The sequence below is a fragment of the Limosilactobacillus rudii genome, from assembly GCF_014145455.1.
GTDB classification, from domain to species: domain Bacteria; phylum Bacillota; class Bacilli; order Lactobacillales; family Lactobacillaceae; genus Limosilactobacillus; species Limosilactobacillus rudii.
In genome coordinates this window covers 57,672-115,342 of the sequence record NZ_JACIVB010000049.1, presented here as the reverse complement: position 1 = coordinate 115,342, position 57,671 = coordinate 57,672, and the positions used below count along the sequence as shown (strand labels likewise).

Here is a 57,671-nt window from a genome sequence, read left to right as displayed (position 1 = left end):
CTCAAACTCTCCCCATTTTATCCTACATAAAAAGGTGTGCATAGATTGGAACTAAAACATCCATGGCCAGTGAAACAATTACAACCGCCACGGCCGCCATTGCTCCTTGAATTGAACCAAGTTGAACAGCCTTTGCTGACCCCACGGTATGACCTGCTGATCCGAGGCCAAGACCCGTTCCAACTTTTGAAATTTTCTTTAACCGGAACACCTTAATCAAGAATTCAGCTAACGCGTAAATAATAACTGCGTTAAGGATACATGCCATAGCTGTTACGGCTGGATCACCACCGATTCCTTTAGCAATTGGCATTGCAACAGCCGTAGTAGCAGCTTGTGGTAACATGGCAGCCGTTGAAACACGTGAAAGGGCAAAGATCTTAGCAGTTCCCTGGATTAAGAAAAGCGAAATAAAGCCCCCCACAAATAAAGTTAAAATCACATCAAGCCAGTATTTCTTAAAAATATCATTTCGCCGATAAAGAGGAATCGCAAATGCCATCGTTGCTGGATTTAAGAACCAAAAAATCAAATTTCCACCTGGAAGGTAAAATTTTTTGTAAACTGCTGCTGTAGTCGATCCAATACACTTAGCCCAAATTGCCAGAATAATAATTCCCAATACCATTCCAATAAGCAACGGTGTAAAAAGGAAGAAACCATTACTAATCTTAAAAAGCCACATTCCAATTAAATAGACAAGTAATGAAATAAAAATTCCAGTAAATGGTAACGTAAGGTTGGTAATAAACACGTTTGCCATGATTAATTCTCCTCCTCCTGCTTCTTAAATAATTTGTGATGAACACCAATAAAGAAAGCCCCAACATAAGCAATAACTGCTAATAAGATAATAGTTGAAATAATAATTACAATAACATCCTGTAAGCCTTCTTTTCTCATTAAACCTAAGCTTCCGGCAAGTTGAATTCCTGATGGAACAAATAGGAAAGCAATTAAGCCAATCATAAAATCGCCAAATTTCTCAACTTGTTCCAGCTTAACAACATGACACGCTAATAAAATATAAAGCAAAATCATCCCAATTAATGGTGTTGGTACAACAAAACTTTTCGGAAATAAATTAGAAATTAATTGTGAAACAAATAAAATTGCAGCGAAGATTCCCATCTGAACTAAAATGGGAGCATCCTTCTTCTTTTTGTTGTTATCCATAGTTAATCCTCCTCAAACAAAAATTGCTCAGAAATTAACGTTAACCTCATTTACAGTTATATTTTAGTGGCTATTTATCTTTTTGTGTCCGCTTCCAGGTTCAAATAACCCAAATTCATTCTGAGATGCCCTCGTTCTCTCGTGAAACACCCCATAAAAAAATCCGTCTAATGAACTCTCATTAAACGGATTTTGATTGATTAAAGCCCTAAAGCTCTTTTTGTTGTTGCTACATAAGACCGACTAACAGGAATTTTACTCCCCTCACTCAGGGTCAGTTCATATGTATGATTGAAACTTGGTTGCAACTCAGTAACCACATCTAAATTTACGACAAAGCTACGATGAACTTGAAGAAAATGGCGAGGATCCAATTGCTGTAAGACATTAGCTAATGTTTGCTTACTGGTAATTTTATGATGGTCAATAGTCCATATATCCAACGTTCCTTGCGATGCTTGAATAAATAACACACGTTTCTTTTGCAGGACAATTGTCCGTTCATCATTAGGAATTAATAAGCGTGGACTGTAGGACCGTTCTACATTTGCTGAGGTTTTACTAAGCGGTTTCAATTTAGCCACACGTTCAATCGCTTCGTTAATCCTTTCCGCCCGAAATGGCTTAAGGATATAATCAACCGCATCCGCCTCAAATGCATTAATTGCATATTGATCATAGGCAGTAGCAAAAACAATATGCAGATGACTATTAGTGACCTTTTTTATCCGTTCAGCAAAAGCGATTCCGTTACCATCTGCTAATTGAATATCTAGAAACACCATATCCAGCTGATTATTTTTTATTTGTTCTTCTGCATCTTTAATTCCTTCAGCTTCAATAATTTTGGTTACTTTATTATTTTCCTGTACTAGGTAATGTAATTCTTCTCTTGCTAACGGCTCATCATCTACAAGCAAAACTTTCATTTTTCTTGAACTCCTTAGTATGATATGGTAACGAAATTTTAACAATAGTTCCAGCACTATCACTACTAATATGTAATGCGCTTTCCTGATCATATAGCCCAATTAATCGTTGATTTAAGTTGTAAAGCGCATTTCCATTTCCTTTTTGTGATACAACCGGTTCAGTACCAATTTTATTTATTAAATTATGACTTATTCCGGTTCCATTATCTGTAACTTGAATTTGTAAACGATCGGTTTCTTTTTTTATCAGTATTTCTATTGTATTATCTTGTTTTCGTGAACCAAATGCATGCTTAATTGCGTTTTCAACTAATACTTGAATAGTAAACGGTGGAAGGTAAACATCGCTATTGACGTTTTGTTTAATTATTATTTGGTATTTATTTGGAAATCTAGTTTGTTCTAATTCTAGATAAGCATCTACCTGATTTAACTCTTGCTGTAACGAAATTTCAGTTGCTCGTGCACCAATTAAATTTGCACGAAAATAAGTACTTAATTGAAGCAGTAGTTTCCGAGCTTTTTGTCGATCATGACGTAAAATCGCTGTTATTGTGTTAATTGCATTAAAAAAGAAATGCGGATTTACTTGAGCTTGTAATGACTTAATTTCTGCATCACGAATTAATTGTGCTTGTACTTCTGCCTGCCCCAATGCAATCTGATTCGCAAAAATTTCGCATAATCCTGTAGCAAGTTGAATTTCAACTGGAGTTAAGTGCCAACAATCTACGTAGTACATTTTTAGTGTACCAATTACCGTATTATTAATGCGCAATGGTGCAACAATTGCTGCTTCGAGAGGACATTTTGGTTCCTTACAACCAATTAATTTACTATGGTCAGCAACCTCAATTTGTCCTGTTTTTATTACTTTCATTGATAAAGTTGTTTCAAGTGAATTACCTGGGATATGATGATCGCTCCCTGCACCAATATGAGCCAAAATATGTTTCCGATCGGTAATACTTACTGCATCAAAATTAGTATACTTTTTTATTATTTTTACAATATTTTGAGCAGATGTCCGACTTAGCCCTTGGCGAAAGTACGGTAGAGTTTCATTAGTTAATTGTAAAACAGAATGGGTTTGCATTGCACGCAACTCTTCTTCTTGATGAAGGTACATTGAAATTATAGATAAAAAGATTGAAGTTCCCACAGAATTTACAAAAATCATTGGTAGAGCAATATAGTGTACTAATGCCCATCCGGTTGGACTAAAGAAGAGGATAAATGCCATTTGAATACTTTCCATTAATAGGCCAACAATAAACCCATGCCATGGAGTCATGACTTTAAAATAACTTTTTCGATCATGATATAAAAAACCGGAAAGAAAACCAATTAAAACCGAACTGGGGATATAAAACCAACTTTGAAATGCAATCCCTGCCTGAATAATTCGGTGTACTCCCGTTACAATTCCAACCAGGCTACCAACCCATGGTCCACCAATAATCCCTGCTACAGAAACCACAAGAATACGCGCATTAATAATTGAATCATTAGCTGAAATAGCAGTTAAAATGATCTTATCATGGAGCTGGTTATTAGCATCAATCTCAATTCCCGTCATATTAGCCATAATTGCAAACACTGAAAATAAAAGGATTAATTGAATTTTTGCATGAATAGTATGATTAAATAATAATCGACGAAAAAAAGGCACACTAACAAGTAAAAATGCCAAAATAATAATTAAGCCGACACGCTCTGCCATTAAAATCGTTAAATAAATCATTTTAATTTTGCGTCCCCGTATTTATAACCGGTTGGGTTCCGCGTTCACTGATAATCGCAACCATAATGTTATTAATTATTTGAAGACGCTGGGCATCAGTTAAATTAAGGCCGGCTTCCTTATTCAAACGGTCAATAGCATCTTCTGTAATAGAAACAGCCCCTTCAACGATTATCTTACGAGCTGACAAGATTGCAGAGGACTGTTGCTTTTGAAGCATCGCACTAGCAATCTCAGTAGCATAGGCTAAATGAGTAAGTCTTGTTTCAATAATCTTAACCCCCGCTACATTTAACCGCTCTTGTAATTCTGTCGTTAAACGTTCTGAAACTTCAGTTGGATTACCCCGTAAAGTAATTGCATCTTGATCCTCAAAACTATCATAAGGATACTCACTAGCTACATGACGAACTGCCGATTCACTTTGGATCTGAACAAATTGTTCATAATCGTCCACCGAAAAAAGTGCCTTTGCGGTATCAACAACCTTATAAACGATTACAGCTGCGATTTCAACAGGATTCCCCTTTGAATCATTGACTTTCAAAATTTGACTATTAAAATTACAAACCCGTAATGACACTGTCTCTTTATTTGTAAATGGAATCGTCATAAACAAGCCGGCATCCCTAATTGTCCCAATATAATTACCAAAAAACGTTAATACTTTTGCTTCGTTAGGCTGAATGATTGTTAATGACGTGCTAAATAGCACCACCACTACTAGCAAAATAACTCCCAAAGTTATGAAGAGAGGCATCTTGCCGTTAACACCAATAAAAATTAACCATAAGCTGACTAAGCCAACAATAATCGCACAAAGTAACCCAAGATATCCATTAACGTGAACCGCTGTTTTTTCTTTCATCTATATTTCCTCCTATCTTAAAACCGAAGTCCTTTAGGATAAAAGTTTTTCACCGTTTTATCAACTAACTTACCAAATCCGCAAGTATGTTGGTCGCATACTAATAAATACCAACCATTGGGTAAGTTATTATCAATCTTAATAACATCCCCATGAACATACTGCTGCCATTGATCTCTACTGATTTCAAGCGTTCGTTGACTTTCAGCAGGTAAACTAGCAAGCGCCCAAGCTAATGCAGGTTCAAACCGATTCTTTTTAAACGTTCCCAGATGAAGCCCAGGCCGCAACGCATTCAAACCATTTAAATAATCAGTATCCATTTGTGCTGGTAAATCATATAACTGGTCGCCGAATAGAATTAGCTGTTGTGATTGGTAGTTAGGAAAAACTTGTTCCCTAAACTGTTCAAACAATCTTAACTGCTCCTTATCTGGCCGAACTACCGATGATTTTCTACGTTTACTCTTCTTTTTACTTTTTTTAATCGTTGAATTTGCTTTTCTACTATCAACTACTTTAGCAATAAAGTGGCCTTCTCCTTTAATATGATGAGGAAATAAGCGCACGGTTTTCTTCAATTCTTCATTTCCATCAGCCCATTCAGGCCGTCCGTCATCCATTCCTGGTGCCTTTTCAATTGGAACTAACTTTAACGCAGGATATTTCGTAATTAGCCAGGATATGTTTTGCTCATCTTCTTCAGGAGCAAAGGTACAAGTTGAATACACTAGTGTACCGCCAGGCTTTAACATTTTCATTGCCGAATCAAGAATCTTTTGCTGACGATTAGCACATTCTCGCGGATAATCTGTTGACCAATATTCTATTCCGGCTGGTTCTTTTCGAAACATTCCCTCTCCTGAACAAGGAGCGTCGACTAATATTCGATCAAAATAGTGAGTAAATTGCTTTTCAAGATCAGCTGGACTCTCACTAACGACAACTGCATTCTTTGCACCCCATCGTTCTAGGTTTTCTGCAAGAATTTTAGCACGCTTAGGAAAAATTTCGTTTGCAACTAGCAGTCCTTTATTTGCCATTTTAGCAGCTAAATGTGTTGTCTTACCGCCAGGAGCAGCGCAAAGGTCTAACACTCGTTCACCGGCCTGGGGATTAACGACCTCCCCAACAAACATTGCCGATGGCTCCTGACTATATACCCAGCCAGCAACATGATCAAGCGCTTTACCCTTTACTTGACCGTAATAGCCAGTTGGTACATATGGTACTTTACCCTTAGCGTCAGCAATTGTCGCATCCGGTTGACTATTTTTTAACGGATTTACGCGAAAGCCACTATAACTCGGCTGTGCTAGTGCAGATAGGAACTCCTCTGCTTCTGCTCCCATGAGTTTTTTGTATTTCGTAACAAATTCATTCGGTAATTGCACGTTATTACGCTCCTCTATAAAGTAATGTCTTTATTGTAACGTATTTTATAAGTTTATGAGACAAAATGCTTGGCAAAGCCTTAACTTTTTGTTTAAAATGGTATAATTGTATTTTATAACTAACATAGAAAGAAGCGATATGGTAATGGACAAACACTTAATTGCGCTTGATCTTGATGGCACAACATTAAATAATCAATCAAAATTAACCAATGAGACAATTGCAACTCTGCGAGCATTAGCACGTGAGGGACACATTGTTAGTATTATTACCGGGCGACCATATCGAATTGCCCAACATATTTATGATCAAATTGGCATCAAGACCCCTATGGTAAATTTTAACGGTGCGCTTACTCATATTCCACATGAGCATTGGGACAAGGAATATGAAGTTGAATTAACACGGGAACTTGCCCTTGATCTTCTTGATAATCATGATGCGCTTGGAATCAAAACAATTACCGTTGAAAATAAACATCATGTGTGGGCAAATCAAGCAAGCAATGATTTACCAGAATTTCTTCCCAATAAGTTAAACAAAAATCAGTTACTTACACCTAATAATTTAACTGAGAAACCAATCGCCCTAACCATCCAATATCAACCAGAACACGAAACAGATATTATTAAAGCTGTTAATGAAAAATATGGTGATTTCGTTGAACCGCGAGTATGGGGCGGCCCTTATAATATTCTGGAATTAATTCATCGTGGTACCCATAAAGAGTCAGGAATGTTCTACATTGCTAAACAATACCAGATCGATCGTCAAAATATTATCGCATTTGGTGATGAGCACAATGATTTTGAAATGCTAGACGCTGCAGGTCGTGGGGTGGCAATGAACAACGCAATTCCAGAACTTAAAAGTATTGCTAATGATGTTACTCCGATTGACAATGACCATAATGGTTTAGCAAAATACTTACGTGATTATTTTAAAATTGCAATTTAAAAAGCTAGGGACAGATAGCCATGCTACCTACCCTAGCTTTTTGTAGTTATTCTAGTCAACTAATTTACCAACTACGGGGATATCTTTTAAAACCGTTTCCATGTGGATGGAACGAGACATCACAGAAGTCAGGTCGTGACCAGCAAGGTTTCCATGGTGTTTGCCACCCTTCCATACAGGCAAGTTAGAAACATCGTAAACAATGCCTTTAACAGCAACGTATGCGGGATGTCCATTTCGACCATCGAACTTAGCAAGTTCGGTTGTTGTAAATGTTTTTTCTGCCATTAAAACTTCACCTTTCTATGATTCAAGAATAGCTAGTACTTATATTCTAGTTCAAAAACTACTCAAATGCACCAATTATTAGACATTTATCATCATTGAAGTATTATTTTTTTAATTGTCAATCATTAATATAATAAAAATCCTATTATACAAGTGTATGACGACTATCCCAATGTTCTATGACTCAATACCAGCTATTAGTAAATCTAATAAAACTATTAAAAAGTATTTTTTGTATGTACCAGTTGTTTTCTTTCAGTTTAAGTACCTTTTCATAAAATAATTTATAATTAAAGTGAGAATCTTAATTACATTAGTCTTAAAAATTGTTATAATAAAAGACGAAGGTGATTCTGCAATCACTTTCGCCAACATACTTCTACTGTGGATCACTGATGTTGTCATGTCATCAATGATCCTCTTTTATTTTACAGCATTCGTATTTTTCTGCAATAAATTTTTGAAATTATTCCAGCCGTTTACTGAAACTATTTCAAACAGCTTCGCCCTAGTGGTAATTTAATTGCGATAACTCTATAATAATTAATGTAGTCAGTAAAACCATAATACTGAAAGCGGGGCTAACAATGTATAATGTACTTGTCGCAGATGATCACCCAATTGTTAGAATGGGTGTTAAAAATCTCGTCAATCAACAGGATGGCTATCGAGTAATTAGTGAAGAAGCAACTAGCATCGATGTTGCAATACGTGCTGAACAAGGCGATATCGATATCATCATTATGGACTTATATATGCCACCAGGAGAAAATGGCTTAGTAACAATAAAGAGGATTCATGAGCATCTCCCCCAAATAAAAATTCTTGTTTTTTCAATGCATAATGAATCAGAATTCATCAATCATGCAATTTACAATGGCGCTATGGGATATGTTTTAAAGAGTTCTACTACAAGTGAACTTATTCGCGGATTAAAGCAAGTTGCTCGTGGTGAAAAATACCTTGACAACAATATCATGGTCACTAAAGAGGACCTTTTAACAATTAAGAGTGGTCCCACACACCTCGATATTGATGAATACCTTGCTCTTTCTGACCGTGAACGCGAAGTTTTGCCATTAATTGTTTTAGGCTATACTAATAAAGAAATTGCTGCCAAATTATATATTTCCACTAAAACGGTTGAAGCTCATAAAGCTAATATTATGCATAAACTCCGCCTTAAGTCACATGCAGAATTAATTCGTTACGCTTTCCACCACCACTTAATTAATATTTAACTAAAAAAGCGAGATTACCATTTTGACAAACTATACACTGTCATTAATGGTTATTCTCGCTTATTTATTACTAATTGTTTTATCAAAATTGTTTAATAAGGCAACAACTTGCACTTCAACAACATTATTAGAATTGAAGCGCGCAAAAACTTCCGCTTCTGTCAATAACCGTCGTACTACTACAGAATCTTGACCTAACTCAATTGCATTGTTTGCTTCTAGTAGCTTAATCCGGGGCAAAAAATACGTAACATGTTTGCTTGCACAAATCTTAGTAGTCGTCTCAAGAACCCGATTACTAACCGCTAAACGCTTATTAAGCGCGTGATATTCAGCTGCATAATACATCATTGTAATAATACGCAAATAATAGTTGCGCGAAACTTCTGCTAAATCTTCATCAGCTTTCGAACGTAAGAATGAAATAACTTTAGCAAAAAAGAAATCTGCATGTTCCATTGAATTTTGACGCGCATATAATATTCCAGAACCAAGGTAAGCTAACTGAGAATATATTGTTCGATGTTGCTCATCAAGTTCATCTAATATCTTAGTAAAATTAAATAGACTTGTTGACACATTATTATTGGTAAGGGTATAAATCATTCCCTTCAAATAATAATACTGCATCTTATCTTGTGGCGATTTCAAATCTGCCAAATGAATTTTTTTAAGCTTGCTAACCGCTTGTGGAAATTGCTCAATCATAAGTGACAATTCAATTTCATCAAGAAGATTACGAATATAGCGAATAGACGAAGTATTATTTTTGCTAAGATCATCAATCGTCAATCCCAACCGATCACAAAGCTGTTCTAAAATTGATAATGAAGGTACTTGCCCATTATTCTCGAACTTACTTAAGGTCGATTGAGTACAGATGCCTTTGCTTAAAGTAACTTGTGAGTAACCAAGCCGTTTTCGTTGGTGAACAAAGCGCTTAATATCCATTTTTGCCCCCTATTGTTTTAGCCGTGAATTCCTAATGCAATTTTAGCAAACCTACTCATCCGTGACAAATCCCAAACAGGTTCCCATACAAGGTTAATATTACACTTGTTAATACCATCGACTGAAGTTACTGCTTTAGTTATATCCCGATTTAACATATCACCCAGTGGGCACCCCATTGTTGTTAATGTCATCGTTACTGTACATTCACTATTATCGTCAACTTTTACATCATAAATCAAGCCAAGATTAACAAGGTCAATTCCTAATTCTGGATCAATAACCTCCTCAAGGGCATCCATCACTTTATTCTCAATTGGTGAGAATGGTGTATCTTTTTCATCCGCCATTTAAATTCCTCCAAACTTATATCCAACTAGGTGATGCTCACCACTATACGCCTTGCTAAATAATTTAGCCGATTGATCCTTCCATTTCAAAGCTAATTAACCGGTTTAATTCAACCGCATATTCCATTGGCAGTTGTTTAGTAAATGGTTCAACAAATCCCATAATGATCATTTCAGTAGCCTTTGCTTCTGAAATTCCACGACTCATTAAATAGTAGAGTTGTTCTTCGGAAATCTTGGAGACTTTAGCTTCATGCTCCATTGCTACATGAGCATTATCAATCTCATTATACGGAATTGTATCTGATGAAGACTGGTCATCCATAATAATCGTATCACATTCAACGTGTGCTTTTGAACCGTCTGAATGCTTACCGAAGCGTACTGTTCCACGATAGTCCGTCGAGCCGCCTGTCTTGGCAATTGACTTTGAAACAATTGAACTGGAAGTATTCTTTGCGTTATGAATCATCCGTGCTCCAGAATCCTGGTGAATACCATTACTTGCAACAGCAATAGAAAGCATTGTGCCACGAGCACCCTCACCATTGAGGTAGACACTAGGATATTTCATCGTCACCTTAGATCCAAGATTACCATCAACCCACTCCATCGTTGCATTTTCAGCAGCTGCTGCTCGCTTCGTTTCCAAACTATAAACGTTATCAGACCAATTCTGGATGGTAGTATACCGACAATAAGCATCTTTACATACATTTACTTCCACGACAGCAGCGTGAAGACTATCAGAAGAGTAATTTGGCGCAGTACATCCCTCAACATAGTCTACACTAGCGCCTTCATCTACAATAATTAATGTCCGTTCAAATTGACCTGAATTTTCAGCATTTAACCGGAAATAGGATTGAATAGGAGTTTTGGTCTTAACTCCCTTTGGTACATAAATGAAAGATCCCCCTGACCAAACTGCTGCGTTTAACGCCGCAAACTTATTGTCCGTTGGTTGAACTAGCTTTCCAAACCACTTTTTAAACAACTCAGGATATTCTTTTAAGGCTGTATCAGTATCTGTAAAAATAATTCCAAGTTTTTCAAATTCATTCTTCATATTGTGGTAGACAACTTCAGACTCATACTGAGCAGATGATCCTGCCAAGTATTTTCGCTCAGCTTCAGGGACTCCTAGCCGGTCAAACGTTCGCTTAAGGTCTTCTGGCACATCTTTCCAATCACGGAACTTTTTATCAGTCATCTTTTGATAGTAAAGCATGTTCTTTAAATCCAGCTCCGATAAGTCAGGGCCAAACTTAGGCATTGGCAACTTTTTATAAATCTCATATGCCTTAAGACGGTAATCAAGCATCCACTTTGGCTCATGCTTAGCTGCCGAAATCTGCCGAACGGTTTCCTCAGTCAACCCTCGCCCGGTTGAATATTCAGGCTGTACATCATCGTGGAAGCCATATTCATATTGATCACCATTATTTATAATACTGGCTGCGTCATTACTCATTCTTTTCTTCCTCCTCGCTATCCTTTAACAGTGCTCGCTGTAATGCCCACCAAGATAGGGTAGCGCATTTTATCCGGGCCGGAAATTCCATAATATTTGTAAGAATCTGGGCATCCCCCAGTTGTTCTAAATCAGTAGTCGGATGCTTTTTACCAATTGCGAGATCCGAAAAAGTCTTGGCCATCGCCAATGCTTCATCTACTGTCTTACCCTTCACAGCATCAGTCATCATACTTGCGGAAGCTTGACTAATCGTACAGCCATCGCCAGTATATGCAATATTATTAATTTTATTATCTTTGACATCTACCTGCAAATTAATCGTGTCACCACAAGTTGGATTGTGGAGAGTCATAGTATTGGTGGTGGTTGCTAAAGAACCCTTGTTATGGGGGTGATTTGCATAGTCTAAGATAACTTCTCGATATAACCCATTTAACTTAGATAGTCCCAATGTTAAAGAACTCCTTTGTTTCCTTGATTGCCTTAATCAATTGATCAGCATCTTCTTTAGTATTGTAAAAGTAAAAACTAGCACGTGCAGTTGCTGTAACGCCGAGATCTTCCATTAATGGTTGCGCACAATGGTGACCAGCTCTGACCGCTACCCCATCCATATCAAGAGCAGTGGCAACATCATGAGGATGCAATCCCTTAATATTAAAGGCAATTACCCCTGTATGTTTTGCTGGTGATTGCGGTCCATAAACTTGAACATCCGGAATTACAACTAAGCGTGGCAAAACATAATTAATTAGTTGTTGCTCTTTTTGCTGAACCTTTTCCATTCCAATATTTGACAAGTAATCAATTGCCGCTCCTAAGCCAACAGCTCCCGCAATATTTTGCGTTCCTGCCTCAAACTTAAATGGGATATCAGCCCAAGTACTCTGTTCACGATGAACATCATTGATCATTTCACCACCAAACTGGTATGGCGACATTGCCCGTAACAGCTCTGCTTTCCCATATAAGACACCAATTCCCATCGGACTCATCATCTTATGTCCTGAAAAAGCATAGAAATCTACATCTAAATTTTGAACGTCAACTGGCATATGAGGAACAGCTTGCGCACCATCACCAACAATAACTGCCCCATGCTGGTGAGCAATTGTTGCTAATTCCTTTAATGGTGTTATTGTCCCCATCACATTACTTGCATGCGTCACTGCAACAATCTTAGTCTTATCCGTAATTTTGCGTTTAGCATCAGCAAGGTCAAGTTCCCCGTCAGCAGTAAGTTCAATATACTTGAGAGTAGCATTCTTACGTTTAGCGAGTTGTTGCCATGGAATTAAGTTACTATGGTGCTCCATAATTGAAATTACTATTTCATCACCAGGCATAATATTTTGCTCGCCATAGGTTGATGCAACAAGGTTTAAACTATCTGTACACCCTTTTGTAAAAATAATCTCATTTGCAGTCGGCGCATTTATAAATTCTTGTACTTTTTTCCGTGCGTCTTCATAATCTTTTGTTGCTCGTTCTGCAAGAGTGTGTACTCCGCGATGAACATTTGCATTATCCTGTTCATAAAAATTTGTCAACGCTTTAATTACTTGTCGTGGTCGTTGGGCCGTTGCTGCATTATCAAGATACACAAGACGCTCATCATTTACCTGCTGGTCTAATATTGGAAAATCAGCAGAGTAATCATTGATATTGTTGTCCATCAGCAAGCTTCCTTTCTAGAATAGCAACTAGCTTATTACGAACATCAGATGATGGAATAGCACTTAGTACAGCCCCTAAGAAGCCACGAATAACCATCCGTTCAGCCTGTGCTCGCGGAATTCCGCGACTCATCAAGTAGTACATCTGGTGGGGATCAACAGGTCCAACACTAGCGGCATGACCAGCTTCAACATCGTTTTCATCAATCAAAAGAATCGGGTTAGCATCTCCTCGAGCTTGATCAGACATAATCAATACCCGGTTTTGCTGATCTGCTTTCGCCCCATGCGCACCATGAATAATCTGACCAATTCCATTAAAAATCAATTCAGAGCTTTCAAGAATAACTCCCCGCTGGTTAATCAGTCCCGTAGTATGTTTACCATGGTTCGTAACCCGGTTATTTACTCCAACTTCTTGGTTATGGGTTGTTACAGCAATCATCTTCGAATTTGCATAACCGCCATCGCCAAGTAATTCTGAATCCATATCACCCACAGTATCGCCATCGTTCATTAAGCCAACGGCCCATTCAACATGTGCATCACGGCCAATATCAGCTCGGCGTTTAAAGTAAGTATGAGTATGCGGACCAAACTCATCAAGTGATGAAAAGTCAATCTCACTATTTTCTTGAGCCATCAGTTCAATCATCATATTTGCACTGTTTTCATGATCGCCAATTGTTGTAAGGTGTTGGATAAATTTTACACGGCTACCGCGATCCGCGATTACTAAAATATGCGAAATTAATGGTTCACTAGTCGTACTATCCTGAATCAGTTCTACTTCAATTGGCTTTTTGATTTCAATATTTTTAGGCACATATAGGAATAGGCCAGCATTTAGATAAGCTAAGTGATAGGCTGTTAAAAGGTTTTCCTCCGGCTTTATTGCGGTCATAAAAAACTTATTGAATAATTCAGAGTAATCACGAGCAGCGGTAAATATGTCTGTCAAAATAATTCCCTGGTCCTGTAGCGACTGCGGAATGTTTACATGAAGCATCGTTTGTCCTAGCTGAGTTACCTTAATTACCTCATCGTCTGGTGTTTCATCCTTAACAAGGTCCACATTCGACTTAACCCACTTTAACGGATGATCTTCCACCAGTGGCCATGTCTGATAGTTAAAACGCTGCATCCGTGGCAACCGCAATTTTTCCATTAGTTCCCGTGCATTAAGCCGCCGCTCAAGTAATTGCTGGGGCTCATTATTTGCCTTACTAGCAGTAATTATTTGCTCCTTTGCTGAATTTAATTCTGTCATCAAGGCGCCTCCTAGTCTTCATCATCTACAAGCTTAATGTCTAAGCCTAATTCATCACGTAAGCCTGCATAACCTTCATTTTCAAGTTTCTTGGCTAAGTCAGGACCACCTGTTTTCACAATCCGGCCACCCATCATTACATGGACAGTATCAGGGACAATATAGTTTAGTAGCCGTTGGTAGTGAGTAATGATAAGAGATCCAAAGTTATCACCACGCATTGAATTGACCCCTTTTGAGACAACTTTTAGCGCATCAATGTCTAATCCAGAATCGATTTCATCAAGAATTGCAAAACTAGGTTCAATCATTAATAACTGAAGAATTTCATTTCGCTTTTTTTCTCCACCCGAAAAGCCCTCATTAAGATAGCGTTCAGTCATCGACTGGCTCATATCCAATAGTTCAAGGTTCTTATCAAGCTTTTTGATAAAGTCCATTACTGAAATTTGATCATCTTCAGGGCGCCGAGCATTAATAGCCGCACGGAGAAACTCAGCATTTGTAACACCCTGAATTTCAGCAGGATATTGCATCGCAAGGAAAAGTCCCTTTCGCGCCCGTTCATCAACTGGCATATCAATAATGCTCTCTCCATTTAAGAGAATGTCTCCTTGCGTCACATGATAGTTAGGTTGTCCCATAATTGTCTGTGATAGCGTTGACTTACCAGTACCATTAGGGCCCATAATCGCGTGGATTTCACCAGTCTTCATCTTTAGGTTAACACCCTTTAGAATTTCCTTTTCTTTTTTGCTTTCTTCATCCTTGACTGAAACATGTAGGTCTTTTACTTCTAAAGTTGCCATATAATTCATCCTCCTGGCCATTAATATTCCAAAATATTCCTAAAAATTATTATTTGAAATATCTGTAATTCCTTTACATTCTTATTATATCCGAATATTAAAAAAATAAAACTATGCATTTAATTTTATTTCAAGCGCTTTCTTAAAATATATTATAAGTGTATAATTAAGTTGTAATATCGTTTCTATATACAATTGGAATATTTAGTGAGGTGGATAGTGATAATGGCGCGGCAAAATTATATTCTTCACTCATTTGATTGTTTAAATGTATCGACCGCCACCCGTCTTCATGATATGGGGCTATGTGAGGGGTGCCCAATTAAAGTTGTGCAAAGATATCCTTTTCATGGACCAGTAATAATTGAAAATGACCATCAAAGAATCGGATTAAGGTACCAGGTCTTTATGTCAATAACGGGGGCAGCTGATAAATGACAACTATTGCACTTATCGGAAATCCAAATACGGGCAAAACGACCCTCTTTAACTCTCTAACCGATAAATATGCCTACGTTGGAAACTGGACTGGCGTTACTGTCGAAAAGAAACAGGGAAATCTTAAAGGAACTGATATCGTAATCATTGACCTACCTGGCGTATATTCACTTGATCCATTAACTAAGGATGAAGCAGTTGTTACAAATTATTTAATGCATAACAAGCCAAATATGATCCTAAATGTTACGAATGCCAGTCAGCTCAAGCGTAATCTCTTACTAACGATTGAAATACTTGAACTTGGATACCCAGTTATTTTAGTTCTCAACATGATCGATGACCTTCGTCGTTCTGGATATGAATATGACCTAAAATTACTAGAAGAATCATTAGGTTGTAAAGTAACCACTACTAATGCCCGTGGTCACCAGGGAATCGACAAAGTGCGGGAAAAGGCCCTGCAATATAAATCAATTCCATCAACACAACTCGGCCTGGAATATCCAGCAATAATTCAGCAAGCAATTAGACAAGCAAGTACTGCCTTGAGTAAGGATTTTGGCTATCCAGCACATGTTGCTCGCTGGCTAACAATTCAATATATGGGGAAAAACAAGGTTATTCGTGAAACTGCAAAAAAAGAAAAGCTTACTCCCCTCCTTAATCAGGAAAAATATTATGATGCGCAAAAATTTGCCGATAAGATTTTTGAGACGCGTTTACAATTTATCGAAAAAACCCTTACCAACGCTCGGCAGCCACTATCTGGTAGTAATCCGGTGGAAGTAACCAGCCGGATTGATAAAGTAGTTACTAATCCTATTTTGGGTTTACCAATCTTTGTATTGATTTTCTTTATCATGTTTAAGCTTTCTTTTGATTGGGTTGGTACACCACTATCTGATATGTTAGATCAATTTATCTCTGGTCCTGTTTCTTCTACGACAAATCAATTATTAATAAAACTAGGCGCGATTCCGGCGCTACGATCATTGATTATAAATGGTATTATTGCTGGTGTTGGTGGTGTGCTTGCATTTATTCCACAGATATTTATGCTTTTTGCTTGTATCTCACTTCTAGAAGATTCTGGTTACATGGCCCGAGCAGCGTTGGTCACGGACCGGATAATGCAAGTAATTGGTTTAAATGGAAAATCTTTTATCCCATTAATTATCGGCTTTGGCTGCAATGTAACTGGAATTATGGCAGCACGGACAGTCGAACAACCTAAAGAGCGGCTTATTACCACACTGATTATGCCGTTTATGAGTTGCTCCGCACGACTACCAATATACAGCTTGTTTGTTGCCGCATTCTTCCCGCACCACCAAGCTTTAATTGTCCTTTCAATTTACTTTCTTGGAATTGTTGTTGCCCTTGGAATGGCAAAATTCTATCAAGTTATCTTTCATGTTAAGGAGAGTTCTGTTTTTGTCGTTGAACTCCCACACTATCACCTTCCACGACTTGACATCATTTGGCAAGGGACCTGGGACAAGGGTAAAGGATTTATAAAAAAGGCCGGAACAATTATTTTCGCCGGAACCGTCCTTATCTGGGTCTTATCTAGCTTTGGAACCAGTGGCTTTGTTACCAATTCTGCAAATAGTTTTGCCGCTGACCTTGGGCGGATCTTGGTTCCTGTATTTAAACCAATTGGCCTGGTACAGTGGCAAGCTATTAGTGCCCTTTTCACTGGTATCTTAGCTAAAGAAGTAATCACCTCAAGTATGATGGTGATGTTTCATACTAGTAGCAAGGCGTTTCTAATTGCCTCACTGGGTCAATTCATGTCGCCGCTTACTGCCTATGCCCTTCTAATCTTTATTCTATTGTATGCACCCTGCTTTGCTACCTTAGCAACAATCAAGCAAGAAACCGGGTCAACTAAATGGATGCTTTATGCAGTTATCTCTAGCCTAATTATTGCTTACTGTATTGCGTTTATCGTGTTTCAAATTGGACAATTCTTCTGGGGGTAATTAACATTGAAATTGTTTATCAATATTGTAATTATTGTTGCAATCATCGCAATAGCTATTTTTCTTTTAATCAAAACATTCCAACGTGGAAAACAAGGAAAGTGTGCTGCATGCGATTACGATTGTGAAATAAAAAAGCAACTTGCTAAAGCTAAAAAATAAGGTCTATCGGACATGACGATACATTGCCATGTTCAATAGACCTTTCTTATTTGGATAATTTTTGCTGTAAAATGAAACGCCGAATTTTACCGCTAGCATTTTTGGGTAATGACTGAACATAATAATAATGCTGTGGAACTTTATAATGAGCCAAATGTTGGCGACCATAATTAATTAAATCTGTTACCGGATATCGTTGATCGCTAACAAGAAAAGCAACCGGCACCTGTCCCCACTCACAGTCATTTTGACCAGTAACCGCTACTTCCTTAATTCCCGGATATTGTTGATATACCTGTTCAATTTCTTGTGGAAAGATATTTTCACCACCAGAAATTATCATTTCATCAACTCGTCCATCAATATAAAGGTAACCATCATCATCCAGATGCCCAATATCTCCTGTTTTGTACCAACCATCAACCATTTTCGATGGTAATTTAGCCGGCAAATTAAGGTAACCAGGTGTCAATGCCGGTGTCTTTAGGAGAATTTCCCCTTTACTACTCAACTTTAATTGCGTAGTAAATAACGGCTGACCAACTGAACCAATTTTTTGAAGGGCATCACTTGCCCGTAAAGCAATAATTTGTGAACATGTTTCAGTCATTCCATAACATTGAACAACTGGAATTTCTGATTGCAAACACCGTTCAAGTGTTGAACGACTGATTGTCCCTCCACCAAGTAGCATACAGCGAAAAGATTTATTATAGCTACGATGACTTATTTTTTGTTGTTCAACCAACTTATTTAACATAAATGGCACAACCGACATTATCGTAACCGGTTCATTTACGAGGATTTGTTCAATTGCTGTAACCCGAAACTTATCTACAAGACGAACCGTTATCCCATATATCAGTCCCCGCATAATGATTGAAAAACCACTAATATGAAAGATTGGTGCTACACACAGCCATTCATCATTAGAAGATAATCCAAGATTTAAAGCCGATGATATAGCAGAATAAAAATGATTACCAAAAGTCTGTAGAACTCCTTTCGGCTTACCAGTAGTACCAGAAGTATACATAATACTAGCGACTCGGTCAGCTTTGAAAGTTGCTACAAGGGACGCTTTAGCTGTTGACTGGTTCAAGAGTGTACTATACTTTCTAAACGGTTCACTCATTGTCACACGCCATAGTGAATCTTCAACTAAGCATACGAGGAGACCGCTATCAGCAATTTGGCGTTGTAGTTCTTCATCAGCTAATCGCCAGTTTAACCAAACGATCGACCGTCCACTAGTAATAACTGCAAGGGCAATTTTATAACTCATTAGACTATTCGTCGCCAGTAAACCGACCTTATCACCAGGACGAAGCTGATTAAGTTTGCCAACAAGCTCGGCAACCTGTTCACGAAGCTCAGCAAATGTTAACTGCTCATTGCCATCATCCACGGCGATATGATTTGGTTGCGTTTCAGCTTGTTTTAATAACCAATTTTGCATTTCCATTGGTAGACCTTCTATGGGAACTTTGGGAATTGGTCAAAATTAGGATCACGCTTTTCATTAAAAGCATCGCGACCTTCTTTTCCTTCATCAGTAGTATAGAAAAGCATCGTTGCATCCCCACCAAGCTGTTGTAATCCAGCAAGGCCATCAGTATCTGCATTCATTGCCGCCTTAATGAAACGAAGAGCTGTTGGTGACTTTTTCAGAATCTCATTACACCAATCAAGAGTTACCGATTCTACTTGGTCAAGTGGTACAACTTTATTAATCCAGTTCATTTGGTAAGCTTCTTCAGCACTGTAAAAGTGGTTAAGGAACCATACTTCTTTTGCACGTTTATGACCAATTACCCGCGCAAGATATCCTGAACCATAACCAGCATCAAAACTTCCAACCTTAGGCCCTGTTTGTCCGAACTTAGCATTATCAGCAGCAATCGTCAAATCACATACTAGCTGAAGGATGTTTCCGCCACCAACAGACCACCCCTTTACCATTGCAATTACCGGTTTAGGAATAATTCGAATGAGGTGTTGTAAGTCAAGAACATTTAGTCGTGCAATCTTGTCAGGACCAACGTATCCACCATTGCCACGTACTCCTTGATCACCACCAGAAGAAAATGCTTTATCCCCAGCACCTGTTAGGATAATTACACCAATTGTGCTATCATCACGACAGATAGTAAAAGCATCAATCATCTCTTGAATGGTAACAGGGGTAAATGCATTCATCTTTTTAGGCCGGTTCATGGTAATTTTTGCAATTTTTCCAGCACGTTCAAAAATAATCTCAGAATAATCTTTTACCGGTTGCCAATCAACTGTTGTCATTTATAATCTACTCCTTTTAAGTGAGGCTAATAATAATGAACCTATTAGAAAATTTAGATATTCAAACTCAATCAGTCACAGCTAGTAAATGTGTCATTACCGTTAAAGTCAGTGATAAACTCAAACAGCCTTATGGCATTGTCCATGGCGGCGTCAACGCTATCCTTGCAGAAACTGCTGCTTCGCTCGGCGCTAATCAATGGTTAGCTGATCATCATCAAGATAAAATAGCTCTCGGAGTCAATCTTACCACAGAGCACTTGATTGCGGTATCATCAGGATATTTGAAGGCAATTGCGACACCTATTAAACGCGGTCACTCAATTCAAACCTGGCAAGCTAATATATATTGCAATCAGCAACAAACAAGCACTAGCATTGTCACTTTAATAAATCGCCCCCATCCTTAAAAAATTTTTCAGTATTCTTAATCATTATTTTAACCAAATTATTTCTTAGCATAATAATCACTAATATAAAAAATGGTTATGTTCCTTGTGTTATATAATCTTTATCCTTAACGTTCGATTGGTCGTTCAAAATCTATTTATTTCTTTATTGTCTCATAATAGGACGTCTGATAAATTATTAGCAACGCGAGGCGAACTGCATGATAATTTTAAAACGTTTTATCTTGCCTAAACTAAGGAATGAACGCCTAGTCTTAGGTCGTCAGTTTACCTATTTGGGGAGTATAGTAAATAGGAAAAACACTATGATGGGAAGCATGTCGCGTAAACTAAAAGTTTGATAAAGGAGAGCATTTAGGTATGCGCTTCAGAGAAGATGAAGAAAAATATCTTGACTTAATTGAAAAGACCCGCCTTGGAAGTAATGAAGATTTCCAACAATTATACCGTCGTTATTGGCCACTCGTCCGCCGCTTATGGCAACGTTATAACATTGCCGGATTGGAACTTGCTGATTGGGAACAGGAAGCCCGAGTGGTAATGCTTGAAGTGATACGACTCTATAACAACCAGGGTCCCCGAATGTTTAGTTGCTTTTTTAAAGAATGCCTAACAAATCGGATTAGGGACTTACAAAGAAAAACACAAGCTGGAAAGCGAATCCCCGCTGAACGGCTCTATGCCCTTACTGATGAATATGCAGAAGTAATAATTGATTTCTGGCATCATTCACCAGACGAGGTTATCTATTGCCGGCAAAGCGTTAGCAGCCTTCTTCACCATTGCTCTAGCTTCGAGCGTAAAGTGTTGAATTACTTGCATAATGGTTATTCAATCGAAGAAATAGCTACATCACTCAATTGTTCAAAGCGGAGTATTCAAAGTGCCCTTCACCGGTGTCACCTTAAGCTAGTTCAGGTTTTAAGTAAAGAAAATTAAAAATAAAACTATGACAAACGCACTTCTTAAGAATTAGAAGAAGCATAGTCATAGTTTTTTTGCTAGAATGGTAGAGATATCCTAAAAGTGACAGTTAATTCAAGGAGTAGTTTATGGATTTCTCATTTAAAAAACGGCCAGTTAAAAAGCTATATTGTGAATATACGATTATATTTATCTTTTTAGCAGCCTGTATCTTTGGTACATATCTAGTAACTGGTCATACTTTTATTCTCAGTAAAGATGCATTAAACCAACATTTACCATTATTGGCGAATTACCGTAAAGCACTCATAGATTTCATTTGCCATCCCCATTTTAATTTATGGTCATGGCAAATGGGATTAGGGAGCGATACTTTTCAGGTATATTCTTATTACACAATTGGTGACGTTTTTGCTTATCTTGCTCTTCTTTTTCCAGCAGCAAAGATTACCCTAGCTTACCAGGTCATTAATGTTACCCGCATGTATTGTGTTGGTTTATCGTTTGTCTACTTTGCCCAGCATTTTAAATTTCGGAATAGTGTGATTTTAATTGGTACAACAGCCTACCTGGTTAATTCATTTTTACTATATGCTTGCGTTGCTCAACCTTTTTTTACAACACCATTTATTATTTTTCCGTTAATCGTGGTTCAAATTGAGCGTATTTTGCAAGGTGGTTCCGCATGGCCACTTGCAGGAGCCTTTACCTGGATGCTCGTTAGTAATTATTATCTCGCATATGTCTTAGGAATCGGCTCGATTCTTTACCTCATCTTGCGAGTAATCACCCACTACCGGCAGAAGCTTAACTATGGACGGACCTTTATTAAACTTGCCTTTGCAACAATAACCAGTGTTCTCTTATCAGCGGTTTTATTAATTCCAGAGATTATCGCTGTGACTAATTCAACCCGAACAGGCTCATTATTTGCAAACGGCCTTAAAACATACCCGCTATATTATTACCTATTCTTGCCAAAATCATTAATCAATGGTGGGCAATGGTACTTTATGTTTTGGTCAGCATTAGGAATTGTTTCAATTGGTTTTATCGCCCTTGTCTATATTTACTCTCGTCCACGCAAGTATCCATTAATTTCAATTAGTTTAGGGATTGCCCTCGTAATGTTGCTAATTCCTGCTGTCGGTGCCTTTTTTAATGGAATGATGTCGGCTTCTAACCGATGGACATTATTGATTTATTTACCACTAGCAATGGCAATTTGCATCTTAGCGGAAAATATCCCAACAATTGATCATCACACTTTAACAATTTTAAGTTGGGCAACGGGGATATACCTCATTATTCTTATTGCCACCTTCTTCTTTGAAAATGAGGACGATATCTTTATGCCAGTCATTTTTTTGATTATCTCATTAATGGCAATTTGGCTAATTCATTTTCATAAAGTTGCCCACCCCTACCGTTGGTTATTGGGCATTGTAATGCTGAATGCAGGATTTAATGCAGTATATGCTGCATTTCCTTATAATGGTGACTTTTCCAGCAGGATGCTCAGCCGGGGTGAATACCAGTCAATTGCTGCCAACCGTTACGGAAAGCTTGATGAAGGGCTGACCAAAGAACCTTTCTATCGGGTATCAACTATTAGCCAAAATAAAATTATCGATGGATCCAACCTTGATAATGACTTAACTTCTGGTCTTCATAACATTGACTCTTACTATTCTTTACAAAATAAATATCTCGGACTATTTAACACCAGTCTGCAAAATAACCAATACCAAGCCAATATTCCTATCCGGCAAGCTGATGACCGTACAGTAATGAATAATTTCTTTGGTGTAAAATACCTCTTTGTCCAAAGTGATAGTGACAACGCAACTAAAATTCCAGCGGGGTATTTCTTGGATAAGGCCACAGATCCAGTCATTAATTACGATGCTAACCAGCCAAGTAATCCTAAAAGTAAGAAAGACTTTATTCCAACACAGACAATCCGATATAAGACTAATTACGCCTTTCCACTGCTTTACTGGCAAGATAGTTATATTAACCACCGTACTTACCAGTCCTTGTCACCAACGGAAAAAGAACGGGCACTTGCTACCGGCGTTTTAGTAAATAATGAAGATAAATTAAAGGGAATGAAAACGGCTAAACTCAATACAGACGTTTATCCTCTTAAGAGCGAACTAATTTCTAACCGCTTAAATAAGGTTAACCCCGCCAAATTAAAGTATACTGACAGCGAAGAAACATACCAACTTCAATTGCCAGAACTGCAAAGTAAGCAAATGCAAAAAAAGCTAAAGGGCTGTGAGCTCCATATTGAATTTGCTAAAATTAAGTACACTCCTTTCTCAATGAAGAAACAAATCAAATATGAAGAAAAACACTTAAGAGAAACGTCCACTAATCCTGGAACTGTGATCAATCAACGTTATACCCATTATCGCTACTGGCGTTACCACATACTAAATGGTTCACCTGATATTAGCTTTAAGCTTAATATCGGTAGTAAGTTTGGAACGGCAACAATTGAACAAGCACGGCAAAGTACCCTTTCACTTTTCAAATATGTCACTAACTCGACCTTAAATATTGGTTACTATAATGGTAAATTGCCAAGTTCATTAACTTTCCAGCCATCTAAGCTTGGAACCTACCAATTAAAGTACCGGGTAGTTGCTGAAAAACTTGGTAATAACTATTACCATGAAGTCAAAAACTTGCAACAACATCGATTAAAAAATGTAAAAATTAGTCGTAATCACATTAGCGGACAAATTACTACCACTCGTGCTGGAATTCTCACCTCTTCAATCCCTTACTCCAGCGGCTGGACAGTAGCGGTCAATGGTAAACCAGCGAAAGTTCTCCGGACAAACCAGGCCTTTACCGGCGTATACTTACCAGCAGGAACTCACCATGTTACATTTGCCTACCAACTACCAGGACTAAAGGCAGGAATCATTGTTAGTTTAATCGGCCTTATATGGACAATTATTGCTGCAATTATTAGTATTTTTAGAGTAAAAAGGACAAAATTAGGTTGATGAATTCTTGCATCATCATTAAGAGACGCTTAAGATAAAAATAGATTTAATGGTGAGGAGAAAAATTGTGCATAATAAGTTTACATATATCATCTATCAAATTATTATGGCCTTACTGGCAGTAGTATCAATCGTGATGCTTATTGCTTATTATGCCAACCGTATTAATATCGATGCCTATCCGTACGATATGATTGATAATGGTATTTGGCTTGTTTTTTTCGCTGATTATTTTATTCGGCTCATCCTAGCACCTAATAAGCGTGAATTTGTCCGTAATAATATTTTTGATCTCTTATCGATTATTCCTGCCAGCAGTCTTTTCTTCATTTTCCGAATTGCACAAGTTGGTCGGACATTCCGGCTGCTTAAGCTCATTCGTATTATGCGATTAGTCGGTTTTACTGGCCGATTAGGTGTTTTCTTTGAACGTAATGAACTACTTTACTACTCGTATATCAGCATTGCAGTTATTATAGTCGCTGCTGCCATGTTTTGTATTTCAGAAAAGGTATCATTTGAAACGGCTTTATGGTGGGCCATCACCACCGCAACCACAATTGGTTATGGTGACGTGATCCCCAAGACCGGAATCGGGCGTGCTGCCGCGATTGTGTTAATGCTATTAGGAATTGGATTCATTGGGATGTTAACAAGTACAATCAATGAATTCTTTGCGAAAAAAGATGAGCAAAAACTATCTGCTCAATTAGATCAAATCCAAACTGAAAATCGGCAATTAAAAGCAGAACTCGATGAAATCAAAACCTTAATTAAAAACAAAAAATTGCCATAATAAAAAATCTCAATTCAGTGAGCTTAGCGTTCATTGAGTTGAGATTTTTATTATTTTCCGCTTTAATCTATCAATCAGAGAAGCTCTTGATTGATTCCATAATTAGGTCAATAAACCTTTCGCGATCAATACCAAGTAAAACTTCAGTATTCTTTGGCTTATCGGTTAGCATATAATAATCACACACTGTTTCACCACGGGTAAGATCACCTTGAGTTTCAACATCAACGTTCATCTTATCAGTCTTAAACATCGTTGGATCGATTAACCAAGCAATTGTACATGGATCATGCAGTGGTGCACCTTTAAAGCCCCACTTCGGATTTTCATGATACTGCTCAAAGAAATTTAACAGCCCGTAGAAAGCTTTGCCAACAGGGTTATCAATTTCTCCAATTTTTACAATTTCATCTTTCATAATTTGTGCCTGATGAGTAACGTTTAACGGCGCCATGACTAGTGGAATACCGAAATTCATAACAATTTTTGCTGCTTCCGGATCGACAAAAATATTAAATTCAACGGATGGTCGCCAATTACCAAGACCCATTGCCCCACCCATAAAAACAATTTGCTCAATTTTTTCTTTAGCAAGGTCTGGATATACACGGAGAAAAAGAGCGGCATTAGTCATTGGTCCAGTCACAACTAAAGTAACCTTATCCTTACTTTTTCGCAGTACCTTTGCCATCAAATCAATAGCCGGAATGTCTTGAACAGCAAAATCTGGATCAGGCAAATCGGCACCATCAAGACCAGTCTTACCATGGACCTCTGGTGCCGTTTCTAATGGCTTTACCAACGGGGTTTGATTACCTTGGGCAACCGGAACATCCTCACGATGTAGCAATGTTAACATTCGCATTGCATTGTTTAATGTCTTATCAGGGGTCTGATTACCTGCTGACGTAGTAACAGCTAAAAGTTCAATTTTGGGTGAAGCGATTGCCATCGTTAGGGCTAAGGCATCATCATGGCCTGGATCACAATCAAGAATTATCTTTTTAGTCATTTATACTTTGAATCCTTTCCTTATTGATAATAAATATAACGCTTACATTAATTATAGCTTTATCATAACAAAAAAGAACTATTATCGTAAAACTTTTAACTGTTAGTCAGTTAAAAAACTTTCGTCAAGTATAGCTACTATCTCCAAAAATAACTGCATAATAAAAGGGACCGCTTTATTGTGATCCCTTTGCAAAATTAAATTACTTTGATGATGCTTTAACAAATGAGCAAATTGGCCAAACAATTGCTCCAGTAACCAAAGTGGCTAAAAGCAATTTTCTCTTTTTCGAGTGTTTCTTACATTGTGTAGTTGTAGCAGTAATTTTATTTTTCTTCATAAAATCGGCTCCTTTTTTACTAAAAACCTGTGACTACCTACACTTCTATTCTATCCCCATTTTGCCTTTACGTAAAAATATATGGGCCAAGCAATTAATATAATGATAAATGCCCAAACAATTAATTTCTTAAAGAGATTAAGCTTATGTGGTCTCTTCATCCAATCAACCTCTATTCTTAAACCAGCCAAATAAATGATGACGCTTATTCTTTTCCTTTGTAGCTTCAGTTAATTGGGTTATTGCCTCGGTTAACTTAACTTGATTATCAATATCACGAGCATTCTTTGCATCTGCGCTACCATTATATCGCTGCTCAAGTGTGTCACTATTTAACCACTGATCAAAATTCTGCACATCAACGATAAAACCGGTACTTGTATGTTGATAGCTAATACGGTATTTTCGGGGTAAATATTGAAAATAACGGTCCATCATCATTGATCCGTTATTACGGGCAGTATTATCAGAAACTTTATTGAAAAGCTGCTTGTTAATTTGTGCCTTCAATCTTCCATCTTGTTTAATAAACGTCAAATCGCTACCAATCTTAGCCTGGTTAATCAACATCGTCCAGTCATTTCTCCCCACAAATAAAGAATAGTCATAATTTTCCGCAAAATAGCCTTTAACTTGATCAAACATATCAAACTGTTCCATTGCTTGTCGTAAAACATATTTAATTGGATAAAGAAAATCTTTTTCAATTAACTGCTCGGTAGTCGGCGATACATCGTCAAAGAATTTTGCTAATTCGACCTGACAATAGCGATAAAGCTTATCATTAGCACGGCTCAATAAATTATTTAACTTATCCTCTCTCTCATTAGCATCGCCAGAAAATGTCGATTCAAAGCTCAAATACCATAATCGGCGCATAATCTCCGGCTTTAGTGAAAATTGTGACTTACTATCCCCTTCTAACCGATTCATTGTAAAAATAAACGATGGGATTGGCTGGGTGAGACTCCGATTATTAGTAATTTCTTTAATAAAACGGTCAAAGTACGGTCTCGTTGTTAAATCCGGACTAATATCATCAATCATCATTGGGTTAACCGGACCATTACTATACATGTAATCTGACAAGACAGTAGTAATCGTCATATTAATATTTGACTTACCAAGCGCATAATTTTTTGAATCAAAGACACCCCCATCAAGGAAATTGCCACTACCAGTTAACTTGGCGGCAAGCCGCTTGCCAAGAGTTGACTTTCCTGTTCGTCCTTGTCCTATTAAGGCGACTCCAAGCGGAACATCTTCACGTGATTTACTTGTATTTGACGCTTCATACATATTTCGAATCTTCCATAACCACGGTGCTTCAAACAAGAAACACATGAAATCGCACGCCTGCCATCCTTCACCCACTTCTTTATAATTGTCATATTCATGAGCAATATCGCTAAAAAGCTGTAATTCTTTTTGTAAACGTTCATCAGCTAAATCCGATTTCAGAACTTGCGATTTAACATTATTACCTACCCGTGGCGATTCAAAAAGCTGACCATTGTTATAGAACAATACAGGTTTAGGATATAAGTCTTCTTCACGGTTGATTTTACCCTCAACAGAATTAGTTCGTGAAGTGTGCTCTATTACCTGGGTTAAGCTATACAATTCCTTACCAATATTTTCAAGGTTTCGCTTTTTATGTCCAGCATCACCAAATAATTTAACTGTCTGTGCAACACTTAACTTCTCCTTTGCGGATAACTGTTTCATTTCTTCATCAGAACTATTATGGTCTTTAAACTGCTTTACTTCTGCCGGCGCAAGTACCACTGTATCGCCATCGGCATCTTCCTTACTTGTAATCATATCAACAGAATTGGTGTAGACGTTTATTTGTAACTGCTCTTCATTTTTAGCCTTAATAAAACCTGCCATTTGCTTTGCATCAAGGAAAGTAGCAGCTTGCTTATAATTATCCTCAAACAATTGTAAATGACATTGATATAATTTGTCCGTTTGCTTACCATAATCGCAGTCAAGCTGCTCTAAATTCCGATTAACTGCCGCCTCTGTTAAATTCATTGATCCGGCAAATGATAAGTAATCTTTATCATTAGTAAGTAAATACATTTTAGTATGAATAAGATTCTTTTTAGTAAAATATAGCTTTAAACTACCATCTAAAATTCGCTTAGTAAATTCACTATCGCGGTGTTGGTACCCATACTTAACAAATTCATTGCGGTCTGTTAACTGGGCCAACCGCTGACCAATCGAGTTTGTCCCATTATCGCTCAGGCCCAAAATCAACGTCACCTTTTCATAACGTGACAGTAGATTTTCCTCAATGAACTTAATCGAAGAGACAAATGATACACCCTTAAATTCTGTCGGCTTTTCAATGTGCGACTGAGCAAATTGCCAAAAGTCCGCATTCGACACTAATTCCTGCTTTGTGTAATCTAAGATATCTAACATTTTAATTCCGCCCCCTTTTCATACAATTTAACCTATTGATTATAGCATATCCCTATTCATATACAGGTAGTTTAACCGACGAACTCCTTCGTTAGCATTAGCACGGTAAAAATATTCGACCTTTTGCCCTAATTCTTGGTGATGTTTCAAATAGTCGGTTAACGCATGCGGCACCGAACCTAATAAAATAAACACATAATCTGCTGCTTGCATTTTGGTAAATATTAATTCCAATGAATCCTCATATGCATCCATCACCGACAAGTTCACATATTTACGTAACTGGATAACCATTGGATTAACCTTCTTATTACCCACTAAAAGAACATTCTTTGAGTACAGCCAGGCTATCTTATCGGGGTTAATAATTTCCACTTTATCTGCTGACACAATTTTCACTGACTTTGGTGATACATATTTCATTACCCGAATTTGTGTAGTTATCTTTGTGTTAGTTAATGATACTATTTCCCCCATTATGACTCTAGGCTGTGACCGTTCTTTTGGGGAACTTGCTGCCGGCTTATCACTTAACAACTTACTTAGTTTAACTGTCCCAGTCGTTGGAACTAGCTTATTAGGCTGAAAGGCACCATTATCAGTTAAATACTGGAATAATTGATTTACCCACGGCATCGTATTTACCAAATAATAATGATCCTTATCTACCCGTTGGACCTTAATTGCCGTCCCATCTTTTAAATCGATTATTTTTTGCGTGGAAATACCGTCCATCCGGATGCTTTGAAGATGATTACCATCCTTGTCACCAATATAAGATTTCAAGTCACGCTGGTAGTAGTATCCATAAATAAATGGCGAATCCTTCTTGATCGTTATCTTACTAAACGTTGCCATAACCTGTTTTATCAATGGTGCTAGCTGTCCATACTGTTGAACAGTTTGCGCACTTAGCTGGTCAAACATAATGTGAAAAGCATTATCTAATTTTGTACCATTTACATAACGGTTACGTAGTCGTTCATTCTCAATTTGCGCATCCTGCAATGCTTGGTGAAGTTTACGTTTATCTGCCCTTGCCTTATCTGCCTGATGCTGATACGCCGCTTGTAACTTTACTAATTGCTTATTTGCTAGATCAAGTTGACGATGCACATGATTATACTGACGTGCACGATCTTTTAATGATGCCGCCTTACTCCAAGCTAATTGAAGAATTTTAAACATTATTATTTGGCTGCTCATCATTTGTTGGTACTGATCTTGCAGCTGGTATTGGACTGTTTTACCATTAAATGGATCAATATCAAGGTCTTCAAATAGTCTTAACCAACTAGCAATCTCGATATATTCGCCCATTAATTTAGTTGCCGCTTTATCATTTTGAATCTGCTGGTCATCAAGTTTTTGCTGGTTATCATGTATCTGTTGACGTAAATTACGGTTATCGTGCTTTAGTTTGCGAATTTGTTTAGTTGCCTGCTGCTTTATTTTTGCTTTCTCTGCCGAGAGTTTTTGTTGCTGTTGGTGCATTTTTCTAACTTGTTGACGCAACTTTTGAATTTCGTTATTATCCTGCTTTTTCTTTGATGTGGCTGGTTTGGAAGATAAGTGCTTTGCCTGTTGCTGATACTTCTGTATTAATTCTTGCTTATGCGACTTTGAATTTTTTGCGTGCTCTGATAACTCTTTCTTTGCTTTGTTAAGCATCGCCTTATTAGCAAAGACGTTCATTCGGATTCCCCGCGACATATTATCCTCCCATTATTTATTGCGCGCTATTGGTACCAAATTTATTATATCAAACATTTGTTCGAATGGGTAGATTGGAATTTAAAAAATGCAAAAGAAGATTTTTTACGTATATATAATTAGAGGAGAAATCCAAAAATATATTTTTAAGGAGAACTACATTATGTCCTACCACATCCGTCCTAAATGGGAAGATGCAGACCTTACTGATGACTATATTTTTAACCGCGTCATGACTGATCATGATATCTGTTTAGAAGTGTTGCGGCGGATCTTACCGCACCTTCATATTGAAGAAATTGAATTTCCTAATGCTCAGCAGGAAATTACGATTGCTCCAGATGCTCACGCTGTTCGTTTTGACATCTATACTACCGATATAAATGGCAATCACTATGATATTGAAATGCAGGTTGTCGACGAGCATAATATTGCAAAACGCATTCGCTACTACCAAACCGCAAGTACAATTGAATCATATGAAAAAGGCAGGACTTACGATCATGTTGACGATTCATACGTTATTTTCTTTTATAATTTTGACCCGTTTGGACTGGGATTACAACGTTATACCCTTCATAAGCATATTGACAATATTCCAGAAAAGATTATTGATGACGGACAAACCGATATTTTGTTTAATATTACTTCAATAAAACATAATGTTGATCAAAAAATGCAAACATTCCTTGACATAATCGCCAAACGGGATGTTGATGAGCACGATGAGTTTGTCGTAAAATTAAAGAAAAGGTTGGAACACATCAAGCACAATCGAAAATGGAGGGCAGAATATATGCGACTCTCAATATATGAAATGGATCAACAACGCCGTTTAGAAGAAGCAACTATTAAAGGTCATAAAGAAGGACTTCAACAAGGAATAGAAGAAGGCATCGAACAAGGTGTCAAACAAGAAAATGCATTAGGAATCAAACGACTCATCAGTTCATTACGCGATTTAAATATTGCCCAAGATACCATTATGAAAGAGTTAAAAAAGCAATATGCGTTAACTGATGAACAAGCAGCAAAGTATCTAATAGATGCAAAGGAATAATCTTTTAATAGCAAAACAGGCTTATAGTTCACGATTTTACTGTGACTATAAACCTGTTTCTTAATAAGTTTTTGCTTCTATTTCTAACTAAAAAAGAACCACTCGCAAGTGATCCCTTTTAATTCTATTTCTTCATTAATTTACACATCAGTACTAACGGCCAAATTAACGCTCCAGCCACTAAAGCAACGAGAACGATCTTTTGATTTTTGGATAAATTACAACATGGACACTTCATATTAATCGCCCCTTTTATTTTAGTTACTTTAATTATAACGCTTTCAAGATAACTACTAAAGGAATGATTTGATCTTTGTCACTAATATTTTTATTAGCCTCTAATATCTCCATCATAATCCTATCCTTACCACCCAATATGCTAAACTATTACTAATAACATGCAAGGAGGCTTAAACATGAGGAAGATACCTACTACAAAAATCGGTGAAGTCTTAACAGATGAATTTATGAAGCCACTCGGAATTTCAGAGGATTCCCTTGCTACAAAATTAAATATTCCTACCGACAAAGTAAAAAGTATTTTACAAGACAACCTTGTAATTACTCCTGATTTATCAGCTCGCCTTGGAAGACTATTCGGCGTTTCAAGAAACTATTTCTTAAAATTACAAGAGGATATTATTAGACGGAAAACTACTGATCAGTTGTAACGGTATAGCGATCAGGATCAGTATATGTTGATCCATTATATTCTATCCCATTTGGATTACCTTGATACGTTTTCTGAACATATACAGTCTTTCCATTATATGTGAAAGAACCATCATTATTATCCTGGACATTGTTATAAAAGTCATGAATACTCTCCGTACTCCAGTCGCCAGTAACAATCCCAGCTTGTCGTGCCATGCGATATTCTGCATCCATTCCCTCAGAAACTTCTCCATGATTCACGCGCCCTTTATTTTTATCACTCTCACTAGCTAATGTTGAGCTATCATCATTACTTATATTTTCTTCTGCTTCCTGATTTGTTTTACTTTCCATCGTATCACTAACTACCCTAGAATCATCATTCTCTTTAAAGGAGGATTGATGATTTCTTTTCTTAGAGGCACTCATTGACATATTGCTATGACTACTTGCTACGTTCTTTGTGCTTGAATTGTTGTGCTGACTAAATAAAATAACAACACTTACTAAAAGTGCAAGAATTACAATTCCTAAAGCACCATTAATTATTCGATCAATTTGTGACATATTTGTCCACTTTAATCTAAGAACACTAAAAAATCGTCTATCTCTGCGAGTATCGCCATGCTTACCGCGATAATCTCCCCTCATTGCAATCCTCCTTAGTTTTCTTGTGAGGCCATTTGCTCTGCTTGTTTAACGACAGTCTTAATAGCCTCGGGTGCGATGTCAGGTGGATAACCATACTTGCGTAAAAGGTGCTTAACTGCAACCCGCATTTTGGCTTGAACATTGCTTTTTCTTTCCCAATCAACACCAGCTTGTTCTTTAACAGTCTTCACTAACTCAGCTTTCAATGGCAGTCATTGCATCATCAATAACCTCACCAATTACGGAATTTTAGCTACATGTTCAATTCTTGACCACCGCGATTCTTGCGGAACCCATAAAATATTTTCTCCATGGTACTCATCTGGATCTTCAGGAAATTCTGATTTTAAAAATTTTTCTATATTCCTCAAATGAGTCAAACGCATATTTAAGAAAGATCAATCCTAATACAACGTTTCGGTATTCAGATGCATCCGCGACTTTCCATAGTTTATCTTCAATTTTTAATTCTTTTGATTTGGTTGCCAATATTAAAACTCCTTATATACTTTCAATAATTTTTGCAAGTAATCTTACTTACTAAAGAACTATTTATTATAAGAAAAAATATCCCCCACGCGCAATGTAGGTAAAACTCTTTTATATCAACAGCCAATTTTTTCTCTCCTCCAATAATGCTATAATCTACCTTGAACTACTTTTGAGGAGGAGATTATTTTGTTCAAAGCTTATAAATACTACTGGCAAAACGCCTTTAAGTACCGCTCAACCTCGTCACGGGCGGACTTTTGGTGGCCAGTATTAGTTAATGTAATTATTTATCTTATTCTGTACTTATTGTTAGCCATTGTTGGTTATGCATCAGTTACTTCAATTATGAATGGCTACGCTAATGGTGCTTGGCTAGTAATGTTTCTTCTTTTCGTTATGGGAGTATTTACGATTGCAAACATTTTCCCTGGGATTGCGATTAGCATCCGTCGTTTTCGGGATATTGGTTTGAGCGGTTGGGCTGTGTTAGTCTTTTGGCTACTCTCAATCATTTTCAGTAGTGAGGAAAGCGGTCTTATGAATTCATTATTAGCAGTTGTCGAAATTATCCAACTGGTCCTCTACTGCCTACCATCTGGTTACTTAAGCAAGCGTGGTTGGTGGAGTCCTAATTACGATAATGATATTCAAGTTCCATCATTACGGAATGAAAACTAAAAATAACCGTGAGGCATTCAGCTTCACGGCTTTTTATTAATCTTTGTAAATATCTTGTACTTCACCAGTTAGTGTAATCTTATCAAGCCCATTATTGAGAAGATATTCATCATCACTAACCTTCTTTTGGCGGTAGCCTGCACGTGAAAATGCTTCAACCAACCGACTCATAAATTTTTGACCACCTGCTTGGGTTTCATAAATCATGTGATCGATATATTGTGGCATATCAGCGCTTTCGCGAATCAAAGTAACCAGGTAAACCTGTGCGTCTGTCTTGCTAATCTCGGAAGTATTACGCATTAATGACATTATCAGTTCCTCCTATCATGGTATATTCTCTCTCCACTTATTATTATATTTAATGTGAACAAATAGTCAAAGTAAAAAATCAAGCAACTACTTATCAAACGCAGCTACTTGATTTCATTTTATAAGTATTTATTTGTCAGGGTCTTTACGTGTTGAGTGCCGATCAAGAAGTAAGCAACCGCCACAATTGACCAGGACCAGACGATATGACCAAAGAACTCGGAAAAATGTTCATCAAATGGCATATTCCATGGTGCCGGCGTCGTTCCACAAATTGGCATGATAATAAGGTGCCATAATACCCAAATCAGGATCCCGTAAAGCACACCATGCCACATGGCAATCCACTTAGTCTTATTAAATTGAGCCATGTAAATTAATAACCATGCAAAGAAAATTGAAAAACTAAAATGCAAAATAAGTGCAACCCAGAAAACCTTTTGATCCGTGGAATAGTATACATAAGCATGCGTAAGGCGTGGTGAAGCTCCTAATTGTTGAAGCATCTGTTGTGGCGGGTTAGTCGCATCCCGTGCCAGTGTCCGTGGTGGCAAAATCTTTTCCCACCCAATTTTTACCATTCCAGAGATCATTCCGGCAATAATACCATACCAGACACTCTTCCAAAAAACACGCCATTGTGAGACGCTTGTACTTGTATCCATTTCTCTTTCTCCTCTCGTGAATTATATCACGTAGTTAATAATACTACTTACTTTTTTACTGTCAAGAATTAATTCTATAAAAAAAGCTGCCATTATTCTGACAGCCCTTTATCATCTTAACTTAGTAAAGATGTTTATTTACCCACTTTAGAATTTCTTCATAAATTTCCCACTTACGACTAGTCTCATTAAGAATTTCATGCATCAAGAATGGATAGACATGCAACTCTTTATCTGCTGAACTAATTTTAGTATATGCCTTCAGTGAATCGGTGTAGTTAATCAACCCATCTTCCAACCCCTGAAGGTACAAAATCGGATCAACAATATCTTTCAGGTGGTCACGTAAATATAATGCCCCTTGCCAGATCCCGTTATTCATAATCCCCACAGTTAAAGTATGAAGAACCTGGTCATTGACCTTATACTTATCCACAACCCGCTGATCACAATCAAGACCACCATTAATCTGGTTAGGAAATTCTGTATTCTCATCGCCATCCATCGGAACGGTTAAACTACTTGGCCCTTCTGCTAAGGATACTGGATCCGTTACAACTAATCCGTCAACAGTATTAGGATATTTTGCAGCATATAATAGGACTGTTTCTCCACCCATACTGTGACCAATAACAAACGTAGGCAAATTAGCATACTGATTTTTTACTCGCTCAACAACTATCTTCAGATTTTCTGAAAGATCATCTGGGGATTTCAGGAAGCCGCGTTTACCTCCCGTTTTTCCATGTCCTAACTGATCATAACGAAAAACATTACAATCATGCTTAACTAAGTAACTAGCAATCGGATCAAAACGCCCAGCATATTCTGCTAGACCATGCACAATAACTACATTAGCCTGTGGCGTTAATGCTAAATTAGTAACAGTATGTAACTGTACACTAGGAGTATTTGAAGCAACCATCTCGTCCTTTTGATCACCATAGAAACTCATCGTAGAAACCTTCTTTACATAAAATTGTACCAAATCTAAAAGCGGTTTCTTGATATGCATTATAGATTGTGCTCACATACTTAACAAATACAAAATTATCCAATCGTCTATTTTCTATACTAGTTTTTTACTTTATCCTTTTCAAAAATTCATTTAAAATTATTTTTGGCACTCCTCTATACCTTTTGCTAATTTAGTGTTACTATAATGGCGAAAGGAAGCATAATCATGGAAATTAATGCAGATGCTCTTAAAAACTTCCAAAACTCGAAGTTTGATTTTGTAGATGCTAATGGTAATGATGTTGACTTTGATAATTTGGACGACAGCGTAAAGTATACACTTCGCGATGGCGAGACAGTTGTTGAAGATGATATGCATGCTAAGGACGTTGTTGACACCATTAATAATGAATATGGTAAGACAATGAATGTCTAATAGCGATGGAATACTAATTATTTCACCTACTATTCCTTGAATATGTGGAAATTCTGAAAAGAAGCTCCAGGGTTCGGCTTGGCCGGGCACTGGAGCTTCTTTGTATACTGCACTTTATGTCTAGCTTTCTTTTTTCATTGCCCCAGTATCAGAAAAGTCCTAAAATTAGAAATGAAATCAACATTGAGGGTGATTTAACTATGATGAATATTTTTTTGATTGTGTTAACTGCAATCTTTATTATTGAAAGTATTTTTGAAGTTCGCTATTTTTACCAAATCCGGACAATCTTCACTCGTTCTGGTCGGGCAGTGCCAACTAAACGCGTCCAACGAATAATTACTATTGAAACACAATGGTCTTGGATCTCGTGGATTTTCCTACTTCTCTTATTTGTCTTACCAGATATGTACACTGCAGTCCTTATCTGTATCATCACACTAATCGAAACTTGGGTCGTTTATGAACTATATAACGCTCGTGATTATGCCCAGCAAATTAATAAAAAATAAAGTTTAAATAAGCAAAATTCCTCAAATTGGCTAAAAAGCTGATTTGGGGAATTTTATTTCAACACAATCAACACAAAGCCTATTGAGATGAGAGCGAGTTAATTCCCGCTCTCTTATTTTTCAATCACAACTTTTTCACCAAGGGCTTTAACATTATTGGCATAGTGATGATTATTTAAATAACTAATAATTTCCGACCGTGAAATAGTCACCGTTGGCTCATAAGTATCTGCATTACTCCGCGGTGAGAGGTAGTAAATATTAATATTATCATTCTTATCAATTGTATAAATGAAACTTGTATTATCGTTACTAGTAACACCATGATAATTAAATACTTCGTAAGCCATCCCCTGACCTCTATCAGTTAGCTTACTTAATAATTCTTCATCAGTCGACAATCGAACGGTAATTCCCTTATTCGTATCTAGGCCAAAAAAGTCGCCCCAAGTGGCATCACTATTCTTAACCGCATAATAAGTTATTGCTGCCGCGCTAACCCGTGGCCCAATATTAGCAGGTAGTATATTTGTCTGGTTACCCGCTTCTGTTGTACTTTGTTCGCTGTCATCTTCTGTTGTTGAACTCATACTGCTATTTACAGCTGAACTTGTTGTTGCCAGTTCATGACTCTTATAATGGTTGCCCCGTTGACTAGTAATCAGGACAATTACAAGGCTCAAAACACCTAGCAAAAGAATAAGTAATGCTATTTTGTTTTGGCGGTTCCTAGACCGTTTCTTTACTGACCGCCGTTGCATTAATTCTCGAAAGTCATAGCCACAATTTGAACAAAACTTAGCATTTTGCGGTTGTTGTTTTCCACAATTGGGACAGTACTTTTTATTCATTGTTAATTATCCTTTCGACGTTACACGAACCCTTGTTAGTAATTCATAAACATATGAAAGTTCAGTAGGTCGGAATGCGCCATGTAGCGTCCCCAACTTAGTAAAACCGTTCTTTGCAATTACCCGCTGCATTACTAAATTATTTTCATTTGTACTTAAGCGAATAGATTTAATTTCTGGTCGTGCTGTTTCCAGATAATCAATCACACTTATAAATAATTTTGACGCATATCCTTTGCCAGCGTGCTTTGAATGGATTGCTACCCGGTGAATTACAACGTAGTCCTCAGTATCAATTAGCCATTTTCCATCTAGCTTATCATAAAAGTGATCCGGCGCATTAACGATTGCTAGTGTTCCAACGGTTTGGTCATCATCTGCTTGAACTAAGTAGGCATAACCGTTCACAATATCTTCCTTAACATGCTCGACATTCGGATAGTCCCCCTGCCATTGATCAACACCGCGCTCCGCCAATTGATTGCGACCGTCACGTAAAATATCAACAACTATATCCAAATCTGCCATTGTTGCCTTACGAATCTTCATTGTAATTCCCTCCCTAACGATTATTACGAAAAATTTTAAGCAATTAATAGTATCATAATTAACACATTTGGTGCAATGTCTTTTTTATCTATTTTTAGGAAAACGATACCATTATTTTATTTCAGTCATTGACATCGCTTACATATAATATTATATTATGTGGTGTAACGATAAACTAAAGCGTTTTCAAAAATAACAAGGGAGAAATAAGCTATGAACTATTATATTGGTGTCGATGTCGGCACAACCTCAACAAAGGCTGTTTTATATGATGAAAAAGCAACAGTTTTAAAACAATTTAGTAAAGGATATTCTCTATATCGCGATGTTTCGGGAATGGCTGAACAAGATCCCAAGGCAATTATTACTGCCGTTGAAGAAGTTATCCGTCAAGCCGCAAACAGTACCGATTTAACCACTGGACAAGTATTAGCCGTATCATTTTCAAGTGCTAATCAGAGCGTGATTATGCTTGACAAAGATTTTCAACCTCTCTCCCGTGTAATTACATGGGCAGATACCCGCGCCCAAGAAGTAGCAAATGAGCTTAAAAATTCGCCAACCGGTCAACATATTTATGCTAAAACTGGTACACCTATTCATCCAATGTCACCATTGACTAAGATAATGTGGTTAAACAAAACTCACCCAGAAAGCATTGCTCAGACGGCATATTTTGCAGATATTAAATCTTATCTGTTCTACCATTTCTTTAATACTTTCAAAGTTGACATATCTATCGCCTCATGTACTGGAATGATGAATGTCAATACATGTGATTGGGACGAGGAAGCTTTATCCTTAGCAAAAGTTTCTCGTAGTCAGCTTCCTGAAATTGTTAATGGAACTACTCAAGAAATTGGTCTTGTTCCCTCAGTACAAAAGAAGATTGGGCTACCTGTAAATACACCATTTGTCTATGGAGCTTTTGATGGAGCCCTTTCAAATCTAGGCGTTGGTGCAATTAAACAAAACACGGTTGCTATTACTATCGGCACATCTGCTGGTGTTCGTGTTGTTACCGATCATCCTGTTATTGACCCTCAACAACGCCTATTCTGCTACGCGGTTGATAAGGGATTATGGGTTGTCGGCGGACCACTTAATAATGGTGGTGACGTTTATCAGTGGGCAGTCGAACATCTTGTTGATGCTAGCGCAGTTAAAAATGAAAATGTTGATGCATTCACTCTAGCTAACCATGTTATTGAAGGAGTTCCAGCAGGCGCTCACGGTTTATTATTCCACCCATTTCTTGGCGGTGAACGAGCACCATTGTGGAATGCTAATGCACGGGGAAGTTTCTTTGGCTTATCACAAATTCATACCCGGGCAGACATGCTTCGATCAGTGATGGAAGGAATTTGTATGAATATTGCTACTGTTTTTCAAGCAGTTCGAGACCTTGTTGGAGAACCCGCTAGTGTTACCGCAACTGGTGGCTTTGCTCGTGCTGAAGTTTGGCGACAAATGCTTGCTGACGTTCTAAATTGTCCTGTCAACATTCCTAATTCATTTGAATCAGGTTGTCTTGGCGCAATCACAATGGCGATGAAGAGTCTTGGATTAATTGATAATTATGAGATCATTACTAAATTTATTGGTTCTGTTAGCTCTTATCAGCCTCATCAGCAAAATGTAAAAATCTATCAAAATTATCTTCCTCTTTTCCAACAAGTAGAAGGTCTTCTTACACCTGCTTACTCCACCATTGCAAAACTACAACAACAATCTATTCACTAGGAGGTTCATTATGCCATTACTTATTGTTTTAATCGGTGTTATTCTTTTAATCTTTATGATTGTTAAACTAAAGCTAAATACTTTTGTTGCATTAGTTATTACATCATTTATTGTTGCCTTAATGCTTGGATTACCCTTTACTAAAATTCCGGTAACTATTGAAAACGGAATTGGTGGTCAGCTCGGTCACTTGGCGATCATTTTCGGCTTTGGATCAATGCTTGGCAAATTAGTATCAGATGCTGGTGGTGGTTATCGGATTGCTACTACCTTAATTGACAAATTTGGTCGTCGTTGGATTCAAGTAGCGGTTATTCTTGCCTCGTTTATTATTGGGCTTGCCCTTTTCTTTGAAGTGGGATTGGTCGTAGTCCTTCCTATTATCTTTATTATCGCCCGTGAACTTGATATGCCATTAATGTATCTTGGAATTCCAATGGCCGCAACCTTAAATGTTACCCATGCATTTCTACCACCACACCCAGCACCAACTGCTATTTCCGATATTCTTGGTGCAAATCTTGGTCATGTTCTCTTACTAGGAATTATTGCTGCAATTCCTACCATTATTATTGCTGGTCCATTATTTAATTGGTTCCTTCACAAAGTATATCCAAAGGTTTATCGTAAAGATATCGATATTTCTGTTTTAGGCGAATACAAAGAATTTGACATTGATGAAACTCCTAAATTTGGTATTTCCGTCTTAACTGCAATGATGCCCGTAATCTTAATCGCTTTTGCGACAATTTGTTCATTTATCTTTCCAAAGAATAACCCTATTAATGAATTCATCCAATTTATTGGTGCTCCAGACCTTGCAATGCTTCTTTCGTTAATCTTTGCCATCTTTACAATGGGTCTCTGGCGAAATAAAAAGATGAACGAAATTTCTAATTCGATGGTTGAATCAATTAAGCAAATCTCAGTAATGCTCTTAATCATCGGTGGTGGTGGTGCCTTTAAGCAAGTTCTCGTTGACGGTGGTATTTCAAAGTACATTTCAACTCTTTTTGCCCAAACCAATATTTCACCAATTCTTGCTGCTTGGCTAATTACTGCCATTCTACGGGTATCTCTTGGCTCTTCAACCGTAGCTGCAATGACTGCTGCCGGTCTTGTTGCACCAATGGCTCACCAATTCGGCTCAAATTCTGCAATGGCTGCTTTAATGGTTCTTGCAGTCGGTGCCGGTTCAGTTTTCTGTGATCATGTTAATGATGCTGGTTTTTGGATGATTAAAGAATATTTTGGTCTATCACTTAAGGAAACCTTATTATCATGGTCAACATTAACTTCAGTATTAGCACTCGCAGGACTTGGTGCAGTATATACTATTTCTCTTTTTGTTTAATCTTTATTTGGCGTCATTATAGCAACTTAGCTAGTGACGCTTTTTTTATGTTTTGGTATCCTAAATAATAGTAGATATTAATAAGGATGATGAACTAATAAAATGTCAAAACATATTACTATTGCTGATGTAGCAAAAGCTGCTGGCGTTTCAGTAACAACAGTTTCACGAATTATAAACGGCCACTACGAAAAAATGCGTCCTACTACTCGGAAAAGAGTTGAAAAAGCCATCACCGATCTCCATTTTATTCCTACTGCATCTGCACAGCGTCTTCGACAGACACAAAGCCATGTTGTCGGTGTTCTCGTTGGTGATATTTCTAACCCCTTTTCCTCCTTACTGGCAAAGGGAATAGATGATATTTTGCAACAATCAGGTTATGATATTTTATTAATGAATACCAATAATTCAAAAGATGTTGAAAAACGCGCACTTCAACGCCTTTACCAGCAACGAGTAGATGGTGTTATTATTCAACCTAATTCACGCAATTTTGAACAATTTGCGCCAGCTATTAATGCTAATATCCCAATTGTAATTGTCGACCGAGAAGTTGATAATCAGCCACCCTACATTGGCAAAGTAACTTCTGCTAATCGTGATTCTTGCTATCAACTTGGAAAAATACTTTACCAAAAAGGTTATCAAAATATCTTAACAGTCAGCGCCCGCTTTGCTGAGGCATCCGGTCAAATTCCGCGAATCGCCGGGATAAAAACTGCAGCTACTGATAATGGCCTCACTTACCATAATATTGAAACTCGTGGTCATGACCGTCAGTGGTTAGCAAAAAAGTTCCTGCAAGAGTTAAATGAATTATCTGGAAGAACCGTAGTTGTTTCATTAATGGGACCTATTCTTTTTGACCTTCTCGCTATCTTTAAGAGTCTCGACCTAACTTTCCCTGATGATATTGGTCTAGTAAGCTTTGATGATTGGGAATGGTCTCAATACGTTGGAAATGGTATTTTTCTTTTAAAACAAAATATGGAATTAATGGGTAACCTTGCAGCTAATAAACTAGTTTCTCAAATTGAACATAAGAGTTTTATCAGTTCAACTACACTTTTACCCGTCGAAATCGTTGCACGTCAGTCACTTTAGAATATAATAGTTAGAGTTATAATATTTAGAGAGAATTAATTGAATTATTAAAGGAGAACATTCAATGAACTACTTAATTGGTGTCGATATTGGAACTTCAAGCACAAAGGCTGTTTTATACGACCAGGATGCTCATGTTCTTAATCAAGCTAATCACGGATACGAACTACACCGAAATGCAGCTGGAATGGCAGAACAAGAGCCCGAAGAAATTATTAACGCTGCTGAACAGGCTATTCATGATGTAGCAGCAAAGGCAGACCTTACACAGGGAAAACTACTAGCAGTTGCTGTCTCAAGTGCAAACCAAAGCTTACTTTTATTAGACAAAGATAAAAAACCACTTTCCCGCTTAATTACCTGGGCAGATAGTCGGGCACAACGGGCTGCTGATAACTTGAAGATGATGACTGAGGGGCAACAGTTATACTTGAAGACCGGAACCCCTGTCCATCCAATGTCAACCCTAACTAAGCTTCTCTGGTTAAAATCGGATGAACCAGAATTATTTAAGAAGAGTGCTTACTTTGCCGATATTAAGGCTTACTTGTTCTACCGTCTATTCCATGAATTTAAGGTCGACCTTTCAATCGCCTCATGCACTGGATTAATGAATATTAAGACCGGACAATGGGACTCACAAGCCTTAGACCTTGCTGGTATCACTACTGACCAGTTGCCTGAAATTGTCAGTGGAACTACCCAAGCAATTGGTTTAATACCAACTGCACAGAAAAAGCTTGATATTCCCGCTAATACCCCATTTGTTTACGGTGCATATGATGGTGCCCTTTCTAACATTGGCGTTGGTGCAACAAAACAAAATACCGTTGCCATCACTATCGGAACTTCGGCAGCTGTCCGCGTGGTAACTGACCATCCCGTTATTGACCCTGAAAGACGGTTATTCTGCTATGCAATTGATGATGGATTATGGGTCGTTGGTGGTCCATTGAATAATGGTGGCGATGTTTATCAATGGGCCGTTGAACACTTGGTTGATAGTAGTGCAGTAAAAAATGAGAACGTCGATCCATATACCCTCGCTAATCACGTAATTGAGGGAGTTCCAGCAGGTTCTCACGGACTCCTATTTCATCCATTCTTAGACGGCGAACGGGCACCATTATGGAATGCGCAGGCTCGTGGTAGCTTCTTTGGCTTATCACAAATCCACACTCGTGCTGATATGCTTCGCGCAGTAATGGAAGGAATAAGCATGAATATTGCAACAGTTTTCCAAGCTGTTCGTGCTTTAGTTGGTGAACCAGCGAGTGTTACCGCAACTGGTGGCTTTGCCCGATCACAAGTATGGCGACAAATGCTTGCGGATATTCTTAACTGTCCGGTAAATATTCCCGACTCATTTGAATCTGGTTGCCTCGGTGCTGTCGTAATGGCAATGAAGAGTTTAGGAATGATTAACAATCTAGATACACCACAAAATTTTATTGGTAATTTTAGTTCCTACCAGCCATCGGCAAAAGCAGTTAAAGTTTACCAACGCTATACCCCCCTCTTTCAACAAGTTGAGGAAATGTTAGCCCCCGCATACTCTGAAATTGCCAAATTACAAGAACGTCAAAATAAATAGTTTTATAAAAACAGTCTTACTGCAACAATTGTTGTACAGCAAGACTGTTTTATTAATTATGACTATTTTGTTAACACCAGCTTAACATTACCTTTAGTATTACGATAAATGCAGTAAAGCGTTTTCTAACATGTTATGCTTAGTTCATAGTAAAAGTTATCCATGGACACTGAAAGGAAGTGATGCTTATGGCTGCCTGGAAAAAATGGTGGATATCATTCGCCATGTTATTACAAATAATTGTTGGAACCGTCGTTATCCTTCTATGGGTCTATCGTGATGAAGCCTGGACAATCCCAGTTAATGACTGGCTTCACAGCCCAACTGGTCAACAATTTTCAGCTGGAGTCGCTGCGTTCCTGATTATAGTAGCTTTAACCGTTATGGCTGTGGCGATTTTCCGCCCAACCACGACTAAACAAATGACTATCGCCAAAGATGGGGCCAATAAGGTACAAATTGACCGACAAGCGGTAGAACATAGTTTAAAGACTTCGATTGCAAAGTATGATCTTTACAATCCAGCAATCAAACTTCGAATGCACCGCCACCACCAAAAAGCTGACGTCACGGTTAACGGAATGTTATCAAGTCGAACAAACCCTGAAATGCTTCATTCCGCAATTCAACAAACAATAAGAACTGACCTTAAGCAAAAATTTAATATTGACCTTAATAAGCTCAGAATTAACTTAGATCCATACTCACACAAAAAGTCAGTCGTTATCGTTTAAGGGAGGTACACTATGAAGCTAACAACACTAGGGATGATCATGGGACTAATTATTAGTATTAGCTGGGTCATCTGGGGATTTTTCCCAATGCTTGGAATCCTACTAACAACCATAATACTAGGCGGTATCGGTTATTTTCTTGACGCTAAAGGCTATTCCTTGAATAAGCTCGCCATTAAGATGTTAGACAAAATTGCCAACTAATTTCCAAGGAGGAATTACTATGACAACTACAACCAATACAACAACTAAAACGATCGACGAGCAATTAACGTTTGATGACCAAGTAATCGAAAAAATCGCTGGAATCACCGCAAGTCGGGTTCCGGGAATTCTCTCTCTTGATGGTAATATGTTTAGTGAACTTGCAGATAAAGTAACCTCTGGAAGTAATCCTACAAAGGGTATTGATGCCGATGTTGGCGAAAAACAAGTAGCCTTAAAAATGGATGCAACTATTGAATACGGTAAAAGCGCACCTGAAATTTTTAAAGCAGTTTGCTCTGAAGTTCAACGAGCAATTGATAAAATGACCGGATTAAAATTAGTAAAATTTGAGCTTCACGTTAATGATGTAAAGACCCGTGAAGAAGTCGAAAAAGACGCAAAATAAATACCATAATATTAAAGGAGCTGATATCGGCTCCTTTTTAATTGCAATCGTAAAATTTAACTTTTACGAATTGCCTTTACCAATGTAATGGCTAATCCCATCGTAATTCCTAGCGTTGTCAATAAAGTATAGCGTCGTAATTGTTGGTTTTCCTCAGTTAATAATTTTATTTCTTGGCGCATCGCTTTTTTCTTCACTGTTAAGACCACCTTCATTAATCTCTCAAGATAATCATATCATATTATTTAACTTGTCTTCTTAACATTTTGTATTTAGATATTAATTAACTATAATAAGGAGTAAATAAGGGAGTGTGACTTTGGATGGTCCTAAATGATGTAATTAGTCTAATATTAATTTGCTTATTCGGTTATTTTTTTGTTACGAACTTTCGTCATGACAATTATGCTTACGCTTTTGTAATGTTTATTGGCGTGATGGTATTTTATGGTGATTTCTATCACCACTTACCAATTAATTGGAAATTATATATCTTGCTTATTGCTGCTTTCTTTTGGGCAATTTTTATTATCCTAATGGGGCGGCAAGCGATGAAAAATGCCAATAGCCGCAAGCATTTTTCATATGCAGCAATCATTGGCGTTATTGGTATAATTACAACAGTAGTATTTCGTTTCATTTTATAATAAATCAAAAAGATCCTGTCAATAATGAGGTGTGTATACCGCTAACAATAGGAAGCACAGCTCGGTATTATTCTGGCAGGATCTTTATTTTTAACAATCATGTGCTCGATTATAGTGAGAGTTTAGCTCATCATTACTTAAATCAAGAACTTCAAGGTTATCAGTAAGTACTCTTTGCGGACTAACAAGTGGCATCGTAAAATATTGAGGATTGAATCGTACTTCCATTTCATCATCAAATTGGACAGCAGTATGACGCTTAATATAAAGATCGCCTAAGTTAGATTGAATTCTTTCATTATAGTCAGGGACCTCAGCATCTTTATTAACAAGAATTAACCGATATCCACCATCTAAGCTACAACTACCAACTGCAGAAAATGGTCCTACACCATCATCAAAATCAAGTAACATTGTTTTACTCGATAAATCATACCGTGTCAACCGATTAATAGCTTCCTTTGTAAAAGTAATATTCATCCTTCTTCGCCCCTTTTCATAAGTTAGTAACTATAATTTTAAACTATTAAGAACGAAAGTATAATTTTTTGCTCAAAAAGTTACCTTAGCTATCTTTAGAGTAATAAAAAAAGTCCAAAACGATTATTCTCGTTCTGAACTAATCTTAGGCTGTTTATACCTATTAGCCTTCAAAAGCATCTGTTAAAGGAGGAACAACTTGCTTCTTCCGTGATACAACACCAGGTAAGTTCATCCGCTTCTTTTCGTTGAGTTTCTTACCAAATGCTGCTTCAACCTTTTCAGCTGGATCACCGATTACTAGTAATTCGGAGTCACTATTTAAGATGTTAGTAGCGATCAATAAGAATAAATCGTAACTATTATCATCCATTAAACTTTGCATTTGACTTTCTAACTCTGATTGCCGGCTAAATACATCATCCAAGTCAACCGTATTTACTTGACCAATACGTACCTTCTTGCCACCAAGTTCAAAAGTCTTTGCATCGCCATCAACAATATCAGCTTCAGACTTAGCAGCCAAGTTTGTACCAGCTTTTAGCATATCAATGCCGTATTTTTCATAGTCTTCAACTCCAGCAATTTTTGCTAAGTACTTAACTGCTTCTCGATCATGATCCGTTGTGGTTGGTGACTTTAAGAGTAAAGTATCAGAAATAATCGCAGAAAGCATCATTCCAGCTAAGTCAGCAGGAATATTAATATGCTTTTCTTGGAATAATTCAGTAATAATTGTACTTACACAACCGTAAGGACGAACAGTTGCCCATAGTGGTTGAGCAGTTTCAAAGCCTGCAATTCGGTGATGATCTACTAAATGGGTTACAGTAACTTTGTCAATATCACTTACACTCTGTTGTGGTTCGTTATGATCAACAAGCATTACCTTATCTACTTCATTAGCAGCGGTCTTAATTACCCGAGGTGCTTCCATTCCAAATGTCTTTAATGCAAACTTAGTTTCATCATTTGGTTCGCCAAGAGCAACTGCTTCTGTTTCATATCCTAATTGATTTTGAAAATATGAAAATGCCATTGCTGCAGTAATCGCATCTGTATCAGGCTTTTGATGTCCAAATACTAATTCTTTGCTCATATAAATTCCTCCTGTTTGTTCACTGCTTTATTACTAGTCATACTAGTACGTGGAACAATCTACATTTCCTATTCTATCATGGAAGTAAGTAGATTAAAGAATAATTATTAAATATCTTGCTTATTTTGAATGAAATTATTTAAAATTTCCCACATTTGTTGATGTTGGTCATTAAAAAAGCGTGGTGGCTGTTTTGCTAATGAAAAGTAACGAACAGCACTAGTTTCTGTCACCTTTGGCTGAGAAATTTTTGCACTTGACGCTTTAACTAAATAAAAAACATTAATGGGTTGAACACAATCACCATTGGGATACGTATAAAAGTTTTGATCTAAAATTGCCAATTGTCTTAACGGAACAACTTCAATTCCCGCGTCTTCTTTAAATTCTCGTTTGACTGTCTCGTTGAAAGACTCGCCATATTCCATATATCCACCTGGAAATCCCCAGTCTCCTGTATCAGCCCGTTCTTGTAGTAGTACTGCTCCTTGATTATTTAAAAGCGCGCCGGATGCACTTGTCATAATTAACGGGCGGTGTCCTACTAAACTTCTTATTTCTCTAACGTACGCCAAATTAATCCCTCTTTTGCCTTCTAACTTTGGGCAACCGCTTCTTCCGCCAAAATATCTGCTTGTTTTAGCCGTAATTTAACGGGTGTACCTTGCGTATCTGTATCGATAACAAAAGTTCCATTTGATTTTATTGACCCTAAATGGTGATCAGTCACCATTACATCTTGGAAGGCAGGACGATCCGTAATAATTTCAAAAGCACCTTTATAAGCATTATCATAAGCTACAAAATCCGCTATTTCATGTGGATGAGATTTTAGCCGACGTAGTACTAATTCACCACGACGCGCCCGCGCACCTACTTCAATATCATCAACCGGCATTTCTTTAAATGCTCCCCGCTGTGTAATTACCGCAACATTATCGCCATCTTTAACCAGTACCTGATCCATTACTTGGTCATCATCTTTCAAGTTAATAGCTCGTACCCCAGCAGTCCGAATACCGGTAACTGGTACATCAGCAATATCATAACGCACTGCATATCCTTGACGACTAATTGTCAATAATGACTGATTTTCATTTTTAGGTTCGTAGTAATCGACACTAACTACCCGCGCGTTATCATCTTTCAACTTAATCGCAACACTAGCATGACTCTTATAACGCGAACCAGGTTTATATTCATTAAAAGCCGTCTGTTTTACTTGACCATCACTGGTTCCCATAATAATTGTTCCTGGTTGCTCTAATTTATCAAAAATCATTGCTTTAATAATCTCTTCATTATCAGCCAGCCCAATTGTCTGTGAGATATGCTCGCCAGTATCCTTCCAACGAACATCTGCTATTTCATGAATTGGTCGGTAAATAATATGGCCAAGATTAGTAAACATAAAGAGATGAGCAAGTGTATTAGTCTGTTGAACAAGCAACGGGTAATCATCTTCACGTAACCCATTTTCATCAGCTGCTGAGGCTTTGAATGACCTAATACTACTACGTTTAATGTAGCCCGCATGAGATACTAAGACAACCACATCTTCGTTAGCAACCGTGACTTTAGTGTCAATTTCAAGCTTTTCAACATGATTTTCAATCTTTGTCCGGCGTGGATTACCAAATTGTTTTTTTATTGCCCGAATTTCTTTAGTAAGAACCTTGGCCAATTCATTGGCATCGGTTAAGATTAAGCGATATTCTTTAATCTTCAAATTAAGCTTTTTTTGTTCGTCTTCTAATTCAGTTACATCGGTATTAGTTAAACGATACAGTTGCAAAGTTACAATTGCTTCTGCTTGTTCTGGCGTAAAGTCATATTCTTTTACCAGGTTTGTTTTAGCATCCTTGCGATTTTTACTAGCCCGAATGGTTTTGATAACCTGGTCAAGAATTGATAATGCCTTAATCAAGCCTTCGACAATGTGCAACCGTTGCTGAGCCTTATTAAGGTTAAATTGTGTTCGTCGCCTAATAATTTGTTTTTGGAACTCCAAATATGAAGTCAAAATCCGTTTTAGCCCAACCCGCATTGGCCGCTGATCATCAATCGCAACCATATTAAAATTATAATTAATTTGTAAATCAGTGTTTTTTAGCAAGTAATTAAGAATTCCATTTGCATTAGCACCACGCTTTAGTTCAATGGCAATCCGTAAACCGCTCCGGTCAGTTTCATCACGAGCTTCTGCAATTCCTTCAACCTTTTTTGCTAATCGTAAGTCGTTGATTCGCTTAACCAATTGTGCCTTATTTACTTCATATGGAATTTCGGTCACATTAATTTGTTGGCGACCGCCTCTTAAAGTTTCAATTTCAGTCTTAGCTCGAACGACTACTCGTCCCCGGCCAGTCTGGTACGCTTTTCGAATACCATCAATTCCCTGAATAATTCCCCCTGTTGGAAAATCAGGACCTGGAATAAATTCCATTAATTTATCAAGAGACGCTGTTGGATGCTTGATTAGATAAATCAAAGCTTCAAGTACTTCACTAAGATTATGAGTTGGGATTTCAGTAGCATAACCCGCTGATATCCCCGTAGCACCATTTACTAATAAATTAGGAATTCGTGCTGGTAATACAGTTGGTTCTTTTTCTGTATCATCAAAATTCAAGGTCATTTCAACTGTATCTTTATCAATATCTTGAAGCATTAAGCCTGCGATCTTACTTAACCGTGCCTCTGTGTAACGCATTGCTGCCGGTGGATCACCATCCATTGAACCATTATTACCATGCATCTCAACTAATGGTTCCCGCAGTTTCCAATCTTGGCTCATTCGTACTAATGCTTCATAAATCGAACTATCTCCATGAGGGTGAAAATTACCCATCACATTACCAACAGACTTAGCAGACTTACGAAATCCCTTATCATAAGTATTACCATCTTTGTTCATCGCAAATAAAATTCGCCGTTGAACTGGTTTTAGGCCATCACGAATATCTGGCAATGCCCGCTCTTGGATAATTGATTTTGAATAACGGCCGAAACGATCACCCATAATTTGTTCCAGCGTCATGCTTTCAATTTTTCCGTTTCTCACAAAACTTTATTCCCTTCTCTTTAATTCCATGTATTAATTGTTGGCATTTTTGAAGATGACAATCTTCCCTTATTCTCAACAAGTTTATCAGATTCTTGGTCATCACTTAGCGTAAACTGGACATTTTCTTCAATCCATTCGCGTCGTGGTTCGACTTTGCTACCCATTAATGTGGTAACTCGTCGTTCAGCTAATTCAGCATCCTCAATTCGCACTTGAATTAGCGTCCGTGTTTCAGGATTCATTGTTGTTTCCCAGAGTTGGTCAGCATTCATCTCTCCAAGACCCTTAAAGCGTTGCAACTGAGCTCCTTTACCCATTTCCTTAGACATTTTGGTTAGCTCATCATTTGTCCATGCATAAGTAATTTTGGTCTTGGCTCCCCGTCCACGCTGGATACAATAAAGCGGCGGCAACGCAATATAAATTTTTCCTGCTTCAATCATTGGCCGCATATACTTATAAAAGAACGTCAGGAGCAAAATTTGAATATGAGCGCCGTCATCATCGGCATCCGTCATGATAATAATCTTATCATAATTTGAATCCTCAACATTAAATTCTGATCCTGCACCAGCGCCAACAGTATAAATAATTGTATTTAATTCTTCATTCTTTAACACATCGTCCAATTTAGCTTTTTCTGTATTAAGAACTTTTCCTCTTAGGGGCAAGATCGCTTGGAATTTTCGATCACGCCCTTGTTTGGCAGAACCACCGGCAGAATCACCTTCGACCAAGAAAAGTTCATTCTTCTTGGCGTTCTTTGACTGCGCCGGAGTTAGTTTTCCTGAAAGGTTTCGTTCTTTTTTGCTCTTACGTTTCCCCCCACGAGCTTGATTACGAGCTTTTCGGGCTGCTTCTCTAGCCTCACGAGCTTTTACCGCCTTTCGAATTAGCATTTGGGCAAAATCGCCATTTTCCATTAACGCATAGCCAAGCTGTTCACTAACGATTGCGTCAACTATTTTACGTGCTTCTGGTGTTCCTAGCTTATCTTTTGTCTGCCCTTCAAACTGAAGGAGACGTTCAGGAATTCGTACAGAAATAACCGCAGTGAGACCTTCACGGACATCACTACCTTCCAAATTTTTATCATTAGCCTTTAGTAAGCCAACTTTTTTAGCATATTCATTGAAAGTCTTAGTCCAGGCACTCCGAAATCCCGCTTCATGAGTTCCGCCATCTGGTGTTCGAACATTATTAACAAACGACAAAAGGCTTTCAGAATAACCATCATTGTATTGAGCAGCTACTTCCACTTCCACGCCGTCTTGTTTACCGTCAAAATAAAGGGGCTTACCAAGGGTGTCTTTTCCTTCGTTAAGGTATGACACGAACTCCTTAATTCCATTATCAAACTGAAAAATATCCTGCTTTTCTTGACCAGCACGTTTATCTGTAAGGGTAATCTTAATCCCTTTAAGTAAAAATGCTGATTCCCGCAATCGATTAGCTAAAGTATTATAGTCATAAACAGTCGTTGAAAAAATCTTTGAATCCGGCTTAAAAGAAACCGTAGTCCCGTTACTTGCCTTTGTCTTTCCCAGTTTCTTTAATGTGCCTACCGGTTGACCACCATCTTTAAAAATTTCTTGATAACGTACATGGTCACGCACAATTGTTAAGGTTAAGTGAGTAGATAATGCATTAACTACAGAAGCTCCCACACCATGAAGACCACCTGACGTCTTATAACCATCAGACTGTCCAAACTTACCACCAGCGTGCAAAACCGTCATAATGACTTCCGGTGTTGGTTTGCCAGAAGCGTGCATTCCTACTGGCATCCCCCGTCCATGATCCTGAACCGTTATTGAGTTGTCAGCTTCAATCGTGACATTAATCTCATCACCGTATCCTGATAATGCTTCATCAACGGCATTATCTACAATCTCATATACTAAGTGGTGTAACCCACGCGAATCTGTTGACCCAATATACATTCCTGGTCGTTTTCGTACTGCCTCAAGTCCCTTTAACACTTGAATCGATGAGGCATCATATGTTACTTCTTTCTTGGCCACAAAATGACCTCCCATTGCCAATTTAATGTCTAAACGTATGTTCGAAAAATTATTGTACCATTTACGTTTATTAATTGTAAAGCTTAAAACTATACAAATTCAATCCATATTGAATAATACTCAAAACTTGCATCTTTCGCAAATTCACTTCATAAATCCTCATTTATTAGTGGTGAAAAAGCTCTATTCATGCTATGCTTAAATGCTGTGAAGGCTATTATTAAGGAGCTATTATAATGATTTTTAAAATTATCGGAATGATTATTATCGCCTATCTACTTGGCTCAATTCCTACCGGCCTATGGATTGGCAAATATATTTACCATAAAGATATTCGTAAGCTTGGCAGTGGTAATATTGGGACTACTAACACGTTCCGAACGCTGGGTTTCAAAGCTGGCGTGGTAGTTCTTATTATCGATGTTCTAAAAGGTACCTTAGCCGCTAGCCAACCATATTTTCTAGGCGTTTCAGGTACTGTCAATCCCCTATTGATTGGTTTATTTGCCAGTTTAGGACACACGGCATCAATTTTTGATAATTTTCAAGGTGGCAAGGCTGTAGCTACTAGTGCTGGTATTTTACTTGCATATAATCCACTACTTTTTCTAATTGCCTGTTTAATTTTCATTGCGGTCCTGTGCTTAACTAGTATGGTTAGCATGGCAAGCATGATCGGGATATCCGCAATTTTTGTTATTGCCCTTTTCATTCACGACTGGATACTATCAATTGTTGCCGGAATATTAACAGCTATTGTAGTCTACCGTCACGTATCAAATATCCAACGAATTTTATCAGGAAAAGAGTCGATGGTTAGCTTTGGCCTCGGTTACTATCTCCGACAAAAGAAGCATAAATAAAAATGAGAGGACAGCATTTTTGTTGCCTCTCATTTTATTTTTAAAATGGCTTAATACTAAAGTTATAATTATCTGACTCTGCAGGCGCTAAGCGGTGCATTCCTTGCTTATGTAGCAACTCACCATCACCATTGACATTATCAGCAATCCCCCACCATGGTTCAACACATACAAATGGTGCAGTTGCCGGATATTGAGACCAAACTCCAACATACTCAGTGGCAAAAGTATCAACAATAACACCATGATTAGCTACGGTGTCCGTTAATTTAACCTTAAAATGACCCCCAGCTGTCTTAAAAATGATCGCATCATGATTAAAGTCGTCATGATTAAGCATCCGTGCTTCTTTCATATTAATTAATTGCGGATGCTCGGAATCATTATACGGTCCTTCCAAAAGAATCCGCGAATACTCTTCAGCCGGCCAGACAGATAATTGTGTCTGATTAAAGGTTCCAGTATTTGTTAACGGCATATTAAATCCTGGATGGGCTCCTATCGCATAAAGTAAAGTTTTATCTGCGCTCGGATTTGTTACCCGATAATCAACGACTAACTTATCCTCCTTCAATTCATACTTTACCTGAAGCTTAAATGAAAATGGAAATACCTGTAAAGTCTTAGCATCATCATGCTGTTCCAGTATTACCATTGTTGGTGTTTGCTCGATAACATTAAACTGGCGGTCACGAGCAAAGCCATGTTGCGTCTGATGATAAATTTTGCCGCCATAACGATATTGATCATTTTTAAGCCGGCCAACAAAAGGAAAGAGAATCGGAGCTTGCCGCTTCCATGAAGCAGGATCGCCTTGCCATAAATATTCAATTTGATTATCATGCCGCTTAATACTGTGTAATTGAGCACCTAATTCATTAATTTGAATCGTTAATTGTGGGTTCTGTAAAGTAATCATATGTTATCGATCCCTTCAAATGATAAGCGTTTAACATTAAGTATACAAAAAAGCTTCCACACGCACAATAGCAGATTTTGGAAGCTCTTTCAATAGTTTGACATTAGTAAAATTCAGTAAAAATAATATTCTTGTTTTACTTCTGAATTTCTTCTTTGTAGTCACCATTAGGACAAATAACTTGTTTGCCACCCTTGACTTTTTTCTCAACAAGAAAATGCCCATCTTTAGGACAGTCTCGACCGACTGGCTTATCCCATGAAACAAAGTCACATTCTGGATAACGGGAACAACCATAGAAAGTACGATTCTTCTTTGACTTTCGTTCCACAACAGTCCCTTTCTTACACTTAGGACATGTGATTCCGATATCCTTTACAATCGCCTTTGTGTTACGACAATTAGGGAAGCGTGAACATGCGTAAAACTTACCATAACGTCCCATTTTAATTACCATTGGCGCACCGCAAATTTCACAGTCAGTACCCGCTAACTCATCTTTCATCTCAATCTTATCAACCTCTTCTTCAGCTGCATCAACTTCCTTAGAAAATGGTTGATAGAATTTATCAATAACCTTAATCCAATTTTGCTTACCTTCTTCAATCTCATCAAGCTTACCTTCAATATCAGCAGTAAATTGGACATTTACAATATCTGGAAATTGTTTTTCGATAATTCTGTTAACAATTTCTCCTAATTCGGTAGGTTCAAAATGCCGGGATACTAAACGAACATAATAACGCCGCTGAATTGTATCGAGAGTTGGAGCATAAGTTGAAGGCCGACCGACACCATTTTCTTCCAATGTCTTGATTAGTGATGCTTCTGTATAACGAGCAGGGGGTTGAGTAAAGTGTTGGGCTGGATCATCCTTAATCATCTGGGCAGCATCGCCTTCTGCAAGTTCCGGCAATATATTATCCTTTTCAGTGCCACGTTTATAAACCTTAGTAAAACCAGGAAACTTTACCTTAGAGCCGTTCGCACGGAAATCAACACCATTTTGTTGCAAGTTTACACTCATTGTATCAATCACTTCTGCTGTCATTTGACTTGCAACAAATCGTGACCAAATTAAACTATATAGCTTATATTGGTCATTAGTTAAATACTGCTTCATCTTTGCTGGAGTTCGATACACAGATGTAGGACGAATTGCTTCATGAGCATCCTGCGCCCCTTCTGGTAACTTTCCTTTGACTGGCTTAACCGCTGCATATTCGCCACCATAGTTTTCATGAATATAATTTGATGCTTCATGCTTTGCAACGGATGCAATTCGAGTAGAGTCTGTCCGCATATAAGTGATTAACCCCACCGGAGCCCCTTCTTTAATGTCAATACCTTCATATAACATTTGCGCAGCCATCATCGTCTTCCGTGTTCGGAAATTCAAGCGCCTGTTAGCATCTTGCTGCATGGTGGACGTCGTATATGGTGGTTGTGGTTGCCGGCGACGCTCACGTTTAGTAACCTTTGTAACTTCAAAATCTTTTTTCTTGTCAATTTTAGCAAGAATACTTTGAACGTCATCATTACTCTTTAAGGCAACCTTTTTACCATTTTCACCATAAAAGCTAGCCTTAAATTCTTCTTTTCCCTTCTTAAAATCCGCATCAATTGTCCAGTACTCTTCTGGCTTAAAGTTTTTGATTTCATTTTCACGTTGAATAATCAAATAAAGGGCAACTGACTGTACACGACCAGCACTCAAGCCCTTCTTGACTTTTTTCCAGAGAATTGGACTAATAGAATAACCTACTAACCGGTCTAATACCCGTCGTGCTTGTTGCGCATCTACCAAGTCCATATTAATTGTTCGTGGCTCTTTAAAGGCTTCTTTAACCGCATCTTTAGTGATCTCATTAAAGGTAACACGATTTTTCCGGTCATCATCAAGTTTTAAAATATTGGAAACGTGCCAAGCAATTGCTTCTCCTTCACGATCCGGGTCAGAAGCCAAGTAGACTGCTTTTGCATTTTTGGCATCTTTCCGTAATTCCTTAATGACATCACCCTTGCCACGAATTGAAATATAGTCTGGCGTATAGTCGTGTTCAATATCGACTCCCATCCGACTTTTTGGTAGATCCCGGATATGTCCTAAACTTGCAACGACCTTATATGATCGCCCAAGAAATTTTCCAATTGTTTTCGCTTTTGATGGCGATTCGACAATCACCAAGTTTTTCTTTATTTTTGAGCGACGACGCGTTGTTTTTTTAGTCGCCGTTTTAGTTGCTTTGGTTGCCATTCTGGTAGGCTCCTAACGTTTTTTAATATTTCATTCAATAATATTATTAATCCATTTGACCATCATATGTCAAATATAATCTCTAACTGAAAAAAATATTTTAATCAAAAACTGTTTATAAATCAAGTCTTATTAGCCCAAACGGAATTCATCAAGTAAATCCTGCGTTTTTAATATTGGCTTAGCACCAGCAGCAATCAAACTATTACAGCCAACAGATAATGGAGCATCTATTCGCCCAGGCACAGCGCAAACCGACCTATTTTCATCAAGTGCAATATTAGCGGTTATTAAACTCCCGCTGCGTTTTTTAGCTTCAACCACTAACACCACTTCACTCAGCCCTGCAATAATTCGATTTCGTTCAGGAAAATGATAAGCAAGTGGCGGCTCTCCTATTCCATATTCAGAAATTAATAATCCTCGACTAGCAACATCTTTTTGCAATTGCTGATGATTCTGTGGGTATGCCTTATCTAGACCACATCCAATTACACCAATTGTTTGCCCACCATACTTTAGTGCAAGTTCGTGACTAAGCCCGTCTACTCCCTGGGCGAGACCACTAATAACAACTATCTGCCGTTTTATTAATGGCGGTAATAATCCTCGCAGAGCACTCTGACCATAAGCTGTAATTTGGCGGGTACCGACAACACCAATTGACGGTTGATGAAGC

General features: G+C 37.8%; 58 protein-coding genes and 2 pseudogenes (1 of these 60 only partly in view). 23 read left to right on the top strand and 37 right to left on the bottom strand.

The window, feature by feature from the left end; all coding sequences use genetic code 11:
- Positions 1-22: 22 nt before the first annotated feature.
- From H5S39_RS04725 to H5S39_RS04700, 6 genes are all read right to left on the bottom strand, one after another.
- Positions 23-763: an LrgB family protein gene (locus H5S39_RS04725; protein ID WP_182595642.1), complete on the bottom strand. Its 741-nt coding sequence runs from the start codon at positions 761-763 to the stop codon at positions 23-25.
- Positions 764-765: 2 nt separating this feature from the next.
- Positions 766-1,176, bottom strand: a complete 411-nt coding sequence (locus tag H5S39_RS04720; protein ID WP_182595644.1) for a CidA/LrgA family protein — start codon at positions 1,174-1,176, stop codon at positions 766-768.
- A gap of 200 nt (positions 1,177-1,376) precedes the next feature.
- Positions 1,377-2,105: a LytR/AlgR family response regulator transcription factor gene (locus H5S39_RS04715; protein ID WP_182595646.1), complete on the bottom strand. Its 729-nt coding sequence runs from the start codon at positions 2,103-2,105 to the stop codon at positions 1,377-1,379.
- Positions 2,083-3,852 carry a sensor histidine kinase gene (locus tag H5S39_RS04710; protein ID WP_182595647.1) on the bottom strand — a complete coding sequence of 590 codons (1,770 nt, stop codon included), beginning with the start codon at positions 3,850-3,852 and terminating at the stop codon, positions 2,083-2,085. Before H5S39_RS04710 ends, H5S39_RS04715 begins: the two co-directional genes overlap by 23 nt.
- A 1-nt stretch (position 3,853) precedes the next feature.
- Positions 3,854-4,720 carry an SPFH domain-containing protein gene (locus tag H5S39_RS04705; RefSeq protein WP_182595649.1) on the bottom strand — a complete coding sequence of 289 codons (867 nt, stop codon included), beginning with the start codon at positions 4,718-4,720 and terminating at the stop codon, positions 3,854-3,856.
- A 17-nt stretch (positions 4,721-4,737) separates the two neighbouring features.
- The gene (locus H5S39_RS04700) at positions 4,738-6,114 is read right to left on the bottom strand and encodes an RsmB/NOP family class I SAM-dependent RNA methyltransferase (RefSeq protein ID WP_182595659.1); all 1,377 of its coding nucleotides are present in this window, start codon (positions 6,112-6,114) and stop codon (positions 4,738-4,740) included.
- Between the two features lie 145 nt (positions 6,115-6,259).
- Between H5S39_RS04700 and H5S39_RS04695 the strand changes: the two genes are divergently transcribed.
- Entirely contained in the window at positions 6,260-7,072 is an 813-nt protein-coding gene (locus tag H5S39_RS04695; protein ID WP_182595661.1) for a Cof-type HAD-IIB family hydrolase, read from the top strand.
- Between the two features lie 51 nt (positions 7,073-7,123).
- Here H5S39_RS04695 and H5S39_RS04690 read toward each other — a convergent pair whose 3' ends face one another.
- Positions 7,124-7,360, bottom strand: a complete 237-nt coding sequence (locus H5S39_RS04690) for a cytochrome b5 domain-containing protein (protein WP_182595662.1) — start codon at positions 7,358-7,360, stop codon at positions 7,124-7,126.
- 587 nt (positions 7,361-7,947) lie between these two features.
- On the opposite strand from H5S39_RS04690, the gene H5S39_RS04685 reads away from it, so the two are divergent.
- The gene (locus H5S39_RS04685; RefSeq protein WP_182595663.1) at positions 7,948-8,601 is read left to right on the top strand and encodes a response regulator transcription factor; all 654 of its coding nucleotides are present in this window, start codon (positions 7,948-7,950) and stop codon (positions 8,599-8,601) included.
- A 60-nt stretch (positions 8,602-8,661) separates the two neighbouring features.
- On the opposite strand, the gene H5S39_RS04680 is transcribed toward H5S39_RS04685, so the two are convergent.
- The 7 genes from H5S39_RS04680 to sufC all read right to left on the bottom strand — a co-directional run bounded on the left by H5S39_RS04680 (position 8,662) and on the right by sufC (position 15,134).
- A complete protein-coding gene (locus H5S39_RS04680; protein WP_182595664.1) occupies positions 8,662-9,552 on the bottom strand; it encodes a helix-turn-helix domain-containing protein in 891 nt (296 codons plus the stop codon).
- A gap of 17 nt (positions 9,553-9,569) precedes the next feature.
- Positions 9,570-9,902, bottom strand: a complete 333-nt coding sequence (locus H5S39_RS04675; RefSeq protein ID WP_182595666.1) for a metal-sulfur cluster assembly factor — start codon at positions 9,900-9,902, stop codon at positions 9,570-9,572.
- Between the two features lie 64 nt (positions 9,903-9,966).
- A complete protein-coding gene (gene sufB, locus H5S39_RS04670; protein ID WP_182595668.1) occupies positions 9,967-11,376 on the bottom strand; it encodes a Fe-S cluster assembly protein SufB in 1,410 nt (469 codons plus the stop codon).
- The gene (gene sufU, locus H5S39_RS04665) at positions 11,369-11,830 is read right to left on the bottom strand and encodes a Fe-S cluster assembly sulfur transfer protein SufU (RefSeq protein ID WP_182595670.1); all 462 of its coding nucleotides are present in this window, start codon (positions 11,828-11,830) and stop codon (positions 11,369-11,371) included. Before sufU ends, sufB begins: the two co-directional genes overlap by 8 nt.
- Positions 11,817-13,055, bottom strand: a complete 1,239-nt coding sequence (locus H5S39_RS04660) for a cysteine desulfurase (RefSeq protein ID WP_182595672.1) — start codon at positions 13,053-13,055, stop codon at positions 11,817-11,819. The genes sufU and H5S39_RS04660 overlap by 14 nt, the downstream gene beginning before the upstream one ends.
- Entirely contained in the window at positions 13,036-14,325 is a 1,290-nt protein-coding gene (sufD, locus tag H5S39_RS04655) for a Fe-S cluster assembly protein SufD (protein WP_182595673.1), read from the bottom strand. Before sufD ends, H5S39_RS04660 begins: the two co-directional genes overlap by 20 nt.
- A gap of 11 nt (positions 14,326-14,336) precedes the next feature.
- Complete coding sequence (gene sufC / locus H5S39_RS04650) at positions 14,337-15,134, bottom strand: Fe-S cluster assembly ATPase SufC (RefSeq protein WP_182595675.1); 798 nt, start codon at positions 15,132-15,134, stop codon at positions 14,337-14,339.
- A 225-nt stretch (positions 15,135-15,359) separates the two neighbouring features.
- Between sufC and H5S39_RS04645 the strand changes: the two genes are divergently transcribed.
- The 3 genes from H5S39_RS04645 to H5S39_RS04635 are packed head-to-tail and all read left to right on the top strand — an operon-like array spanning position 15,360 to position 17,722.
- Entirely contained in the window at positions 15,360-15,572 is a 213-nt protein-coding gene (locus H5S39_RS04645; RefSeq protein ID WP_182595677.1) for a FeoA family protein, read from the top strand.
- A complete protein-coding gene (gene feoB / locus H5S39_RS04640; protein ID WP_182595679.1) occupies positions 15,569-17,560 on the top strand; it encodes a ferrous iron transport protein B in 1,992 nt (663 codons plus the stop codon). The genes H5S39_RS04645 and feoB overlap by 4 nt, the downstream gene beginning before the upstream one ends.
- A 6-nt stretch (positions 17,561-17,566) precedes the next feature.
- Positions 17,567-17,722 carry a FeoB-associated Cys-rich membrane protein gene (locus tag H5S39_RS04635; protein ID WP_182595681.1) on the top strand — a complete coding sequence of 52 codons (156 nt, stop codon included), beginning with the start codon at positions 17,567-17,569 and terminating at the stop codon, positions 17,720-17,722.
- Positions 17,723-17,768: 46 nt separating this feature from the next.
- Here the strand turns inward: H5S39_RS04635 and H5S39_RS04630 are convergent, their stop codons facing one another.
- Together H5S39_RS04630 and menB are read right to left on the bottom strand one after the other, a co-directional pair.
- Positions 17,769-19,187, bottom strand: coding sequence for an o-succinylbenzoate--CoA ligase (locus H5S39_RS04630; RefSeq protein ID WP_182595683.1), 1,419 nt, complete (start codon positions 19,185-19,187; stop codon positions 17,769-17,771).
- 11 nt (positions 19,188-19,198) lie between these two features.
- Entirely contained in the window at positions 19,199-20,020 is an 822-nt protein-coding gene (gene menB / locus H5S39_RS04625) for a 1,4-dihydroxy-2-naphthoyl-CoA synthase (protein ID WP_182595685.1), read from the bottom strand.
- 35 nt (positions 20,021-20,055) lie between these two features.
- Between menB and H5S39_RS04620 the strand changes: the two genes are divergently transcribed.
- The 4 genes from H5S39_RS04620 to H5S39_RS04605 all read left to right on the top strand — a co-directional run bounded on the left by H5S39_RS04620 (position 20,056) and on the right by H5S39_RS04605 (position 25,173).
- A complete protein-coding gene (locus H5S39_RS04620; RefSeq protein WP_182595687.1) occupies positions 20,056-20,430 on the top strand; it encodes a PaaI family thioesterase in 375 nt (124 codons plus the stop codon).
- 360 nt (positions 20,431-20,790) lie between these two features.
- Complete coding sequence (locus H5S39_RS04615) at positions 20,791-21,369, top strand: RNA polymerase sigma factor (RefSeq protein WP_182595689.1); 579 nt, start codon at positions 20,791-20,793, stop codon at positions 21,367-21,369.
- 113 nt (positions 21,370-21,482) lie between these two features.
- Positions 21,483-24,377: a YfhO family protein gene (locus H5S39_RS04610; RefSeq protein ID WP_182595691.1), complete on the top strand. Its 2,895-nt coding sequence runs from the start codon at positions 21,483-21,485 to the stop codon at positions 24,375-24,377.
- A gap of 67 nt (positions 24,378-24,444) precedes the next feature.
- Complete coding sequence (locus tag H5S39_RS04605; RefSeq protein WP_182595693.1) at positions 24,445-25,173, top strand: potassium channel family protein; 729 nt, start codon at positions 24,445-24,447, stop codon at positions 25,171-25,173.
- Between the two features lie 70 nt (positions 25,174-25,243).
- On the opposite strand, the gene rihA is transcribed toward H5S39_RS04605, so the two are convergent.
- The 4 genes from rihA to H5S39_RS04585 all read right to left on the bottom strand — a co-directional run bounded on the left by rihA (position 25,244) and on the right by H5S39_RS04585 (position 30,674).
- The gene (gene rihA, locus H5S39_RS04600) at positions 25,244-26,185 is read right to left on the bottom strand and encodes a pyrimidine-specific ribonucleoside hydrolase RihA (RefSeq protein WP_182595695.1); all 942 of its coding nucleotides are present in this window, start codon (positions 26,183-26,185) and stop codon (positions 25,244-25,246) included.
- A 202-nt stretch (positions 26,186-26,387) separates the two neighbouring features.
- Positions 26,388-26,525 (bottom strand): hypothetical protein, encoded by a 138-nt coding sequence (locus tag H5S39_RS04595; RefSeq protein ID WP_182595696.1) that lies wholly within the window; start codon positions 26,523-26,525, stop codon positions 26,388-26,390.
- A gap of 165 nt (positions 26,526-26,690) precedes the next feature.
- On the bottom strand, positions 26,691-28,961 hold the full coding sequence (locus tag H5S39_RS04590) for a phospholipase D family protein (RefSeq protein ID WP_182595698.1): 2,271 nt from the start codon (positions 28,959-28,961) through the stop codon (positions 26,691-26,693).
- Between the two features lie 39 nt (positions 28,962-29,000).
- Positions 29,001-30,674: a coiled-coil domain-containing 22 family protein gene (locus H5S39_RS04585; RefSeq protein ID WP_182595700.1), complete on the bottom strand. Its 1,674-nt coding sequence runs from the start codon at positions 30,672-30,674 to the stop codon at positions 29,001-29,003.
- Between the two features lie 163 nt (positions 30,675-30,837).
- Between H5S39_RS04585 and H5S39_RS04580 the strand changes: the two genes are divergently transcribed.
- Both H5S39_RS04580 and H5S39_RS04575 read left to right on the top strand, forming a co-directional pair.
- Positions 30,838-31,734, top strand: coding sequence for an Rpn family recombination-promoting nuclease/putative transposase (locus H5S39_RS04580; protein ID WP_182595702.1), 897 nt, complete (start codon positions 30,838-30,840; stop codon positions 31,732-31,734).
- A 416-nt stretch (positions 31,735-32,150) separates the two neighbouring features.
- The gene (locus H5S39_RS04575) at positions 32,151-32,405 is read left to right on the top strand and encodes a HigA family addiction module antitoxin (protein WP_182595703.1); all 255 of its coding nucleotides are present in this window, start codon (positions 32,151-32,153) and stop codon (positions 32,403-32,405) included.
- Here the strand turns inward: H5S39_RS04575 and H5S39_RS04570 are convergent.
- The 3 genes and pseudogenes from H5S39_RS04570 to H5S39_RS04560 form a co-directional block, all read right to left on the bottom strand.
- Positions 32,389-33,039: a hypothetical protein gene (locus H5S39_RS04570; protein WP_182595705.1), complete on the bottom strand. Its 651-nt coding sequence runs from the start codon at positions 33,037-33,039 to the stop codon at positions 32,389-32,391. The two genes, H5S39_RS04575 and H5S39_RS04570, sit on opposite strands and share 17 nt — an antisense overlap.
- Before the next feature lie 11 nt (positions 33,040-33,050).
- Positions 33,051-33,236: pseudogene (locus H5S39_RS04565) on the bottom strand (type I restriction enzyme endonuclease domain-containing protein); the annotation flags it as partial.
- A gap of 4 nt (positions 33,237-33,240) precedes the next feature.
- A pseudogene (locus tag H5S39_RS04560) lies at positions 33,241-33,528 on the bottom strand (type I restriction-modification system subunit M N-terminal domain-containing protein); the annotation flags it as partial.
- 189 nt (positions 33,529-33,717) lie between these two features.
- On the opposite strand from H5S39_RS04560, the gene H5S39_RS04555 reads away from it, so the two are divergent.
- Positions 33,718-34,209 carry a DUF805 domain-containing protein gene (locus H5S39_RS04555; protein ID WP_182595707.1) on the top strand — a complete coding sequence of 164 codons (492 nt, stop codon included), beginning with the start codon at positions 33,718-33,720 and terminating at the stop codon, positions 34,207-34,209.
- Positions 34,210-34,245: 36 nt separating this feature from the next.
- On the opposite strand, the gene H5S39_RS04550 is transcribed toward H5S39_RS04555, so the two are convergent.
- The 3 genes from H5S39_RS04550 to H5S39_RS04540 all read right to left on the bottom strand — a co-directional run bounded on the left by H5S39_RS04550 (position 34,246) and on the right by H5S39_RS04540 (position 36,201).
- Positions 34,246-34,521: a hypothetical protein gene (locus H5S39_RS04550; protein ID WP_182595709.1), complete on the bottom strand. Its 276-nt coding sequence runs from the start codon at positions 34,519-34,521 to the stop codon at positions 34,246-34,248.
- A 119-nt stretch (positions 34,522-34,640) separates the two neighbouring features.
- Positions 34,641-35,186, bottom strand: a complete 546-nt coding sequence (locus H5S39_RS04545) for a YagU family protein (RefSeq protein WP_182595711.1) — start codon at positions 35,184-35,186, stop codon at positions 34,641-34,643.
- A gap of 121 nt (positions 35,187-35,307) precedes the next feature.
- Entirely contained in the window at positions 35,308-36,201 is an 894-nt protein-coding gene (locus H5S39_RS04540) for an alpha/beta hydrolase (protein ID WP_231832838.1), read from the bottom strand.
- 147 nt (positions 36,202-36,348) lie between these two features.
- Between H5S39_RS04540 and H5S39_RS04535 the strand changes: the two genes are divergently transcribed.
- Complete coding sequence (locus H5S39_RS04535) at positions 36,349-36,579, top strand: hypothetical protein (RefSeq protein WP_182595713.1); 231 nt, start codon at positions 36,349-36,351, stop codon at positions 36,577-36,579.
- Positions 36,580-36,779: 200 nt separating this feature from the next.
- A complete protein-coding gene (locus H5S39_RS04530; RefSeq protein ID WP_182595715.1) occupies positions 36,780-37,091 on the top strand; it encodes a hypothetical protein in 312 nt (103 codons plus the stop codon).
- Between the two features lie 113 nt (positions 37,092-37,204).
- Here H5S39_RS04530 and H5S39_RS04525 read toward each other — a convergent pair whose 3' ends face one another.
- The gene (locus tag H5S39_RS04525; protein WP_182595717.1) at positions 37,205-37,942 is read right to left on the bottom strand and encodes a zinc ribbon domain-containing protein; all 738 of its coding nucleotides are present in this window, start codon (positions 37,940-37,942) and stop codon (positions 37,205-37,207) included.
- Positions 37,943-37,948: 6 nt separating this feature from the next.
- Positions 37,949-38,491: a GNAT family N-acetyltransferase gene (locus H5S39_RS04520; protein ID WP_182595718.1), complete on the bottom strand. Its 543-nt coding sequence runs from the start codon at positions 38,489-38,491 to the stop codon at positions 37,949-37,951.
- 213 nt (positions 38,492-38,704) lie between these two features.
- Here H5S39_RS04520 and H5S39_RS04515 point away from each other — a divergent pair, with 213 nt between their 5' ends.
- The 7 genes from H5S39_RS04515 (at position 38,705) to H5S39_RS04485 (ending at position 45,636) form a co-directional block, all read left to right on the top strand.
- Entirely contained in the window at positions 38,705-40,234 is a 1,530-nt protein-coding gene (locus H5S39_RS04515; protein ID WP_182595719.1) for a gluconokinase, read from the top strand.
- Positions 40,235-40,244: 10 nt separating this feature from the next.
- Entirely contained in the window at positions 40,245-41,588 is a 1,344-nt protein-coding gene (locus H5S39_RS04510; RefSeq protein ID WP_182595721.1) for a gluconate:H+ symporter, read from the top strand.
- A 102-nt stretch (positions 41,589-41,690) separates the two neighbouring features.
- A complete protein-coding gene (locus H5S39_RS04505; RefSeq protein WP_182595723.1) occupies positions 41,691-42,695 on the top strand; it encodes a LacI family DNA-binding transcriptional regulator in 1,005 nt (334 codons plus the stop codon).
- Positions 42,696-42,759: 64 nt separating this feature from the next.
- Positions 42,760-44,289 carry a gluconokinase gene (locus tag H5S39_RS04500; RefSeq protein ID WP_182595725.1) on the top strand — a complete coding sequence of 510 codons (1,530 nt, stop codon included), beginning with the start codon at positions 42,760-42,762 and terminating at the stop codon, positions 44,287-44,289.
- A 188-nt stretch (positions 44,290-44,477) separates the two neighbouring features.
- Entirely contained in the window at positions 44,478-45,023 is a 546-nt protein-coding gene (amaP, locus tag H5S39_RS04495; protein WP_182595727.1) for an alkaline shock response membrane anchor protein AmaP, read from the top strand.
- Positions 45,024-45,035: 12 nt separating this feature from the next.
- Positions 45,036-45,227, top strand: a complete 192-nt coding sequence (locus tag H5S39_RS04490; RefSeq protein ID WP_182595729.1) for a hypothetical protein — start codon at positions 45,036-45,038, stop codon at positions 45,225-45,227.
- 19 nt (positions 45,228-45,246) lie between these two features.
- Positions 45,247-45,636: an Asp23/Gls24 family envelope stress response protein gene (locus H5S39_RS04485; RefSeq protein ID WP_182595731.1), complete on the top strand. Its 390-nt coding sequence runs from the start codon at positions 45,247-45,249 to the stop codon at positions 45,634-45,636.
- Positions 45,637-45,692: 56 nt separating this feature from the next.
- Here the strand turns inward: H5S39_RS04485 and H5S39_RS04480 are convergent, their stop codons facing one another.
- Positions 45,693-45,833 (bottom strand): hypothetical protein, encoded by a 141-nt coding sequence (locus H5S39_RS04480; RefSeq protein WP_182595829.1) that lies wholly within the window; start codon positions 45,831-45,833, stop codon positions 45,693-45,695.
- A 126-nt stretch (positions 45,834-45,959) separates the two neighbouring features.
- Here H5S39_RS04480 and H5S39_RS04475 point away from each other — a divergent pair, with 126 nt between their 5' ends.
- Positions 45,960-46,283 carry a hypothetical protein gene (locus tag H5S39_RS04475; RefSeq protein ID WP_182595733.1) on the top strand — a complete coding sequence of 108 codons (324 nt, stop codon included), beginning with the start codon at positions 45,960-45,962 and terminating at the stop codon, positions 46,281-46,283.
- A gap of 90 nt (positions 46,284-46,373) precedes the next feature.
- On the opposite strand, the gene H5S39_RS04470 is transcribed toward H5S39_RS04475, so the two are convergent.
- From H5S39_RS04470 to parE, 5 genes are all read right to left on the bottom strand, one after another.
- Positions 46,374-46,763 (bottom strand): iron-sulfur cluster biosynthesis family protein, encoded by a 390-nt coding sequence (locus tag H5S39_RS04470; RefSeq protein WP_182595736.1) that lies wholly within the window; start codon positions 46,761-46,763, stop codon positions 46,374-46,376.
- Between the two features lie 163 nt (positions 46,764-46,926).
- Complete coding sequence (locus tag H5S39_RS04465) at positions 46,927-47,862, bottom strand: manganese-dependent inorganic pyrophosphatase (RefSeq protein WP_182595738.1); 936 nt, start codon at positions 47,860-47,862, stop codon at positions 46,927-46,929.
- A gap of 107 nt (positions 47,863-47,969) precedes the next feature.
- Positions 47,970-48,437, bottom strand: coding sequence for an NUDIX hydrolase (locus H5S39_RS04460; protein WP_182595739.1), 468 nt, complete (start codon positions 48,435-48,437; stop codon positions 47,970-47,972).
- A gap of 20 nt (positions 48,438-48,457) precedes the next feature.
- Positions 48,458-50,926: a DNA topoisomerase IV subunit A gene (gene parC, locus H5S39_RS04455; protein WP_182595741.1), complete on the bottom strand. Its 2,469-nt coding sequence runs from the start codon at positions 50,924-50,926 to the stop codon at positions 48,458-48,460.
- Between the two features lie 20 nt (positions 50,927-50,946).
- The gene (gene parE, locus H5S39_RS04450) at positions 50,947-52,968 is read right to left on the bottom strand and encodes a DNA topoisomerase IV subunit B (protein ID WP_220477054.1); all 2,022 of its coding nucleotides are present in this window, start codon (positions 52,966-52,968) and stop codon (positions 50,947-50,949) included.
- 221 nt (positions 52,969-53,189) lie between these two features.
- On the opposite strand from parE, the gene plsY reads away from it, so the two are divergent.
- Positions 53,190-53,816, top strand: coding sequence for a glycerol-3-phosphate 1-O-acyltransferase PlsY (plsY, locus tag H5S39_RS04445; protein ID WP_182595745.1), 627 nt, complete (start codon positions 53,190-53,192; stop codon positions 53,814-53,816).
- Positions 53,817-53,856: 40 nt separating this feature from the next.
- Here the strand turns inward: plsY and H5S39_RS04440 are convergent, their stop codons facing one another.
- The 3 genes from H5S39_RS04440 to dprA form a co-directional block, all read right to left on the bottom strand.
- The gene (locus tag H5S39_RS04440) at positions 53,857-54,735 is read right to left on the bottom strand and encodes an aldose 1-epimerase family protein (RefSeq protein ID WP_182595747.1); all 879 of its coding nucleotides are present in this window, start codon (positions 54,733-54,735) and stop codon (positions 53,857-53,859) included.
- A gap of 136 nt (positions 54,736-54,871) precedes the next feature.
- A complete protein-coding gene (gene topA, locus H5S39_RS04435; RefSeq protein ID WP_182595749.1) occupies positions 54,872-56,992 on the bottom strand; it encodes a type I DNA topoisomerase in 2,121 nt (706 codons plus the stop codon).
- 132 nt (positions 56,993-57,124) lie between these two features.
- Positions 57,125-57,671: the 3' portion of a DNA-processing protein DprA gene (dprA, locus tag H5S39_RS04430; RefSeq protein WP_182595758.1), read on the bottom strand. 317 nt of this gene lie beyond the right edge of the window; 547 of the gene's 864 nt are visible here — the last part of the coding sequence; its start codon lies beyond the right edge, outside the window; its stop codon occupies positions 57,125-57,127.

Excerpts from the sequence above, each read along its gene's own strand:
- H5S39_RS04530 (WP_182595715.1), top strand. The coding sequence starts at position 36,780 with ATGATGAATATTTTTTTGATTGTGTTAACTGCAATCTTTATTATTGAA.
- feoB (WP_182595679.1), top strand. The coding sequence starts at position 15,569 with ATGACAACTATTGCACTTATCGGAAATCCAAATACGGGCAAAACGACC.
- H5S39_RS04550 (WP_182595709.1), bottom strand. The coding sequence starts at position 34,521 with ATGTCATTAATGCGTAATACTTCCGAGATTAGCAAGACAGACGCACAG.
- H5S39_RS04585 (WP_182595700.1), bottom strand. The coding sequence starts at position 30,674 with ATGTCGCGGGGAATCCGAATGAACGTCTTTGCTAATAAGGCGATGCTT.
- H5S39_RS04525 (WP_182595717.1), bottom strand. The coding sequence starts at position 37,942 with ATGAATAAAAAGTACTGTCCCAATTGTGGAAAACAACAACCGCAAAAT.
- H5S39_RS04715 (WP_182595646.1), bottom strand. The coding sequence starts at position 2,105 with ATGAAAGTTTTGCTTGTAGATGATGAGCCGTTAGCAAGAGAAGAATTA.
- sufC (WP_182595675.1), bottom strand. The coding sequence starts at position 15,134 with ATGGCAACTTTAGAAGTAAAAGACCTACATGTTTCAGTCAAGGATGAA.
- H5S39_RS04590 (WP_182595698.1), bottom strand. The coding sequence starts at position 28,961 with ATGTTAGATATCTTAGATTACACAAAGCAGGAATTAGTGTCGAATGCG.
- topA (WP_182595749.1), bottom strand. The coding sequence starts at position 56,992 with ATGGCAACCAAAGCAACTAAAACGGCGACTAAAAAAACAACGCGTCGT.
- H5S39_RS04500 (WP_182595725.1), top strand. The coding sequence starts at position 42,760 with ATGAACTACTTAATTGGTGTCGATATTGGAACTTCAAGCACAAAGGCT.
- H5S39_RS04465 (WP_182595738.1), bottom strand. The coding sequence starts at position 47,862 with ATGAGCAAAGAATTAGTATTTGGACATCAAAAGCCTGATACAGATGCG.
- H5S39_RS04475 (WP_182595733.1), top strand. The coding sequence starts at position 45,960 with ATGGTCCTAAATGATGTAATTAGTCTAATATTAATTTGCTTATTCGGT.
- H5S39_RS04610 (WP_182595691.1), top strand. The coding sequence starts at position 21,483 with ATGGATTTCTCATTTAAAAAACGGCCAGTTAAAAAGCTATATTGTGAA.
- plsY (WP_182595745.1), top strand. The coding sequence starts at position 53,190 with ATGATTTTTAAAATTATCGGAATGATTATTATCGCCTATCTACTTGGC.
- H5S39_RS04620 (WP_182595687.1), top strand. The coding sequence starts at position 20,056 with ATGAACCTATTAGAAAATTTAGATATTCAAACTCAATCAGTCACAGCT.
- H5S39_RS04615 (WP_182595689.1), top strand. The coding sequence starts at position 20,791 with ATGCGCTTCAGAGAAGATGAAGAAAAATATCTTGACTTAATTGAAAAG.
- menB (WP_182595685.1), bottom strand. The coding sequence starts at position 20,020 with ATGACAACAGTTGATTGGCAACCGGTAAAAGATTATTCTGAGATTATT.
- H5S39_RS04690 (WP_182595662.1), bottom strand. The coding sequence starts at position 7,360 with ATGGCAGAAAAAACATTTACAACAACCGAACTTGCTAAGTTCGATGGT.
- H5S39_RS04470 (WP_182595736.1), bottom strand. The coding sequence starts at position 46,763 with ATGAATATTACTTTTACAAAGGAAGCTATTAATCGGTTGACACGGTAT.
- sufB (WP_182595668.1), bottom strand. The coding sequence starts at position 11,376 with ATGAGTAATGACGCAGCCAGTATTATAAATAATGGTGATCAATATGAA.
- H5S39_RS04675 (WP_182595666.1), bottom strand. The coding sequence starts at position 9,902 with ATGGCGGATGAAAAAGATACACCATTCTCACCAATTGAGAATAAAGTG.
- rihA (WP_182595695.1), bottom strand. The coding sequence starts at position 26,185 with ATGACTAAAAAGATAATTCTTGATTGTGATCCAGGCCATGATGATGCC.
- H5S39_RS04545 (WP_182595711.1), bottom strand. The coding sequence starts at position 35,186 with ATGGATACAAGTACAAGCGTCTCACAATGGCGTGTTTTTTGGAAGAGT.
- H5S39_RS04710 (WP_182595647.1), bottom strand. The coding sequence starts at position 3,852 with ATGATTTATTTAACGATTTTAATGGCAGAGCGTGTCGGCTTAATTATT.
- H5S39_RS04575 (WP_182595703.1), top strand. The coding sequence starts at position 32,151 with ATGAGGAAGATACCTACTACAAAAATCGGTGAAGTCTTAACAGATGAA.
- amaP (WP_182595727.1), top strand. The coding sequence starts at position 44,478 with ATGGCTGCCTGGAAAAAATGGTGGATATCATTCGCCATGTTATTACAA.
- H5S39_RS04505 (WP_182595723.1), top strand. The coding sequence starts at position 41,691 with ATGTCAAAACATATTACTATTGCTGATGTAGCAAAAGCTGCTGGCGTT.
- H5S39_RS04685 (WP_182595663.1), top strand. The coding sequence starts at position 7,948 with ATGTATAATGTACTTGTCGCAGATGATCACCCAATTGTTAGAATGGGT.
- H5S39_RS04510 (WP_182595721.1), top strand. The coding sequence starts at position 40,245 with ATGCCATTACTTATTGTTTTAATCGGTGTTATTCTTTTAATCTTTATG.
- H5S39_RS04595 (WP_182595696.1), bottom strand. The coding sequence starts at position 26,525 with ATGAAGAAAAATAAAATTACTGCTACAACTACACAATGTAAGAAACAC.
- H5S39_RS04515 (WP_182595719.1), top strand. The coding sequence starts at position 38,705 with ATGAACTATTATATTGGTGTCGATGTCGGCACAACCTCAACAAAGGCT.
- H5S39_RS04485 (WP_182595731.1), top strand. The coding sequence starts at position 45,247 with ATGACAACTACAACCAATACAACAACTAAAACGATCGACGAGCAATTA.
- H5S39_RS04540 (WP_231832838.1), bottom strand. The coding sequence starts at position 36,201 with ATGCATATCAAGAAACCGCTTTTAGATTTGGTACAATTTTATGTAAAG.
- H5S39_RS04440 (WP_182595747.1), bottom strand. The coding sequence starts at position 54,735 with ATGATTACTTTACAGAACCCACAATTAACGATTCAAATTAATGAATTA.
- H5S39_RS04725 (WP_182595642.1), bottom strand. The coding sequence starts at position 763 with ATGGCAAACGTGTTTATTACCAACCTTACGTTACCATTTACTGGAATT.
- parE (WP_220477054.1), bottom strand. The coding sequence starts at position 52,968 with ATGGGAGGTCATTTTGTGGCCAAGAAAGAAGTAACATATGATGCCTCA.
- H5S39_RS04645 (WP_182595677.1), top strand. The coding sequence starts at position 15,360 with ATGGCGCGGCAAAATTATATTCTTCACTCATTTGATTGTTTAAATGTA.
- H5S39_RS04720 (WP_182595644.1), bottom strand. The coding sequence starts at position 1,176 with ATGGATAACAACAAAAAGAAGAAGGATGCTCCCATTTTAGTTCAGATG.
- sufD (WP_182595673.1), bottom strand. The coding sequence starts at position 14,325 with ATGACAGAATTAAATTCAGCAAAGGAGCAAATAATTACTGCTAGTAAG.
- H5S39_RS04695 (WP_182595661.1), top strand. The coding sequence starts at position 6,260 with ATGGACAAACACTTAATTGCGCTTGATCTTGATGGCACAACATTAAAT.
- H5S39_RS04680 (WP_182595664.1), bottom strand. The coding sequence starts at position 9,552 with ATGGATATTAAGCGCTTTGTTCACCAACGAAAACGGCTTGGTTACTCA.
- H5S39_RS04705 (WP_182595649.1), bottom strand. The coding sequence starts at position 4,720 with ATGAAAGAAAAAACAGCGGTTCACGTTAATGGATATCTTGGGTTACTT.
- H5S39_RS04535 (WP_182595713.1), top strand. The coding sequence starts at position 36,349 with ATGGCGAAAGGAAGCATAATCATGGAAATTAATGCAGATGCTCTTAAA.
- H5S39_RS04580 (WP_182595702.1), top strand. The coding sequence starts at position 30,838 with ATGTCCTACCACATCCGTCCTAAATGGGAAGATGCAGACCTTACTGAT.
- H5S39_RS04630 (WP_182595683.1), bottom strand. The coding sequence starts at position 19,187 with ATGGAAATGCAAAATTGGTTATTAAAACAAGCTGAAACGCAACCAAAT.
- H5S39_RS04520 (WP_182595718.1), bottom strand. The coding sequence starts at position 38,491 with ATGAAGATTCGTAAGGCAACAATGGCAGATTTGGATATAGTTGTTGAT.
- H5S39_RS04490 (WP_182595729.1), top strand. The coding sequence starts at position 45,036 with ATGAAGCTAACAACACTAGGGATGATCATGGGACTAATTATTAGTATT.
- H5S39_RS04570 (WP_182595705.1), bottom strand. The coding sequence starts at position 33,039 with ATGAGGGGAGATTATCGCGGTAAGCATGGCGATACTCGCAGAGATAGA.
- H5S39_RS04660 (WP_182595672.1), bottom strand. The coding sequence starts at position 13,055 with ATGGACAACAATATCAATGATTACTCTGCTGATTTTCCAATATTAGAC.